A 55,708-nucleotide genomic window follows, 5' to 3' on the forward strand; every position below is an offset into this window, starting at 1 on the left:
CAACGGAGTCCTCGACCGCCTGCCGGACCTGCGGATGATCCTTTCGCACGCCGGCGGCACCCTGCCGTTCCTGGCCCGCCGCCTCACCTACGGCACCACCATCGGCGCCTACCTGAAGGACCGCGCCCCGGAGGACGTCATCGGGACCCTCGGCCGTCTCCACTTCGACATCGCGATGTCCGCCAACGACTTCGCGCTCCCCGCCCTGACCCGTCTCACGGGCACGGACCACATCCTCTACGGCAGCGACTACCCCTTCATGCCGGCCGCCCACACCACCGAGAACACCAACGGTTTCGCCGAGTTCGACGGCTGGACCGACGCCCAGCGCGCCGAGATCGGCCGCACCAACGCCCTCCGCCTCCTGCCCGCTCTGGCCGCCCGCCTCACCCCCTGAGACGCGCCCGGTGGAGCGGATGCCGGTGTGCCGCTGTCGCGGGCCGGGGCGGCCCCGGCCCGCCCCGCCCCGGCCCGCGACAGCGGCGGGAGGCTCCGATCAGCCCTCTTCGCGGATGCCCCACGGGGAGCCGTACGCGGTCAGCAGGTCCAGGAACGGGCGCGGCGGAAGGGCCTCCGGGCCGAGTACGCCCGACTCCGCCCAGACCCCGCCGGCCATGAGCTCGAGCGCCACGACCGGGTTGACCGCGGTCTGCCACACCACGGCCTGCGATCCGTACTCGCGCATCGACCACTGGTTGTCCACCACGTGGTACAGGTACACCTCGCGCGGGCGGCCGTCCTTGGTGCCCTTCACCCAGGTCCCCGCACAGGTCTTGCCCGACATCCGCTCGCCCAGCGAGGCCGGGTCGGGCAGGCACGCCGCGACCACGTCGCGCGGGGAGACCCGTACGGGGGTACCGTCCGCGCCGCGCACCGTGACCGGTTCGGTCGAGTCCAGACCCAGCGCGTGCAGGGTCTTCAGCTTGCCGATGAAGTCCTCGCCCAGGCCGTACTTGAAGGTGACCCTGCGGGCGTCCACCCAGCGCGGGACCAGCAGCACCTCCTCGTGCTCGACGTTGACGCACTCGACCGGGCCGATGCCCTCGGGGAAGTCGAACACCTCCGGCTCACTGAAGGGCTCGGTGGTGAACCATCCGCGGTCCCGCTCGTAGACCACCGGCGGGTTCAGGCACTCCTCGATCGTCGTCCAGATGTTGAAGGACGGGGCGAACTCGTGGCCCTCGACCGTCAGGTTCGCCCCGTCGCGGATGCCGATCTCCTCGATCCCGTCGAAGAGTTCGTCGGCCGCGTACCGGGCGAAGACGTCCGACAGGCCGGGCTCCACGCCCATGCCGACCAGAGCCAGCCGCCCCGACTTCTCCCAGGCCGCCGCCCGCGCGAACTGCTCGTCGCCGAGCTTGACCCCGCACTCCGCGTAGGGCCGGCCGGGGTGCGGACGGGACAGGGACATCGCCATGTCCACGTAGTGGCTGTCCGCCGCGAGCGCCGCTTCGAACAGCGGCATCACGAACCGCGGATCCGTGGCGTTCAGCAGTACGTCGCACCGCTCCTCTGCGAGGAGCGCGGCCACCGCCGCCTGGTCCGAGGCGTCGACGCGGCGCGCGTGGAACCGGCCGCCGGCTTCGCCGAGCGCGGCCACGGCCGCCTCGGCGCGGGCGAGGTCGTAGTCGGCGACCACGAAGCGGTCGAAGAACTCCCGGCGGGCCGCGATCCGGGTGATCGCGGTACCGACGCCACCGGCACCCACAAGCAGAACACGCATGACGAAACCCTCTCTCGGTGAGGTCCGCGGAGATCCGCGCCTCATGGGAGGCATGAAAGCCGCGCTCGCAAGATAAGGTCAATGGTGTTGGCATAAGGAGGAAGGCACCCGATGGCGAAGCCCGTGGTCCCCGAGGAAGCCCGCAGGCGACGGCGCCCCACCCGGCAGGGCGTCGTCCTGTCCGAGCGGCTGATCGTCGAAACCGCCCTGCGCATGCTGCGCGAACACGGCAGCGCCGGCCTGTCCGCCCGCCGGCTCGGCGCCGCCCTCGGAGCCGATCCCAGCACCCTCTACCGGTACTTCGACGGCATGGACGCCCTCACCCTCGCCATCGGCGAGGAGCTGATCGGCCGGGCCCTCGACGGCTGGGCGGTCACCGGCCAGTGGCGTCACGACCTGCGCGAACTCGGGCTGCGCATCCACGGCGCCTACCTCTCGCACCCGCAGGCGGCCGTACTGACCGCAGGGCGCGTGACCGGCCGGCCCCGCGAGATCGCCGCCGACGAGGCCGTCCTCGGCATCCTGCGCACCGCGGGCTTCCCCGATCCGGAGGCGGTCCTGATCTACCACGCCTTCATCGACCAGAGCCTGGCCTTCGCGGCCCTCGACGCCGGCGCCCTCGCCCTGACCGAGCCCTCCCGGAGCTCCGACGAGGGGCAGTGGGAGTCCACCTACGCCCGCCTGCCGGCCGACGAGTACCCGCACATCGCCGCCACCAGGCGACTGCTCGCCGCCCGCATGAACCACAGCGCCTACCCGGTCGCCCTGGACATGCTGCTCGCGAGCGCGGAGGCCCGGCTCCAGGCCCTGCGAGCCGGCTGACCCGGCCGCCCTCCGCCCCGGAAACCGCGCGGGTCCCTTATGCCAACACCATTGACCCCTTCCTGCCCGCGCGGGTTTCCTCTTCGCAGTTCACGCCCTGTTCACACCGGGCCCGCCACGGCGCGGCCCGCACACCGCACTCAGTACAGCGAGGGACGATGGCCGCAGACACCCCGCCGGAGACCACCCCCCGAGCCGCCACGGCCACCGCCGTGCCCGCGGCACCGGGCGGCACGACCGCCGCGACGGGTACGGTCGTCGCAGCCGGCACGGCGGCCCCGAGCGGGAACGGCACACCGACGGCACCCGCCCCGGCCGGCGCCCTCAAATCGGACGCGATCGGCTTCCTCGACGCCCTCGCCATCGGCCTCAACGCCACCTCGCCCGCCTACTCGCTGGCCGCCGTCATCGGACCCCTCGTCGCCCTGGTCGGCGTGCACGCCCCCGGGGTGATGCTCGCGTCCTTCGTCCCCATGCTCCTGATCGCCTCCGCCTTCCACTTCCTCAACCGGGCCGATCCCGACTGCGGTACGACCTTCTCCTGGGTCACCCGTGCCCTCGGCCCCACCGCCGGATGGCTGGGCGGCTGGGCCATCGCGATGACCGGAGTGCTCGTCGTCGGCTCGCTGGCCGACGTCGCCGTCGGCTTCGGCCTGCTCGCCGTCGGGGCCGACGGCCTGGCCGGCAACTCCCTGGTCCGCGAGGCCCTCACCGTCGTGCTGATCCTCCTCATGTCCTGGCTCTGCGTACGCGGCACCGAGGTGTCGGCCCGCTTCCAGAACGTGCTCGTACTGCTCCAGGTCCTCTGCCTCGTCGTGTTCGCGGCCGTCGCCGTGTACCGCGTGTACACCGGCAGGGGATCCCTGGACGCCGTCCGCCCGGCCGCCGGCTGGCTCGACCCCTTCGGGGCCGGCGGCCCCGCGCTCACCGGCGGTCTGCTGCTCGGCGTCTTCGCCTACTGGGGCTGGGAATCCGCCGTCAACCTGACCGAGGAGACCAAGGACCCCGCCAACGCCCCCGGCCGGGCCGGCATCTGGTCGACGGTGGTCCTGCTGGCGACCTACGTGGCCGTGGCCTTCGCGGTCGTCGCCTACGCCGGCACCGCCTACCTCGCCGGACGGGCGGACGCGGAGGAGGACGTCTTCGCCGCGCTCGCCCGCGAGGTGCTCGGCGGCTGGGACTGGATCCTGCTCCTCGCCGTCGCCACCTCCGCCCTCGCCTCGACGCAGACGACCATCATCCCGGCCTCCCGCACCGCGCTGTCCATGGCCCGCCGCCGGGCACTGCCCGCCGGGTTCGCGCACATAGACGCCCGCCGGGGCACACCGAGCACCAGCACCTGGTGGGTCACCGCCACCGCGACCGTCTGGTACGTCGTCATCCACCGGATCAGCGAGAACGCCCTCGCGGACTCCCTCACCGCCCTGTCGTTGCTCATCGCCTTCTACTACGCCCTCACCGGCATCGCCTGCGCCGTCTGGTACCGGCGCCGGCTGATGCGGGGGCCGGGCCCCTTCCTGCTGCTGGGCGCGGGCCCCCTGGTCGGCTCGGCGCTGCTGATCTGGCTGCTGGTCGAGTCCGTCGCCGACATGGCCGACCCGGAGAACGCCTCCAGCGCCACCGCCTGGTTCGGACTGGGCGCCCCGCTGGTCATCGCGCTCTTCCTGGCTGGCGCCGGAGTGGTGCTGATGCTGCTGCGCCGCGCCGCGTCCGGCGCCTTCTGGCGCGAACGCCCCGGCGTGGCCCCCGAGGCGCCGTAGCCCCGCCCCCCGCGGGGCGGGACCACGGGCTCAGGGCCGTGCTCAGTGCACGGCGGGCGCGTCCACGGACACGGTCGGTGACGTGTGTGCCTCCAGGGCCGGCACGGTGCGCGGTCGGCCCTCGGCGTCTATCGCGACGAAGGTGAGCCGGGCCGTCGCGACCTCGCTGGTGGGGCCCGAGGCGTTCCAGCGCTCGGCCCGGACGCTCACGGCGACCGTCATCGACGTGCGGCCCGCCCGTTCCAGCTCGGCGTCGGCACGCAGCAGGTCCCCGGCGCGTACCGGAGCGAGGAACGACATGCGGTCCACGGCCACGGTCACCGCGGGGCCGTCGGCGTGGCGGCCGGCCGCGGCGGCGGCCGCGTCGTCGATGAGCTTCATCACCACGCCGCCGTGGATGGTGCCGTAGAGGTTGGTGTCGTGCTCGCTCATGATGTGGGCGAGCGTCACCCGGGAGTCACCCGGCTGCTTGGAGCGGCGCTCTGCGGTGGTGGTCCGATCGGCCATGTCAACTCTCCTTCGCGAGTTGCGGCGGGAAGGCCCCGGGCGGTCTCGCCAGGGCCCCGCACGACGGTTTCGGCGTGCGGGCAGCGGGCAGGTCTTCGGACTCGCGGGCACGTCTCGTCGTACGAGACTCCTACTGGCCGTCGCTTCCCGGGACCGTCGTCCGGTCCCAGTGCGTATGACGGCGGTCGTTCCCGCTCACCGCTGCGGGGCAGTCCCGGATTCCCACCGGGTTCCCTCTTACGACGCTCCCGCCCGGCTGACGGGGGCGAACCAGCTGCACCGGCCACCCTACTCGCGCCGGTGACCGGCCTGACCAGGGGCGCCTTCGTGCTTCCCGGGAGGCCGACCGGCGGTTCCGGGAACAGCCGGTCCGCCTGGCACTGTTGCACCGGGAAGGGGGCCGGCGCCGTACCGGCGGGGCCCAGACGTATTTCCGCGGGAGGATTTTCATGGCTGACCGGCCTTTGACGCTCATGGCAGTGCACGCCCACCCGGACGACGAGGCCACCGGAACCGGAGGGGTCCTCGCGCGGTACGCGGCGGAGGGCATCCGCACGGTTCTCGTGACGTGTACCGACGGCCGATGCGGTGACGGACCGGGGGGTGCCAAGCCGGGTGACCCCGGGCACGATCCGGCGGCCGTCGCCCTGATGCGCCGGCGAGAACTCGAGGCGAGCTGCGACGTCCTGAAGGTCGGAGATCTGGAGATGCTGGACTATGCCGACTCCGGGATGATGGGCTGGCCGAGCAACGACGCGCCCGGATCCTTCTGGCGGACCCCCGTGGAGGAGGGCGCCGCCCGGCTCGCGGAACTCATGAGGCACTACCGGCCCGATGTGGTCGTCACCTACGACGAGAACGGCTTCTACGGCCATCCCGACCACATCCAGGCCCACCGCATCACGATGGCGGCGCTGGAGATGACAGAGCAGGCACCGAAGGTGTACTGGACGACGATGCCCCACTCGGGGATGCGGCGGTTCGGGGAGATCATGCGGGAGTTCCAGGAGGACATGCCGGAGCCGGATCCCGCCGAGGCCGCCGCGTTGGCCGAGATCGGGCTCCCCGACGACGAGATCAGCACGTGGGTGGACACCACCGCGTTCGCCGGTCAGAAGTTCGACGCGCTGGCCGCGCACGCCAGCCAGGGCGAGAACATCTTCTTCCTCAAGATGGGCAAGGAGAGGTTCGCCGAGTTGATGGGCACGGAGACCTTCGTACGCGTCAAGGACTCCACCGGCGCGGCCGTACCCGAGAACGACCTCTTCGCCGGACTGCGCTGATCCGCCTGCCCGACCGGGGCCCGGGGGGCCGCGCCGGCGTGTCCGGCGCGTGCCGTCAGGCGGGCGTGAAGGCGTCCTCGTGCGCGTCGTCCAGGATGAGCCCGAGGTCGAAGCGGACGCGGACCGTCACCCGCTGTCGCTGCTCCTGATACGCGGTCCACTCCGGTTCCAACGAGGCGATCTGCTCTTCGAGTTGCCTCCTGCTCCCCGCGGGCATGTCCCGGCCGAACGCTTCGAGCAGCGACGCGAGCCGTTCGTACTCGCGCGCCTCCTGGCTCTGGTGCTCGTGCGCGACCACCCGCTCGACCGTGCCCTCGATGCCCGCCGCCAGCAGCAGGGACCCGGCCACGCCCCCCGGCGCCGCCGGGGAGTCCTGCGTCATCGCGGCCCAGTCGGTGAGCCGGGTGTCCGCGGCCAGCTTCACCCGCTGGCCTTCCTTCAACGTCATGGACTCTGCTCTTCATCTCTCGGATCGGTACGGGCCCTCACGCGCGGCGGCCCGGGGACAGCGTCATTATCCGCGTCGCTCCCGGCCTGCGGACGGGGGCCGCACTCATGGACGGCGTGAGGCCGGCCCGGCACACCGGGGGTCGGCCTCACGTCGCATCAGGTGCACGGGCCACGCCGGGCGGGCGCGCCGTGGCGGGGCCTTCGGGTCAGGGGAGCCGCAGGGCGAACCTGTCGAAGATGTCGCCCACTTCGATCCAGCCGACCTGAGTGCAGGCCTGACTCGTGCCGACGCCCGAACAGCCGAATCCCGCGACGACCATGCCGTTCAGCTCGCGCGAGTCCGGGTCGTTGATGGTGATCACGGGACCGCCGCTGTCGCCGGGCCGGGCGACCGTGCTGCTGTTGTCCGGGCTGCTGGCGCTGCCCCAGACGTAGGCGCCGTTGTTGACCCACGTCGCGCTGCCGGCGTACGCGGTGCGGATGTTGCAGACCACCTTGGAGGTGTAGCCCAGCTGGCAGGTGTAGTCGCCGACCGCCGCGTTGCGCACGCCGTTGAGGTAGCGCGTGTACCCCTGCGCGTCGACGCCGTCCCACGTGTAGCGGCTCGTCGGGGTTTCGATGAACGCCGAGTCGAGGTCGTCCAGCTTGGCTCCGACGGTGCCGACGCGGGTGCCGCCGGCGGTGTAGACGGTCTCGCCGAGCGCGTAGCAGTGACCCGCGGTGACGAGCCACTGGCGGCTGTCCGCGGTGCTGATGGCCGGGACGCCGCTGGTGCAGTGGGCGAAGGAGCCGTTCGCGGGCCCGAGCGCGGCTCCCGCGTAGAACGGCGCCGAGTCGTTCCAGCGGCTCAGGGGCACCGCGGGGGTTGACCGGCGGAGGGTGATCGGGGTGGTCCGGGCTGCCGCGAGCTGCTGCGCGACGGCGGGCCCGGCGAGGTACCGCTGTGCGGCCTGCGTGTCATCCACGGCGAGCTCGATCGCACTGCCGTCGACGGTGCTGCCGGCCATTACGATCTTGAAGGGGAGGTCCTTGCGGCTGCGGAAGTCCGTGATGTCCTTCCTGAGCTGCAGCAGTGTCTTCGCACTCTTGCGTACGTTGAGCAGCTTGGTGTCAGCCTTCGGGTTGGCCTTGCGCACCGCGTCGAGGAAGGCCGCGCGCCGGTTCGGATCGGTGAGGTAGACGTTGACGGACCGGTAGTCAGAGGCCATCTCGACCTGCGTGTACACATCGGCCTGCGGGCCCCGTCCGGCCCGTGCCGCGGCGTCGGCCGCGACCCGCAGGGGTTCCAGTACCTCGCCTTGCCGCTGTGGTGTCATGGCCGCCACGACATCTGCGGACAGGGGTCCGGTCGGCACCGCTTCGGCGGCCGTCACTCCGAGCGGGAGGACGGCCAGCACGGTCACGAGCGCGAGCGAACGCCAAGAAGACTTGTTCATAGATCCCCTTACGGTGACTGTCCGTGCGCAATGTGTACGCAGCGTGACCGTAGTGAGCGTCTGAAATGCGCGGCAAGGGCGCACGGCTGCCCTTGGAGGCGCGTTGAGGGCGTGCGGTCACTCGCACGCGCCCTGCGTTCGGCCGGGAACTGCTGTGCGGATCACCCTGACTGCGTCGGGACGGGAATCGGGCCTCAGGCACGGTTCGCGTGAGTACGGTGAGCAGTTGCGCGCCGGGTACCCCGGTGTCACGGGTCCCCAAGATCCCCTCGTCCAAGGCGTCGTCCCCGACCCGGGGATCGGCCGGTTTCCGGTCTGAAACTCAAGGGATTCCTGGGTGACGCGAACGCGACGGACATCGACGTCCGTACTTCACGAAGAACCTCGACCACTGAGCCGAGTGCGCCGTGGATGACGTCACCGGCCCCCTGTGCACCTTCGGGGAAAGCGCAGGGAGTTCTTCCGCGTGGCGGCGGAGGCGTCTTGGGCCGGCAGCGCCGTAGACGGGGAGCGACAAGCGCTCCGGAACGGATGGGGCTGTACTGCCTGCCGGCGGACGGCGCACCGCGCCGGGCGGCTCAGCCGCCGTCGGCGGGCAGCCAGCAGCCGTGCAGGCCGAGCGGTACCCGGACGGGGATGCGGGCGCGGGCCACCGGCCCGGACGCCGGGTCCTCGGCGGGGACGACCAGGAACCAGCTCGCCCCGTCGGTGCGGTCGGTGGCGAAGGTGAGCCAGTAGCCGCGCTCCTCGGAGTCGGTCCCCGGCTCGGGAGCGAAGACCGGTTCTCCGACCGACAGGTCCCCGGCGTCCCAGATGCGGGCGGTCCCCGTCCGGGCGTCGTGGAAGCGCACCGCGTCGTACTCGCCCGGCAGCAGATCAGTCCGTCCGGTCGAGGTGGCCAGTGCGGTGTACCGGTGGCGCCGGCCGATGAGGCGGTCGTCGATGCGGGGGAACTCCACCCGGGCGTCGTCCAGCAGGGTGCGGGTCATCGTGCCCGCCGCGGGGTCGATGCGCGCCCGTGCCAGACCGCCACTGACCGGGTCCTGCGCCGCCCCTGGTGCGTCACCGACGGTCAGCCGGCTCCACTGGACGTAGTCCAGGACCACCGGGGCGTCCGCGCCGGGCCCGTCGTCGTGGGCGTTCACGGTGTGCCACAGCCAGAACGCCTCGTCGGCGGCCCAGCGCGGCGCTCCGCCGTCGCGGGGGATCAGGACCACACGAGTGCCCCGATCGGGCCGCCAGGCCAGGAAGGATCCGCCCGCCATGGCCGCGTCCAGGTCGAAGAAGGCGGGCGCGAGGACCAGAACGGCGTACCGGCCGGTCAGAGCCATGTCGTGGATCATCATCGGCTCGTCCACGCCCTCGACCGTGGTGGGCCCGCGCGTGACGGCCCCGTCGCGGCCGATGACCGACCAGGTCAGGTACGGCGGCTCCAGCCCGTAGCAGAAGACGACCATCTCGCCGGTGACCGGGTCGATCTTGGGGTGGGCGGTGATGCCCGCGGGAAGTGCTCCTGCGAAGTCCTCGCTGCCGAGGGTCTCCAACCCGGCGCCGATCCGGTACGGGCAGGCCGACTCGGCGAGGGCCAGCATCCGCCCCCCGTGCCGTACGACATTGATGTCGGGCAGGTCCCGGAAGGTGCCCGCGAGCGCCGGCCCGACCTGCTCGGCATCCGGCATGATCATCGACTCAAGGCCTCCCCACAGGGCCCGCCCGGCCCGTTCCTCGGCCTCCAGCGCCGGGGTGCGCACGAAGCGGTTGCGGTAGCGGGCGCGGCCTTCCGAGAGCCACACCCCGTGCAGCATGCCGTCACCGTCGATGGGGTACATGTACGAGCCGATCGGGGTGAAGCGCGGATTGGGCCCGTTGCGCAGGTACAGGCCGTCCAGGGCGGCCGGGATCTCGCCCGTCACCTCCAGCTCGGCGACGTCGACCTCCTCGGTCACCGGCGCGAACGAACCCAGCAGGTGGGGGACCCGGGTGGGGTCGAAACGGGGCGGCGTGTGCGTCGTCACGGAACCTCCCGGAGCATCGTGCGGCACCTTCCGGCACCTTCCAGTGAAACGCCGGACGCACACCGGTGCCATGCGCCCCGGCGGCCGCCGGGGCCACGTCGCCCCGCCGCCGTGGCTGCGGCACGGGCCTCCGGTCGACACCCCGCGACGGGCGGGGGAGCATGAACGCGAGGGCCGGCCTGCCCCATCTACCCCTCCCCCTCCCCGATGGGAGAACCTTCATGTACCGAAGCACCCGACGCGCCGTGGTCGCGTCCTTGCTCGTCTCCTCGGTCGTATGCGGTGGCGCCGTCGCCCTCGCCCCGGCCGCCGGCGCGGCGGTCCCCGCCGCCAGCTGTACGGTCACGCCGGGGCCGAACGACACGTACGTCACGATCACCGGCGAGGGGTTCACGGGACCCCGCAAGCTCAACGACGGCGAGAGCACCGTGGACCTGGCGATAGGCCCGGACGGAACCTTCCGCGTGCAGCGCTTCCAGAAGAACGTCGACTACACGGTCCTCGCGGTCAACGAGGACCAGAACTTCATCTTCGTGAACTGCAAGAGGGTGGGCTCGGCGGCGACACCGAAGCCCCAGAACCCGCAGAACACGACACCGGTCCAGCCGGGTTCCCGGCGGGACATCGCCCAGGGCCGCGCGGCCGGCGCCCAGGCGGGCGCCGCGGCGGCGAAGAAGAGCTGCACGACGGAGCCGGTGGCGGACAAGTCCGGCCAGCAGCACAGCGACGCCTACTGGAAGGCTTGGACCCAGGCGGCCAACCGCGCCTTCAACCAGGTCTGCAAGGGCAGTTGAGCCACGTCACCCCGAGCGTCGGCAGTCGACTTTCGCCGGCCAAGGACGATACGCGCGTGAGCGCGGCACCGGGGAGGAATCCGGGGCCGCGCTCACGCGCCACGCGTGGAGCCGTGAAGGCTCCGCGGGGTGTCACCGGGGTGGGGCCCCGGGTGGGGGTCAGGCGTTGACGCAGGTGTTGCCGAAGGCCGGGTTGAGCAGTCCGACGACGTTGACGGTGTTGCCGCAGACGTTGACGGGGACGTGGACCGGAACCTGGACGGCGTTGCCGGAAGCGACACCCGGCGAGCCGATGGCCGCGCCCTGGGCGCCGGCGTCGGCGGAGGCGATGCCGGCGCCGGCGAGGAGGATGGCGCCGGTGGCGGTGATGACGGCCGTGGACTTCTTCACTGGGTCTCCTTCAAGACATGAGTCTGAGCGATAGCGGTGGCTTTGGCGAAAGCGGCCGTCGGCCGCGGATCCGCAAGGCGGGCCCACGGCCGGGCGCTTTTCCTCCCCAACTGGCCGTTGGGTCGCGCGGACACGGTCTTCGACCCGTTTGGGTGCACCACGGATACGCCGGTCCCGCATCACATCAGCGACCACTGGTCGTTCGGACACATCCGATCAGCTGACCAACCCATCCCGGAGAGGCGTTCCACACGTCGCACCAGTCGGGCCGTCGTGCTCTCTCCCCCGTCCGGATCCTCTTGGGCGAGCGGGTCAGCGGGGGTTGCCGTAGGGGAAGGCGTTCGTGATCTCCTGTCCGGGAACCGTGTTGGACCGCAGTGCGAAGACGGCGGATTCCTTGAAGAACACGCCGACTTCGTCCTTGCCGTCATGGTTCCAATCGCCGGCCAGCGGGAACGAGTACGGGTTGCCGTACATGAAGGAGGTGGTGTTCTCCTGGGCCGGGTTGGTGTTGGAGCGCAGGACGAAGGTGCTCGACTGCGGGACGTAAGCGCCCACCTCGTCCTTGCCGTCACCGTCCCAGTCACCCGCGGTCGGCACCCAGTTGGGGTTGCCGTACCGGAAGGAGGTGGTGATCTCCTGAGCGGGGTTGGTGGTGGAGCGCAGCGCGAACGTGCCCGAATCCGGCATGTACACGCCCACCTCGTCCTTGCCGTCACCGTCCCAGTCGCCGACCAGCGGCAGCCAGTCCGCGCCGTTGCCGTACCGGAAGGAGGTGGTGATCTCCTGAGCGGGGTTGGTGGTGGAGCGCAGCGCGAACGTGCCTGAATCCGGCATGTACACGCCCACCTCGTCCTTGCCGTCACCGTCCCAGTCACCGGCGATCGGTATCCAGTCCCCGCCGTTGCCGTACGCGAAGTCGATGTCGGAGAAGCCCGCGTTGTTGGAGTTCCGCAGCGCGAAGTGGTTGCCCCGGTAGATCCCAGGAGTGTCGACCCCGTCGCCGTCCCAGTCGCCCATGACCTCGCGCACGCCCGCGCCGAACGGCTGAGGAGGTGTGGTGTCGGCGCCTCGGGCCCGGACGAACTTGCTCGCCGGGCCGGCGGGGCCCTGCCGTCGCCAGTCGAAGAACTGACCGTTGTTGTACGACTCGACACGGCCGCTCTCGTTTCCGCCCACCGTCTTGATCTTGGAGCCGTCCGCCGAGACGGCCACGACGATGTTCACGTGGTCGCTGTCACGGCCCGGATTGTCGTAGACGGCCGCGTCGCCGACCTGCGGTGTGCTGAAGAGCCGGTCGCTCCCGTAGTTCAGGAAGCTGTCCGCCCACGGGTCGAGGTGGTTGAGATCGGCGACCCCGGCCGTGCTCCACACCCATTTCGCGAAGACCGCGCACCACGGCGGGCAGCTTCCGTTCCCCGAGTAGTACGTGCAGCCGTGCGGGTTCGCCAGCTCGGCCAGCGCCACCTCCGCGATCCGGGCTCCGCTGCCCGGGGCCGCCGCCGCGGCGGACGCAGCCTGTGCTGCGGACGGGGCGGCGGTTCGTGCCTGCTGCGGCGCAGCCATCGACTGGGGGGCGACTGCCAGGGCGCCGGCGGTGCACACGCTGACGAGGGCGGCGGCGGCGAGTCGACGTGTCCGGGTGTGCAGTTCGGCGAGCATCAGTCAACCTCCATGTGTTCGGACCCCGTTGGGCCTCGATGACCGAAGGCTGCCGCAGGCCGGTCCAGGTTTTCTCCAGGTGCGCGGCGGAGGTGGCGCAGCGGGCCGGTACCGGCTCACCACACGAGGGATTCCGCCTGCTCACGCGCCTCCAGCTCGGTGAACACGGCCAGGGCGTCGGCACGGAGCGCGGCCGCCTCCGCGCAGGCCCCCTCCGCCTCGCGCACCTCAGCGAGATCACGCATGGCCCGCGCCCTGAAGAGCGGTACCCCGAGCGGCTCCCAGACGCGCAGCGCATGGAGCAACGGGCCCGCGGCCTGCCCGGGGCGGCCCGCCGCGAGATGGAACTCGCCGAGGGTGCGCAGCACCATGCCCTCGCCCAGGGTGTCGTGATGGGCCCGGCAGACGGCCAGGGCGTCCAGGAGCGGAGGCAGTGTGGCGGTGCCCAGGCGGATCCGGGTCTTGGAGAGGGCTTGCAGGGTGTAGGCGGTCATCAGCTCGTCGCCCAGGTCCCGGAGTATCCCGAGCGCCTCCTCGAACAGGCGCTCCGCGGCGCAGTGTTCGCCGAGCGCACGGTGGACGAGGCCGGTGGTCCGCAGCGTGAGCGCCACGCCCCGTCGGCTGCCGAGGCGGCGGTAGGCGCTGTGCGCTTCCTCGAGCGTCGTCAGGGCATGCTCGTGGCGGCCCTGCTCCAGGTCGACCGAGGCCGCGAGCCGGGAGGCGTAGCCCAGCCCTGCGTCGTCGCGGGAGACACGGAAGCCTTCCGCGGCGCGGGCGAGCGCGGCGCGGGCGGCGGCGAACCGCCCCTGTTCACGGTGGACGCTGCCGGTCCCGGCGAGCACGACGGCCAGGCTGCGCAGATCCTCCGTCTTCTCCACGAGTGCCCCGGCCTGTTCGAAGTACGTCAGGGCCTCGGTGTAGCGGTCCTGGGAGTAGCGCAGTTGTCCCAGCCCGGCGAGCAGCATCGCCTCCCCGGAGCGGTCCCCGGCACGCCGGGTGGCCGCGATGGCCGCGTCGTGCGTACGCCACCATTCCTCGAAGCGGTTGGCCACGCCGAAGGAGGAGGAGCCGAGCGCGAGGGCCACTTCGCGCGCGGGGACGGCGAGGTCGAGGGCTGCGCCCCGCTCCACGGCGGCCACCAGGGCCGCCGCCTCGGACTCGTACCATGTGCCCGCGTCCTCGGCGGCCGGTGCTCCGGCCCTCGCCGTCGTGTAGTGAGCGCACGTCTCGAGCTCGCCGGAGGGCGCTGCCGCGGCATGCCTTCGGATGAGCCAGAGCCACGAACCGAGTGCGCGGGTGGTGGCGTCCCTCAGCAGCTGCGGGGTGTCCTCGGCGGCCGCTCGCTCGGCGGCGTACACCCGGTGCAGGTCGTGCAGCCGGTAGCGGAGCCCGACTCCGTGCCCGTCCGACGCGACGGACAGCAGGTGGGCGTCGGTCAGTCGTTCGACGGTGTCGTCGGCGGCGCAGGCGTCGGTGTCCAGCAGGGCCGTCACGAGCCAGGGCGCGAAGTCCGGTACGCCAAGCGCGCCCAAGAGCCGGAAGGCGCGACGGGCCCGTTCGTCCAGGGCGTCGTAGCTGAGGGCCACGCTGGCACGGACGGCGATGTCTCCCACGGCCAGTTCGTCGAGGCGCCGGTGCTCGTCCGACAGCCGCTCGACCATGGTGCGCAGGGTCCAGTGGCGGCGCGTGGCCAGACGCGCCCCGGCCGTCCGCAGGGCGAGCGGCAGACGGCCGCACAGCCTGGCGATGCACCGGGCCGCGGCGGGCTCGGCCGCGACCCGTTCCGCTCCGGCAACCCGGGCGAGCAGGGCGACGGCCTCGGCGGGGCCGAGGACGTCGAGTTCGATGCGGTGCGCACCCGTCAGCGCGGGGAGTCTGCTGCGGGAGGTGACCACGACGGCGCAGGAGGCGGTGCCCGGCAACAGGGGGCGGACCTGTGCCTCGCAGCCGACATCGTCCAGTACGAGCAGCATCCGCCGGCCCGCAAGGGTGGTGCGGTACAGATCGACGCGCTCGTGCAGGCTGTCGGGGACCGGCCGGCCGAGGGCGCGCAGGAACCGGGCGAGCACCTCTTCGGGGTTGGCGGGGGCGGTGGCGCCGGTCAGGTCCGCGTAGAGGTGGCCGTCGGGGTACGCCCCGGCCGTCCGGTGCGCGGCTTCGACGGCGAGCGCCGACTTGCCCACCCCGCCGGTACCGGAGACGACGCAGACGGGCAGGGCGGTACGGGTGGGGGCAGCGTCCCCGCCCGTACCGACGAGGTGGCGCACCAGCTCCGCGAGAGGCCGGGCGCGGGCCGTGAAGTCCGCGGTGGCCGGCGGGAGGAGGGCCGGTACGGGCACATCCACCGGGCCGCCGTCACCGCGTTCGCCGTCCGCCCTGCCGTCCGCCCCGCCGTCCGCCCCGCCTTGCGCGTCGGGGACGCGAGCGGCGGTCGGGGCGGATGCGTGGCCGGTGGGGGCGCCGCCCGCTCGGAGGATCGACACGTGCATGGCCTGCAAGTCCGGACCGGGCTCGATGCCGAGCTCGGCGTCGAGCACTTGCCGGCCCTGCGCGAACACCTCGAGGGCCTCGGCGTGACGACCGGCCCGGTACAGAGCCTGCATGAGGTGTGTCCTGGCCCGCTCGCGGGTCGGGTGGGCGGCGACGAGGGCCCGCAGCTCGGCGAGATCGACCTGTGTGTCCGCGCCGAGCTGTGCCTGGGCCCGCTGCTCCATCACGGCCAGGCGTTCCTCGTCCAAGCCGGCGGCCGCGACGCCGAGGGCCCCGCCGATCCCTCCCAGCGCCGGCCCGCGCCACAGGCCGAGCCCTTGGGTGAACAGCGCGGCCGCCTCTGCGTGCCGGCCGTCCGCGGCCGCCGCGCCGCCCCGGGCGGTCAGCTCCGCGAAGCGGTCCCGGTCCGTCGCGGCGGATGCCACCCGGATCCGATACCCGGCCGGCTTGGTCTCGATCACATCGCCGAGGACGCGGCGCAGTGCCCACACGTACGTCTGGACGAGGGTCCTCGCGCTGTCGGGAGGGAAGTCGCCCCACACCCTGTCGATCAGCGTCTCGGCCGATACCACCTGCCCGCGCTCGAGCAGCAGTGCCGCGAGCAGTGCCCGCGGCTTCCTGCCCTCGATGGTCAGCTGTCCCTCGTCGTTCCATGCCTCGACGGGTCCCAACAGCCGGAACTCGGTCATCGGCAGGTCCCCCCGGGCATTGCGCCCACCCCCTGTCGTCAACGCGGTGATCAAGATAGCCGAGGGGGCTCAGGGCGGACAGGTCGGAATCCGGACCCCGCTCGGGGCACGACCGCGGCCGCCGCAGCACCGGCAGCGAGCTCTACGCGGCGCGACCGCCGCGCAGCCCGCTGAGTGGGACGAGAGCGCGCCGGCCGCGACCCCGGCGAGGGCGAGGGGCAGGAGGCTGGCGCCGAGGCAGGTGCCGCGGGCGTCGGCGGCGGGAGCCACGTCGGTGACGGGCACGGTCCGAGCCCCGGCCGATGCCTGAGAGGTGACGGCCTGTGTCAGCAGTCGCGCGACGGCGGGGCTCGCGGACCCGCCGCCGGGCCCGGACGTCCTGATCTCCAAGGTCCTCCGCACGATCCTGGACGTGCGGGCGGGGGAGTCGGGAGCCGGCCCCCCTCACCGGCCCCGGCTCGAAGAGCCTGAGAGGCACCCTCTTTTCGTCCTCTTGACGATAGAGACACCTCTTGTTATCGTCACACTGACGAAATTAAGGGGGTTCGCCATGGCCGACATCACCCGGCGCTTCGGCTGGCGTCATCTGCGCTCCGCGCCCACCACCCACATACGCCACCACAAGCGCGGCCGACTCGTCCACGACGGGCTGGGACTCAGTTTCTGGTACCGGTCGCTCTCGGCGGCGCTGTCCGAAGTTCCGGTCGACGACCGGGAGCTGGCCATGGCGTTCCACGCCCGTACGTCCGACTTCCAGGACGTCGCCGTGCAGGCCACCGTGACCTACCGGATCAGCGACCCGGCCGAAGCCGCGGCCCGACTCGACTTCTCCGTCGACCCGGACACGGGGAGCTGGCGCGGAGCCCCCCTGGAGCAGATCGCCACTCTCCTCACCGAGACCGCGCAGCAGCACACGCTGGACGTACTGGCCCGGACTCCGCTGGCCGCCGCCCTGGTGGACGGCGTCGCCGCCGTGCGGGGGAGCGTCACCGCCGGTCTCGCCGCCGAGCCCAGACTCCCGGCCACCGGCATCGACGTGGTGGCCGTACGGGTCGTGGCGATCCGCCCCGAGGCCGAGGTGGAGCGCGCCCTGCGCACCCCGGCCCGCGAGCAGATCCAGCAGGAGGCGGACCGGGCCACCTACGAACGGCGGGCCGTCGCCGTCGAGCGTGAGCGTGCCATCGCCGAGAACGAGCTGGCCAGCCAGATCGAACTGGCCAGGCGCGAGGAGCAGTTGATCGACCAGCGCGGCACCAACGCCCGCCGCGAGGCCGAGGAGAAGGCGGCGGCGGACGGCATCCGGACCGAGACCGAGGCGGCTCGCAAGGTCAGCCTGGCCCGCGCGGACGCCGAGGCGGAGCGCGAGACGGGCGCGGCCCGCGCCGAGACCCAGGCCGCCTGGCTGCGGGTGCACGGCGAGGTCGACGCGGGCACGCTGCACGCCCTGGCGGCGACCCGGCTGGCGGAGAACCTGCCGCGGATCGAGAGCATCACGCTCTCTCCCGACGTCCTCACCGGGCTCCTCACCAGGCTCGGGCGTCCGGAAGGCGGCGCGGGCGCGTGAGCCTGGCCCCGCGGGCGGTGGTCGTCCACCGCAGGACCGAGTACGAGGAACTGCTCGCCCGGCACGGGACGCACGGGCAGGCCGCGTTCTTCCTCTCCAGCCGGGGCCGGTCGATCGACGAGGTGGTCCGCCGCCACGAGCGAACGCGGCAGGCGCTGCGGGAGGTGGCGGCGGCGGTGCCGCTCACCTGGCGCAGCGCCCGGGTGGAGCGGGCGGACCTGGACCGCTTCCTGTTCGCGCCGGAGGACGTGGTGGTCGTGGTCGGGCAGGACGGCCTGGTCGCCAACACCGCGAAGTACCTGCGCGGCCAGCCGGTGGTGGGCATCGACACCGACCCGGGGCGTAACCCCGGGGTCCTGGTCCGTCACCGCTGCGCCGACGCGGCCTCGCTGCTGCATGCGGCGATCGCCGCCGGGGAGCGGGCGGAGGAACTCACCATGGTCGAGGCCGTCGCCGACGACACCCAGCGGCTCCTCGCGCTGAACGAGATCTATCTGGGCTCGCCCGGTCACCAGACGGCCCGCTACCGCCTGGGTCCCGACGGCGACGACAGCGCGGGCGAGGCCCAGGCGTCCTCCGGGGTGCTGGTGGGCACCGGCACGGGCGCCACCGGCTGGCTGCGTTCCCTGTGGCTGGAGCGCGGCAGCACCGCGGGGCTGCCCGCACCCTGCGAGCGGCGGCTCCTGTGGTTCGTACGGGAGGCCTGGCCCTCGCCCGCGACCGGAACGACGAGGGTCGCCGGTGAGCTGGGGCGGGGGCAGGGGCTGCGGCTGACCGTGGAGTCGGACCGGATCGTGGTGTTCGGCGACGGGATGGAGGGCGACGCCCTGGAGCTGACCTGGGGCCAGAGCGTACGGCTGGGCATCGCGGAAACGGCGCTGCACCTGGTGACGTGAGCGCCCCGCCCGACCGGCGGAGACGGTCCTCGACCGGCACGCGGATCTCCGCCCGCTGTGCAGCGCCCTCCGGGGTACCTCCGCTGCTTTGCGCGTCGGCCTCAGGCTGCGCCAACCCTCCCGCCTTCCCGCGATGTGTCCGTGGGGCCCCGCAACCAGGATCGGGGTCTCACCAGTCGACGGGACGGAAGGACGGGCTGATGAACGCTCAGGGGATCGAGACGCCGCGGAATCACACGGTGCCCTCTGCACCTCGGCCGTCTTCATCGGCGGCCCGCTCGCCGTGATCGGCCTGATCCTGGGCATCGCCGCGCTGATGGCGGCCAAGCGGACCGGTGTGGGCCGGGGAAAGGCCGTCACCGCCGTGGTGACGTCCTCCCTCGCGATCGTGGTGTCCGGGCTGGTCGCCGTGTTCATGGTCTGGTGCGCGAACAAGACGCAGGAGTGCTACCAGCCCGACGGCTTCCGCCAGTACACGCAGTGCGTCCGCGAGCACCTGAACGGAACTGAACGGGTTGGCCTGTCATCCCAATGGGGCGATGTGCGGCGCGGCGGATCAGGCAAGACTCTCGCCAACCCCAACTTCGCCCCGGAGGTTCCATGTCGAAAAACGGCGCGCCTCGCATCGACGTTCCGCCCGGCGCCCCGGCCCGGGAGTCGCTCGTTCTGGCGTCCTTGATCGTCGTTGCCGCGGTGGCCAACCTGAACCTGTCGGTGGCCAACGTGGCGCTGCCCGCGATCGGGAAGGCCTTCGACTCCTCCCAGACCGCGCTGAACCTCGTCGCCGTGGGGTACTCCCTCGGCCTGGCCGCATCGGTGCTCTACCTGGGTGCGGTCGGCGACCGTCACGGGCGCAAGCTGCTGCTGCTCCTCGGCATCGCTCTGTCCGTCCCCGCCTGCCTGCTCGCCGCGTACGCGCCGAGCGACACCGTCCTCGTAGCGGCCCGTATCCTCGGCGGGCTCTCGGCCGGCATGGCCTTCCCGACCACCCTGGCGCTGATCACCGCCCTGTGGGCGGGGCCGGGGCGGACGAAGTCGATCGCGTTGTGGTCGGCCCTGGGCGGCGGCATCTCCATGCTCGGGCCGGTGACCGCGGGCGCGCTGCTCGAACGTTTCTACTGGGGCTCGGTGTTCCTGGTCACCCTGCCCCTCGCCGTGGTCGCGCTGGTCATGGCCCTGCTGTTCGTCCCAGCGCACGCCAACGAGTCGACCGAACCGGTGGACAACCTCGGCGGCATCCTGTCCGTCCTCCTGATCGCGGGACTGGTGCTCGCGATCAATATCGCCGCTCTCCCCGGCCAGAACGCGGTGGTCATCGGACTCGCCGTGATCGCCCTGGCTGCCGGAGCGGCGTTCTTCTGGCGTCAGCGCCGGGCTCCCAACCCGTTGTATGACCTCCACGTCGCCGCCCGGCGCACGTTCTGGGTCGCCGCATGCGCGGGCATCATCGTGTACGGCTCCATGATGGGGTCGGCGTTCATCAGCCAGCAGTACCTGCAGAACGTGCTCGACTACAACCCCGTCGAGGCCGGCGCCGCCATCCTCCCCCTCGTCGTGATGATCGTGCTCGTGGCACCACGGTCCGCGAGGCTGGTCGAGACACGCGGCGCCCGCACGACCCTGCTGATCGGTTACACGTTCCTCTTCCTCGCGTTCGCCTGGATGCTGCTGTTCTGGGACGAGGACAGCAGCTACTGGCAGATCGGGTTCGCCTACGTGCTCACCGGTATCGGCGCCGGCCTCGCAGGGACGCCCGCGTCGCACTCGCTGACCGGATCGGTGCCCGTGCGACGTGCCGGCATGGCCTCAGGTACCGCCGACCTGCAACGGGACCTCGGCGGGGCCATCATGCAGTCCGTCATGGGCGTGCTCCTCACCGCCGGCTACGCCTCGGCTTTCAGCGCGGCGATCGCCGCTTCCCCCGAGAGCAAGGACGTGTCGGACCAGGTCCAGAGCGAGCTGACGAAGTCGTTCTCCTCCGCTGAGCAGGTCGCCCGGCAGCACCCGCAGTACGCCGACCAGATCGTCGCGGCAGCGCGCCAGTCGTTCCTCCACGGCGACGACCGGGCGTACACGGTCGGCCTGGCCGCGATCGCCCTGGGCGCGCTGTTGATCTTCTTCATGTTCCCGCACCGGGACGCCGAGCGGGAACTCCTGGGGCGCTACTACACCGAGGACTCCGCCGCCGCCTCCTCCGCCGCCACCGAGAGGCCGAGCGGACCGGGCGGACCGGGCGCAACGGGCGCAACGGGCGCCTGAGAGTTCGGCCTTCATCCTGCTTCTCTCCTCACGGCGCGGCGTCCGCCTGGGCCTGGCGTTCCTGCTGTCGTGGCTGGCCAACCCGTACGGCGTCCACCGGCACCGCCGACCGCCCCGCCCGCACGGCCCGCCTCGCTGGTCCGCCCGGATCGACAACGCCTCCCAGGCCACCGCGGCCGGCCTGGCATGGCTGCTGCAACCCTGGGCACTGGTCGGCGCCGGCGCCGCGACCCCCATCGACGCGGACCTCTCCACCCCGGCCGACTGACTCGCACTGACGGGCTACTGCCTGCAGGCCACGCTCAGCCTCATCGGCATGGAGAGGTACGGGCTCCGGGCGCCCGCGTCCGCGGACGCCCGGCTGAACGCCCTGCGGAGCTGGCTGGAGGAGCGCCAGGAGCAGCTGATCGTCACGCTCTCCCTGCTCGCCGGCCTGTGGCTGACGGCCCGGAGCATTTACGACCTGGTCGCCTGACACGGACGGCCCCGCCGCGCGGCCGGGTGAGTGGTGCTGCGCTGCCGGTTCCTCTCCTGCCGAACGGTGAGGGGGACCGGCGCCGCACTGCTACCCGCCGTGGTGCTACTGGATGAACAGGCTCATGCCGGGGGCGGGGTGCAGGAGCTGCCCCGGCAGGACGGAGCGCGTCACGTGTCCGTCACAGTGGGGCCCCGACCACACGTAGGCGGTCTCGTTCGTGAAGTTGGCGACCTCCGAGGGTACGAAGTCGCCCAACGGGTAGCAGCCGGAAGGGTCGTGGATCGCTGCCCGATCGATGAACAGCACGCCGTCCGCCGCCCGTGCCGTGCCCGGCGCCGCCAGCGCCAGCGTCAGCGCCGCCGCGCACGCCCCCAGTACCCGCGCCACGCGTCGTGTCTCGCGCATTCCGGTCCACCCATCTCACTCGTTTCGCCACAACCATAGGTCACCCAGGGTAGCGTACCGCTACTCAACGTGAGCTGGCTGCGGGGCGGGGGAGAGGTGCGTGAAACGCCGGGAAGCGCTCGCCGCGCCGGCCACGACGGGCGCGGCGAGCGCTCTTCGGTACGTCTCCCTCGGCCCCCTCGGGTTCAGGAGGTACGGGCCCGGGGCCCGGAGTCCAGGATGGCCAGTTCGGTCTCCGTGGCCTGGCGTTTCCATTCGGGGGCGAGCGCGGCGTAGGTGGTGACGTCGTGCCAGCAGCCCTGGGTGCGGAAGAGCTGCCGCAGGGTGGCCTCACGGTGCAGGCCGGCGGCGTGCATCACCTCGGCCATGCGGTGGTGGTCACTGCGGTGGCCGGCCCAGATGCGGTGCAGCCCGAGGTGGCCGAACCCGTAGGCCATGAGCAGTCGGCCCGCTTCGTGTCCGTGGCCGGCCGTGGGGGCGCCGGGGAGCAGCACCAGGCTGGTGAGCATGGCGTTGTTCCCGTAGCCCTCGACGAGCAGGCCCATCGTGCCGGTGAGGGTGTCGTCGTCGAGGCCGGACACGGCGAGGGTGTACCGGTGCCGTGGGTGCGTGTGCGGCTGGTTGAGGCTCCGGGCGAAGGCGTCGTGCGCCTCGCTCTCGTCCATGCGGTCGACACCGAGGTAGCGGGTGAGCAGGCGGTGGGTGAGGATGCGCGTGAACGGCTCGTGGTCCGAAGGCCGTAGTTCGCGCAGCTTGAGGCGCCTGCCGCGGAGTTCGGGTACGCGCGTCACGGGGCGCCTCCAGGTCGTGCGCCCACGGGCTGCGCCGCCCTTCGGACCGACGGGGAAGCGGACCGGGCCGGGACGAGTACGTCGAGGTCGACGGTGTAGCGCCCGGAGGGGACCGGCTCGTCCAGGAGGATCCGGCGGGCGGTGTCCGTGGCGAGGGCCGCACCGAGCATCACGCCGCTGGCGAGTTGGGGCCAGCTGGACAGTGTCCGGCCGATCCGGGGCAGGGCATCGGTCATCGCAGGGCTCAGGCGCTGCTCGTCGACCATGCGCAGCAGGAGGCGGATCGTTCCGTCGCGGTCGAGCCCGCGCAGTTCTTCCGACGTCGTGTCACCGATGAGGCCGTGGAAGAGCGGGCGGCCGGGTTCGGTGTCGAACCGTTCCACGTCGAGCAGCCCGCGGTCGTTCGTGTCCATGAGGACCGGAACCCCCAGGCGGCGGGCGTGTTCGCGGGCGGCCACCTTCACCCACGGTGTGTCGCACTCCTCGATCAGGATGTCCAGACCGCCGTGCTCGACGGCGAAGAAGTCTCCGATGGAGTCCTCGGTGAGGCCGCCGCGGTGCAGTTCGATGTCGAGGTACGGGTCGAGCTCGTACATGCGCCGGGCGCACAGCACGGTCTTCTCCAGGCCCAGTTCGTGGACTCCCGCGCGCAGCCGGTTCAGGTTCGACAGACTCAGCCGGTCGAAGTCGGCGAGCCGGAAGGAGCCGCCGACACCCTCCATCGCGCAGGTCAGCGCGGCGCTGCTGCCCACCGACAAGCCCACGACCCCGATCCGGCGCCCGAACAGGGACTGCTGCTGAGCACGAGTGATCTTGTCGCGGTTGCGGTCGCTGCGCACGAGGCGGAAGTCCGCCTCGGGCAGTACGTGGACGAGGCGCCCGGACCACGGGTACCAGACCCACGTCCCGTACGCCTCGGACCGGCCGCCTGTGGTGTCCGCGACGGCCCGCGCGAGCGCGGCGGCCGTGCGGTACTCGCCCGGAGCCAGGCAGCGCACGAGCTCTTCGACCTGCTCCTCGATCCGGTCGTGCACCTCCCTCACCAGCGCCGAGTCCCTTACGGCGGCCAGGGCGCCGGCGTGATCAGGCAGGGCCGGGTCGAGCAGGAGCGGACGAAACGATTCACTTGCTTGCTGGGGCGTGGGCAGCACGAACTGCCCCGGGCCCGCGCCGGGGGACGGGAAGAAGGTCACGCCAGGACGCTAGCCAAATTCGCGATCTTGAGACCGCACACCTCACCCGTGGGGGCGCACTCGAATTGATCTTCGATCGGAATGCGCCGGGAGCGCGCCCCTGTGCGCCGTGCTCGCGCCGGTGATCGCGATGCGGTTCGGCCCAGTCGGCCGCCTTGCGCCCGGCAAGGGCAACCCGCCCATTCCCCGGCGGCACGGCGGCGCGTCCCGCTAATGTGGCGGAACTCACTGCCGCTGGGGGGCGGGTGGTCGGTCGCGACCGCCCGGGGTGTGATGGCGTCTGGCCGAGCTCTGCCGTGCGGCGGTGTATCCGGCGGACGGCTGGCTTCGCGGCCCGGCGTCCTGATGCGCAGAGGAGCAGCGTGCAACGGCCGCTTCCCCAGGGGATCGAGTACCTGATCGAGCAGTTCGACGCGTTCGCGGCAAACCGGAGTGCGAGCCGTCGGTTACCCGTGATGCTGCTGAAACGGGATCCCGCTCCGCCAGGGACCGCCCAGGCATCCACCGGTCGTACGGTCATCCTGGGCTACCGGGAACGCCTGCGCGAGGAGGATCTCGGCCGCGCGGTCGACCTCGTCCCGCACGCCCTGATCGAGGACGGCGACGCCGCCCCCGGGGACGCCATGCCCGGCGCGGGGCCCGGCGCCGTGGACGACCGGCACATCGCCCTGCTGGACGCCATCGTCGAGCAGCTGGAGGCCACGATGCCCCCCGGCGTCGGCGAGCTGCGGCTGCCGCGGTTCCACACCTGCCGCGCCGCCCTGGACGTGCCGGTCGGCGCCGGGTCCACGGCAGCCAAACGACGCCGACTGCGCGACGAGCTCTACCTCCAACTCATGCTCCGGCGACCCCTCCTGGGCACCCTGGCGCGACTGGCCGGTGCCACCGGGGACAACTTCCTGGTCCACATCTGGCTCTCCCTCTTCCAGCTCCTCGTCGTCGGACTGCCCCGCCGTGTCTACGGCCTGTGGCTCAGCAGACGCCGCAGCCTGCGCTGGGTCGGCTCACGGCGCCCCCAGGGCGCGAACTTCCTCCGCATGGCGCTGACCATCACCCCGTCCGGCACCGCCCGCGGCAACCACGCTCTGATCCAGCGGATGCTGCTCATGGCCCTGCTGAACGACCTGTCCAGAGCAGCCGCCCCGTCCAGGCTGTGGATCTACCGGGTCCGCCGGCGCTGGCCCTTCGTCCTGCTCCTTCCCGAGGTCGGCGAGGAGGGCACGCCCGTCCGTCAGCTGCTCGACACCTACGCGGACATCGTCCGCACCGAGCCGCCCGCGCCCCTGATGGTCCTCGGGGCGCTGAAAGGTGAGCCGCCCTCGTACGCCCAGACCGTGCCGGCCGACCTCCGCAGCGTGACGGGTCTCGCCGACCGCGTCCACAGCCTGTACACCCGCGGCTCCTCATCGGCCGTGTACGTCGTCCCGCTGTCCGCGAGCGACGACGACGGGCCGGCCGACCGGTGGGTGGAGACCAACCCGAAGGTCGCCGTACGGGCGAACGGCTGGGGGGACTACGTCCGGGCCGTGGCCGCCCCGGTGGTGGTGTTCGCCCTCGTCTCCGGAGGTCTGTACTTCGTCGAGCACGACACCGAAGCGCCACCGTCGTGCCACAAGGTGAGCACCGGGGAGATCGTCGGGGTCACCGACGGACGCGAATGCCATCTGGGCGTCCCCGGCCGGGACGACGAACTGTTCGCCCTGGAAGCGGTCGCGGCAGAGCAGAACGACGACGCCGTGACCAGCGGGCGTCCGTACCGGACGGTGGTGTTCTTCGCCCCGCTCACCGCCGAGCCCGGAGACTCCACCCCCGTCAGCATCCAGAGCCTGCGCGGCGCGCTCGCGGCCCAGAAGCAGGTCAACGGCCGTGAGGGCGACGTCGTCCAGATACGCCTGCTGATCGCCAACGCGGGAAAGTACTTCGCCTACGGCTCCCACAACGGTCAGCAACCCGACGTCGCCCGGGAGATCATCGACCGGAAGGACCGGGACAAGATCGCTGCCGTGGTGGGCATCACCCAGAGCCGCCCGTCCTCGTTCGCCGCGATCGGGGAGATCTCGGCCGCGAGCATTCCCGTGATCGGAAATTCCGTCACGGGCAGCAGGATGGTGGACGAGCGGGCCCCTTCCTACTACTTCCAGGTGTCGCCCTCGAACGACCGCATCGCCGAGGTGATGGCCGAGTTCGCCGCGTACTCCGAGCAGATCGGTGAGCTGACGACGGTCAAGGACGGCGGCAGGACGGCCGTGATGGTCTACGACCCCGACGACGAGTTCTTCAGCTCCGACCTCCAGCGCAAGTTCAGCGAGCACTACAAGGGCGGCAAGGTGGTCACCGTCCCCTACTACGAGAACCGCAACGGACAGATCGTCTCGGAAGTGGCGCGGGACGTCTGCGCCGAGATCCGAACCTCCGGTGGATTCATCCTGTACGCGGGCCGCTCGGGAGAAATGCCGGAACTCTTCGACGCCCTACAGGCGAGCGCGGACTGCCGGAAGGCGGACGGAAAACCGGTCGCCGTGTTCTCGGAGAGCACGGCCGCGAAATACATGCAGGATCCGCAGGACATGCTCAAGGAACACTCCGTGCTGAAGCCCTTCTACGTGATGCTCAACAACTCCACCGGCACGGAGAGCCCCGACAGCCCGTACTCCGAATTCACCGTGCGCTTTCGCAGCGTGTTCAAGGACGGCTCGGTGCCGGAGGGGAACGCGGCCGGGGCCTACGACGCGCTCCGGGTGGCCTCCGAAGTCATCAACTCCGTCTACGCGCAGTACAAGACGCCGCAGAACAGCAGCGCGCCGTTCCAGCCGACGGACGTGTACGCGCGGCTGTCGAACCCGGGCGTCCAGAACTTCTCGGGCGCCTCGGGCCTCCTGTCGCTCGACAGCCGCCACAAGTACCCGCCGAACAAGGCCGTCTACGTCCTGGAGTCGCACATGGACAAGAGCGTGACGACATTGATGGCATGCGGCCTGCTGCCCGACCAGCCACCGGGCCTGAACAACCCCGCCACCTGGGGCCGCCCCGGCAAGACGCGCCCCTGCCCCTCGACGTAGGGGGTGTCTTGTCGATCAGGCCGGATCAGGCAGCGGCGGCGACCGAGGACAACGCGGCGAGCGCGCGTGCCAGACCCCGCCGAGCTGGGGGCACCTCCCAGCGGTCGCTGGGGGAGGGACGTTGACGACACCCCCTAGGGCTCGATCAGGCCGACGCGGATGGCGTAGCGGGTGAGTTCGAGGCGGTCGCGCAGGCCGAGTTTCTGGAGCAGGTTCGCGCGGTGGCGCTCCACGGTCTTGGGGCTGATGACGAGGAGGTCGCCGATCTCCTTGGAGCTGTGGCCCTCGGCGACGAGTTTGAGGATTTCCTCCTCGCGTTCGGTGATGGGCCTCTCCGGGAGGGGGCCGCCGTTGCGGGCCCGGTCGAGGTAGGTGCGGATGAGGGTGGTCTCCGCGCCGGGGTAGATGAACGGCTCGTCGCGCAGTGCCGCGCGACAGGCTTCGACCAGGTCGCGGTCGGCGACGGACTTGAGGACGTAGCCCGAGGCCCCGGCGCGCAGGGCTTCGAAGAAGTACTGCTCGTTGTCGTACATGGTGAGCATGAGTATGCGCAGGCCGGGTCTTGTGCGGGCGAGCTCGCGGGCGGCGTGCAGACCGGTCTGGCGGGGCATGGCGATGTCGAGGACCGCGAGGTCGACGTCGAGGCCGCGGGCCTGGGCGACGGCTTCCGCTCCGTCTGCCGCCTCGGCGACCACGGTCAGGTCGGGTTCGGCGTCGAGGATCAGGCGTACGCCGCGGCGGACGAGGGTGTGGTCGTCGGCGAGGAGGATGCGGGCGGGTCTGGGGCCGGGCTGGGTCATCGGGTGGCCTTCGTGGTGTCGGTGATTCCGGTGGCGTCGGAGATTTCGAGTCGGACCTGGGTGCCGCCCTGTGGGCCGGCGCCGACGTGGAGTTCGGCGCCGATGAGCAGCGCGCGCTCGCGCATACCGCGGATACCGGCGCCCTCGGCCGCCTCCCCGAGGCCAAGTCCGTCGTCGCGCACGAGCAGGCCGACGCCGCCGCGGGGCAGGGGGCGCAGGTGTACCTCGACGCCGGTGGCGCCGGAGTGGCGGACGGCGTTGGTCAGACCTTCCTGCGCGACGCGGTAGAGGACGAGTTCGGCGGCCGGGTCCAGGTGCGGCAGGCCGGGGGTGATGTGGGCGGTGACGCCCAGGCGCGGGGTGGTGAACTCGCCGGCCAGGGAGCGCAGCGCGCTGTGGAGGCCGAGTTCCTCCAGGACTCCGGGGCGCAGGCGGCGGGCGATGCGGCGGATCTCGTCCAGGCTGGCGCGGGTGGTCTCCTGGGCCTGGTGCAGGTCGGTACGGACCGGCTCGGGGGCGCGGTCGGCGGCGTGCTTGAGCTGGAGGAGAACGGCGGTGAGGGTCTGGCCGACCTCGTCGTGGAGCTCTTGGGCGATGCGTTTGCGTTCTGCCTCCAGCGCGGTGAGCACCCGTCCGCTACTGGTGGCCCGCTCCGCTTCGAGCCGGTCGAGCATGGCGTTGAAGGTCCTGGTCAGCGCGGCGATCTCCCCGCCGCCGCTGGCGGCCGGGCGGGTGGCGGGCTTGAGGAGGTCGGCGGTGGCCATGGCCCTGTTCAGCCGGGCGAGCGGGGCCAGGCCGACCTTCAGGAGGACCGCGTTGATGACCAGCATCGCGGCCAGCCCGCCGAGCAGCACGAGCGCCTCCCCGAACAGGACCGGCGTGGACACGGTGACCGGCCCCAGCAACAAGGCCACAGCGACGGCCAGAACACCTGCGTTCAGGAGGAAGATCCGCCAGTACAACGACACCGCCACACGCCTTTCCAGCCGGTCCCCCAGCATCCTCCACGGCCGTCCGGCCGCCCCATCTCCAGGTGCTGTGACCTGCGGCGGAACCTACTTCCCCGCCCCCATCCTCACGCCGGTGAAGGCCGCTGTCCATCCGTGCCGACACCCATATTTCGGACACGCGAAAAGTGGCACGATGGGCCCGCCGAGCGGCCCTTCTCCTGCCCGAGACCGACTCTCCGCCGCAGCGGCTTCACGTACGCACGCGAACACGAGGGGGACAGCTGTGCCTGCTCCACGGATGAGCACCACGCCACTGCCCGGCATCGGGGTCCAGTACGACCTCACCACCCGCGAACACCGTCACCTGTCCGTGGTCGCGCACCGGGACGGCACCCGGACGGTGAACCTCTACCGGGCCGACGACCCCGACGCCTGCGCGCAGTCGCTTCGCCTGACGGGTGCGGAGACGGCCTCGCTGATCGACGCGCTGATGCCGGCCCACCACAGCCCCAACGTGCTGCACACCACCGACCTGGGCCTGGTGGCCGAGCGGATCGAGCTGTCCGGGCACTCGTACTGGAACGGCCGGGTGCTGGGGGAGACCCGGATGCGGACCGAGACCGGCGCATCGATCGTGGCCGTACTGCGCCGCGCGGAGGCCCGTCCCTCGCCCGCGCCGGACTTCCGCCTCGCGGGCGGGGACACCCTCATCGTGATCGGCACCCGCGAGGGCGTCGACGCCGCCGCCTCCGTACTCGGACGGGAGTGAGACGCCTGTGCACTCCGCCGTCTTCCTGATCGAGTTCGGTGCGATCATCCTCGGCCTGGGCCTGCTGGGCCGACTCGCCGGCCGCTTCCACTTCTCCCCGATACCGCTCTACCTGCTGGCCGGCCTCGCGTTCGGCACCGGCGGACTGCTGCCGATGGGGGCGAGCGAGGAGTTCGTCGCCATCGGCGCCGAGATCGGCGTCGTCCTGCTCCTGCTGATGCTGGGCCTGGAGTACACGGCCAGCGACCTGGTCTCCAACCTCAAAACCCAGTACCCGGCCGGGCTGGTCGACTTCGCCCTCAACGCCGTTCCCGGCGCTGCGGCCGCGCTGCTCATGGGCTGGGGTCCGGTGGCCGCCGTGGTCCTGGCGGGGGTCACCTGGATCTCGTCCTCCGGGGTCATCGCCAAGGTCATGGGTGACCTCGGCCGCGTCGGCAACCGGGAGACCCCCGTCATCCTGTCCGTCCTGGTCCTCGAAGACCTCGCCATGGCGGTCTACCTGCCGATCATCACCGCCCTCCTCGCCGGCGTGAGCCTGGCCGCCGGCAGCGCGACCCTGGCCATCGCCCTCGGCGTCGCCGGAGCGGTCCTGTTCGTCGCGGTCCGCTACGGACGCCACATCTCCCGCTTCGTCTCCAGTGACGACCCCGAGAAGCTCCTCCTCGTCGTCCTCGGCCTGACCCTTCTCGTCGCCGGCATCGCACAGCAGCTCCAGGTCTCCGCCGCGGTGGGCGCGTTCCTCGTCGGCATCGCCCTCTCCGGCGAGGTCGCCGAGGGGACCCACACGCTCCTCAGTCCGCTGCGGGACCTGTTCGCGGCCGTGTTCTTCGTCTTCTTCGGCCTGCACACCGACCCCGCGAGCATCCCGCCCGTCCTCCTGCCCGCGCTCGCCCTCGCCGTGGTCACCGCGGGTACGAAGATCGCCACCGGCTACTGGGCCGCGAAGCGGGCCGGGATCGGGGTCAAGGGACGCTGGCGGGCAGGCGGCACGCTGGTGGCCCGCGGCGAGTTCTCCATCGTCATCGCCGGCCTCGCGGTCACCGCCGGCATCGAGCCCGCCATGGGCCCGCTCGCCACCGCGTACGTGCTCATCCTCGTGGTGCTCGGTCCGCTCACCGCCCGCTACACCGAACCCGTCGCCGCCCGGGCCGGACGCCGCCGCACCCCGTCACCTCCGGTCCTCACCGTGGTGCCGTCCCAGGCCAGATCCCCCGCGGACCTCAAGGGACAGGCCCAGGACCCGGCCGGCCGCGCGTGAGTGCGGGCACCGATGAGTTTCGTGGCCGGTCGCGGTCTGCCTTCCCGTAGGGCCGAGAATCCCCCGTAGCCGCCCCGGAAGGGTGAAGACCATGAAGTACATGATCCAGATGAACGTGCCGGCCGACCAGTGGGACGCCGTCATGTCCTCCTACTCCGAGGACGACATGACGGCCATGTTCGCCCACATGAACGCCCTGAACGCGGAGCTCACCGCAGCCGGGGAATGGGTGGACGGGCAGGGTCTCGGAGGACCCTCACGGGTCAAGACGGTGCGGGCCGCGAGCGACGGCCGCCCGCAGGTGAGTGACGGACCGGCGCAGCCGGGACACATCCTGGCAGGCTACTGGCTGGTCGACGTCACGAGCGAGGACCGGGCCCTGGAGATCGCCGCGCGTGCGTCGGCGTGCCCCGGCCCGGGCGGGAAGCCCGGCAACGACCCCGTCGAGGTGCACGCGATTCCGGGGGACCCGACGCAAACCTGACCCCGTTCAGATGATGTGGATGCGTTCGAGCGCGCCGTGGGTGTCACGGATCATCAGGTCGTGCCCCTTGGCGCGCTCCTGCTCGACGAAGCCGAGCAGGAGGATGGCCCGGTTGATGACGTCCGACTTGCTGACGCCACCGGCGGCAACGAGGTCGGAGACGATCGTGACGGCGGGCGGGCAGACGGTCACGGAGTAGCGTTCCGTGTCGGGGTGCGGGGGAAGCTGGTCGCTGTCCATGGGGAGATCCCTTCCGGCTCGGTTCATTGGTGCACCAAAATCGCACGGTCATGGTGCTGCGGTCATCCGCTTTTTGACACCCGCCCGACCGGCCGGGGCCCCTGCGCGTCCGGGGCCGGCGTTGCCGAGTACGGCCGGATCACCAGGACGCTCCACCTGCCCGTCGCCGATCCGGCCGACGACACCGACCGGATGGGTGCCCCACCGGCAGGAGGGGGCACCAGGCGGTGGAATCTCCGGGCATTCAGGGGGTAGGCGGCAGCTGCGCATGAGCGTACTTCTCGTGCGGCAAACCGCTTTCGCCGCTCGATCGCCGTACCGAATCACCAGCAGTGGGCTCGCCGTCCACGGCACTCGACACACATACAGGTGGGGCATGACTCAGACGATCGAAGGTACGGCGCTGGACGGTCAGGACGGGCCGGGCGCGGAACTCTGCGAGGAGCGTTCGCTGAGGCTCAGACGCAGACTGGAGCGGCTCATCGGCATCGCGGCGACCGAGGGGAACACTCTCGTTCCGCTGCGCAACGGCGATGAGATCTTCGATGCGATGCTCGGTGCGATCCGGGGGGCGGAGCACACCGTGGACATGATGACGTTCGTCTACTGGCGCGGTGAGATCGCGCACAAGTTCGCCGCGGCGCTCGCCGAGCGCGCCCGTGCCGGAGTGCGGGTGCGGCTCATGCTGGACGGATTCGGCAGCCGGCTCATCGAGAAGGGCGAGTTGGACCTGATGGACGAGGCCGGGGTGGACGTGGCCTGGTTCCGCAAGCCGCTCTACCTCTCGCCCCTCAAGCAGAACCACCGCTGCCACCGCAAGGTCCTCGTCGTCGACGAGCACACCGCGTTCACCGGCGGCGTCGGGATAGCGCAGGAGTGGTGCGGCAACGCCCGCAACGAGAACGAGTGGCGCGATACCCACGTCCAGGTCACCGGACCCGCTGTCGACGGCCTGGCCGCCGCCTTCGCCCAGAACTGGGCCGAGTGCCACGACGAACTCTTCGACGACCGCGACCGGTTCGTCAGCGGCGAGCACCACGGCGACTCCGTCGTGCAGGTCGTCCGCGGCTCCGCCTCCTTCGGCTGGCAGGACATGCAGACCCTGATCCGTGTCGTCCTGGAGTCGGCCGAGGAGCGCGTCCGCCTCGCCACCGCCTACTTCGCCCCCGACGACTACTTCACCGGGCTGCTCTGCGACACCGCCCGACGCGGGGTGGAGATAGAGATCCTGCTGCCCGGACCGCACACCGACAAGCGGGTCTGCCAGTTGGCGGGGCAGCGCTACTACGAGGACCTGACGGCCTGCGGTGTGAAGATCTACCAGTACCAGCCGACGATGATGCATACCAAAACCCTCACGATCGACAGGGTCGCCTCGTTGGTGGGCTCCACCAACTTCAATCGGCGCTCGCTCGACCACGACGAGGAAGTGATGCTCGCCGTTCTCGACCGCGACTTCACGGCCACTCTCGATGGTCACTTCGATGAGGACCGACAGGAGAGCGTGCTGATCGAGCCCGGCCGCTGGAAGCGCCGTGACCTCCTGCAGAGGGCCCGGGAAGCGGCCGTCCTGCCGATCCGCCGCTTCTTGTGAGTACTGAGCGGGCCTCGCACCGCCACCCCTGAACGGTCGGGCCGTCCCCTCGACGGGCGGCCCCGTGGACCGCCGCGCCGACGGAGCGCGCCGCTCGACCGCGGCCCGCCGGAACGTCTGGTGGCAACAGTCGATGGCGGCGCGCATCCTCACGGCTGAGCGAGCGATGAGGAGGCGTCCGTTTGCCAGAGGCCGACGACGTGAGAGATTGTTGCCTTCGAGCAACGTTCCGGCGAGTTGAAGAGGTGAGGGATCCGCACAGCGGATCCTGCTTATTTGGATCACACCCGAGCGCGCACCATCGCGGAGCCGGATGCTGACTTCCCGTGGGGCGCGGCCCCCTACCCCGTCCTGGTCGTCGACGTCGACGGCGCCCTCGTACGGCGCAACGACGCGGCTGCCGTGCTCCTGCCACAGGCGGCGCCCGGGGCACCTCTGGTGGATGTGGCCCCTGCCTGGCTCGCCGCAGCGCACCGTACCGTGCACCTCCCCGGCCCGTACGGCGCGCCGGATGCGGATCCAGGCCTGTCGGGGGTGATCGGCGGGCGTCGTTTCGAGGCGCACCCCAGCGTGCGGGATGACGGCACGGTCGCCTGGTGGCTGGTCGATGACACCGACCACCAGCTCGTTCGGGACGCCCTGCACAAGGAGCGGAAGCGGACCGCTTTCCTCGCCAAGGCGTCCAGCGCCCTGCTCTCCACCCTCAATCTGGGGCGCTGTATGGACGTGACCGCGCAGATGGCCGCGGAGTGCCTCGCGGATGCTGCGCTCGCGATCGCCCCGAGCCGTGGGCGCAGGCTTCCGGTGGTGACCTGCCTGCGCGGCGGCATGCCCGAACTTTCGCACCGTTCGGTGGACCCGGACGACGTGCCGGGTCTGGGTGAGGCGCTGCGCGGGTTTCCGCCGGTGCCCGCCCGGTGGATCGATCCGTCGACGGCGCCGCAGTGGCTGGTGCCCGAGGGCTTCGGGCCGGTCGGTTCGATAGTGATCACCCCGTTGCCCGGTCACGGTGTCCCGGCCGGGGCGCTGGTCCTGCTGCGCAGGGCGAAGACCGACTCCTTCAGCGACGAGGAGGAGGTCTTCGCCCGCTTGTTCGCGGCTCGTGCCGGGGCGGCGATGTCGGCCGCCCGCCTCTACGCGGAGCAGACCGCCATCACCGAGGTGCTGATGAGGGAGCTGTTGCCCCCGACCCTGCACCAGGTCTCCGGTGTCGACTTCGCCGGCCGCTACCGGCCGTCGGCCGATCACGAGCGCATCGGCGGAGACTTCTACGACGTTCACCCCGCCACCGAGGGCGAAGCCTCCCTGGTCGCCCTCGGGGACGTGTGCGGCAAGGGCCTGGAGGCAGCTGTCCTCACGGGCAAGATCCGCAGCACGTTGCACGCCTTGTTGCCCTTGGCGGACGACCACCAGCGGATGCTCTCCCTGCTGAACACCGCCCTCCTCAATTCCCATCACGCCCGGTTCGCGACCCTGGTGCTGGCCTCCGCCGTGCTCAGGGGCAACGAAGTGGACCTCAAGCTCACCAGCGCGGGCCACCCGACGCCGCTGATCATCCGAGGGGACGGCACCGTCGAAGAGGCCGACACCCGCGGCACCCTGGTCGGGGCCATCCGCGAGGTATCCGCCCGGACCGCTGCCGTCACCCTCGCGCCGGGGGAGTGCTGCGTCCTGTACACGGACGGAATCACCGAAGCCAAGGGCGGCCCGATGGGCGACGTCCTGTTCGGTGACGAGCGCCTCAAGCGCGCCCTTTCCGCATGTGCGGGCATGACCGCCGAAGGCATCGTCGAGCACGTGCAGATGCTGGCTGCCCAGTGGCTCGGCAACCGGCGTCACGACGACATGGCCGTTGTCGTGATCGCAGCGCCCCGAACCCACCACTTGAGCGCGGTGAACGGGCACACCCGGGGCAGATTCACCGGATGAGCATCAGCACCCCGCCCGCCTTCCCGTGCGGTGGCCGACCGGAACAGCTGGCGGACCAGCTGTTGAACGCCGCCCTGGCCGGAGACGAGCACTCCGCCATCGAGCTGGTAGTCCGCGCCCTCGACGAAGGGGCGGACCCGGAGAGCATCCTGCTCGATGTGATCGCACCGGTACAGGGCAAGGTCGGTCAGGAATGGGCGGAGAACCGGATCAACGTAGCCCAGGAACACGCCGCGACCTCCATCAACGAAAGGGTCATCACCGCCCTCGGAGTCCACCCCGCCGTCGGTACGAGCATCACCCGGGGCCGCATCACAGTCGCCTGCGTCGATGGTGAATGGCATGCGCTGCCTGCCCGCCTGCTGTCCGAGGTCCTGAAGCTGCGCGGCTGGCGGATCGACTACCTCGGCGCCCAGCTCCCCACCCCGCACCTCATCGCCCACCTCCACACGACCGGCGCCGACGTGGTGGCCCTCTCCAGCTCGATCGCCACGAGGCTGCCCACCACGCATGCGGCCATCTCCGCATGCCAGGCCATCGGCGTCCCCGTCCTCGTGGGCGGCGCCGCCTTCGGACCCGCGGGCCGGTACGCGAAACTCCTCGGGGCCGACGCCTGGGCTCCCGACGCCCGCGCCGCCGCCGATCAGCTGGCCCGCAGCCCCCTGTCCCGCCCGCAGCTCGACCACCAGCCGATCGACGACCTGCCCCACCTGGCGGATCAGGAATACACCCTGGTCACCCGCAACAGCGACTCCCTGGTGCGCACCGTTTTCGCTGCTCTGGAAGATGCGCTCCCATTCATGAACGAGTACAGCGATCTGCAGCGCGAGCGGACGGCGGAAGATCTCGCGTCCATCATCGAGTTCCTTGCCACCGCCCTCTATCTCGACGACGAAGACCTCTTCACCGGGTTCATCACCTGGACCGCGCAGGTCCTCACTGCGCGGGGCGTGCCCGCGCAGAGTCTGCGGCCGACCCTGCACCTCCTTGCCCTGGAGCTCAAGGACTTCCCGCGGGCCACCCGGATCCTCCGCGCCGCTACGCGAACAGTCACCACCCGCCACTCCTCCGAGGCAGGGAAACCCGCATGACCACACCGCCCCCTGACCATCTGCGGCTGACCAGGGTCGACACCGGGGACCGGGTCCGCATAGAGCTCGACGGCGATCTCGACCACGACACGGCCGACCTCCTCGTGAACGAGGCCACAGCGCAGCTCTCGGCCCGGCCGGGCCTTGGTCACCTGCACCTGCACTGCGGAGGACTCGGCATGATCGACTCCATGGGCCTCTCCGCCCTGCTGATGATCAGCCGCCGTACCACCGCGGCCGGGGTACGTTTGCATTTGGAGGACCGGCCCGCGAACCTGGACCGGATCCTGCGCCTCACCGGTACCTTCGACCACCTCACGGCACCTTCCCCTACCGGCGCCGCGGGGGACTCGGCGTACGAGGAGGAGGCCACGGTGTTCCGTCCCACTCGGCCGGACGCCGGCACCTGAGCCACTGCCCGGCCGTTCACCGGGCAGAAGCACACACTGACGGGCAGTGATGAACGCACCAGACGCCGCATCCAGCGGGATAGTTCACGAGGCGACTCAGTCAGCCAGCTCCATCACCGAACTCCTGGACGTGATGTGGGAGTACGCCAGGAATTCCACTGCCGATGCCACCGTGCCCGGCTCGGCGTCCCAACTGCGCCTGATGTACGTCGTCGACCGGCAGGACGGCATCCGGATGCGGACGGTGTGCCAGCAGCTCGCCTCCGCACCGCCGACCGTCACCCGTATGTGCGACCGCCTTCAAGCCATAGGCTTCCTCGAACGCATGGCATCCCCCGACAGCGGCCGCGAGGTCGCTTTGCGACTGACCGCCGCGGGGAAACGGCATCTGCAACGCATCCGAGAGCAGCGCGACAGCATGCTGCACCAGGCCATCAACAACATGCCCTCCACCGAACGCCGTGCATTGGCCAGAGGGCTCGCAGGTCTCACCGCCCAGCTCAGCGCCACCGATGAGGAAGACAAGAGACCCCGCGATCACTCCGTGGCGTGAGCCGTTCCGCGAGTCTCGAATGCCGAGACAATGCGGCAGTCGGGCAGGCGGCGTCCGCGTCGGCTGCGGTCACTGCGAATGCGCGGGGCTGCGGCCGAACCAGTCGAGGCAGACGACCAGGGCGTCGTCATCGGGGTCCGCTTCGCGGTACGCCCTCAGCTCCTCCAATATCGCCCGTGGGACTGCGGCGGCGGGCAGGAAACTGACGGCTTGGATGGCTCGTGCGAGCGCCCGCTCCTCGTAGGCTTCCCCCGCTCCGGAGACGGCGCCGTAGACCCCGTCGCTGACGAAGATCAGACGGTCTCCGGGCAGAGCTTGGAACTCCTGTGCCTCGTAGAGGGTCTCGTCGAACATGCCGAGCGGATGCTGTGCTTCGAAAGCGACGCGCTCCACGCTCCTGTCGCGCTGACGCCAGAGCTGGGGCGAGCCGGCGTCCACCACCTGCACGCGGCCTGTGGCGATTTCGAAGAACAGCAGCAAGGTCGATACGTATTGCGCACCCTGGTATTGGGCGTAGATGGCCTGATCGGCGAGAGCGGCCTGATCCGCGATGCCGATTCCGGCCCTGCGGGCGTTCCGGAGGGCATTGACGGCCAGATTGGTCAGCAGGGATGCGTGGATTCCCTCACCCATTCCGTTGGTGACGGTGAGGGTGAGCGTATCGGCCGTGGTGGACCAGTCGAAATTGTCCCCGTGGATATCGTAAGCGGGCTCCAATTGTCCCCCGATGGCATATTCCTGGCGTGCACAGGAACGGGCGGGCAGCAGTTGCCACTGCATTTCCGCCGCCAGGGTGAGTCGCTGGCGGCGGCGGGCCTGCAGGTAGAGATCCGTGTCCCGCTCGGCCACAAGGATTTCGTGACCCAGGAGCTCGGCGAGTCCCGTCATTTCCTCAACCGCCTGAGGCGTGCACCTGTGCTCGGGAAGCCGCACGGTCAGGATTCCGAGCCTGTCGCCCCGTACGGTCACCGGCAGATGCAGATCAATCGTCCCGTCCTGAGACGCGTACTTGCCGTAGGGCTCCTGGCTGATGAAGGCGCGCCCCTCTGGACTGGTCTGTACTGCCAAAGGCCGGGCCGTATGCGGAAGATCGGTCACCGGCTGGAGGACGGTGGAACTGTAGTCCGCCACGAGCAGGTCGACTCGGGTGGCCTCGAAGAGCTGAATCAGCGCGTCACGGAGCGTGCCGAGGAGTTCGTGGGGAGCGCCTGTGCGCAGGGCGCGCTCAACGGTCTGGAAATGCGTCACGGTCGGCGCCATTCGTCGGAAGCGGTCAGGAGCGGGGTGGCGCGCGCGGCCACCAGTGGCGCGACACCCCATTATGTTGCTGCAGAGCCACTTGACGGAATTCCAGAGCCTGCCCGCGAGGCTGTTTCTACTCTATAAATATCGTCCTGCGGTCACCTCCTATCGTATCGTGCGCTGCCGCGACCCGTGGAATCTGCAGGCTGCTCAATCCGGCGGCGAAGCCCCAGAACCCGGCTTCGGCCATGGCCGTCGGCGGAGTCCGAGGAAGCGGCGACGCCGATGACGGGAGTGCGGTCGGCCAAGGGCTGTCCCGTGAGTGTGGTCGCGGACAGCCAAAGCGCGTCAGCTGCTCGGGTTCCTCCACAGATGTCGCTCGTCCACGGTCCCGAACCGCACTTCTCCGCTTGTCAGGTCGACGAGGATGGGCCAGCAGTCCAACAGCTGCTGCCTCCAATCCCGCGAGGCCAGGTACTGCACGGAGTTGTAGGGCACGGTCAGGAGCCCGTTGCTCTCGCGGACCTGCTCTGTGTCGATGGCAAGGGGCAGCTCATCTTCGCGCTGGCTGCGGGCGAGAAACGCCACCGCGATCTGCCGGGCATCGTCCTGCTCCATCATCCGTCTCCAGTCCGTCGGCTCGACGAAGGCACCCTCACCACCCTGGGAAGATCTCCGCGTGGCTGGTGTGATCACGGCGTCAGAGCCGTCTTGGACGGCCCCCTTCTCCGGACTGAGCCGGTGAGCCCCTCGGGCGCGGGGCCGAGCCGCCCCGGGGTCACTTCGTCTGGTAGACACCGAAGACGTCGAGCACCAGGTCGGCGTCCTCATGGCCCTGGTTCCAGAAGGTGATGACGCCGTGGTCGCCGTCGCTCGCCTGGACCAGATTGGGGACCGTGTCGCCGGTCGTCCAGTTGAGGGTGGAGGAGACGGGGCGCGGTCCGGCCGGTGCGGCGGGCTCGCCCTCCGCCGGCAGCGCGTACGGGCTCGGGGCGACCGAGAGGAATCCGGTGCCGCGGGTCTCGGTGACGGTGGCGTTCAGCACGTAGGCCTCGACACCCGTCGCCGCCTCGGGCGTGAACCCCTGCGTGAGGTACTCGCGGGCCCGGAACCTGCCGCCGGGCCAGCCGTACGCCTCCTCGCGGGTGTCGAGCGTACGGAAGGGGGCGAAGGGCAGGAAGGCGGCCTTGCTGTCCGGGCTGTAGTAGCCGACGACGTCGACGACCACGTGGGTAGGGGACCAGGCACCGTTGAAGATCTTGATCGTGCCGTCCTCGGCCACCGGCACGATCACGGCGTTGGCCACGGTCTGTCCCGGTACGAAGTTCAGGTTCGACGCCGTCGGTACCGGCCCGGTGCCGGAAAAGGCCGTCATGTGGCCGGGCCCCTCGGGCTCGGTCACCGTGACGTTCAGCGCCACGGCCTTGATGTTCTGGGGCACCCCCTGCAGTCCGCCGATCCGGGTGGTGAACGCGCTGCGGGCGGCGAGCTTTCCGCGGGCCGTACCGACGCCCTCCCGGGTGTCGACGAACCGGGCGGGCGTCATCGAGGCGTAGCCGCTCGCCGAGGCCCGGGTGAAGTAGCCGGTGACGTCGGCGATCAGGTCGACCGGCTGCCAACCGCCGTTGAAGAGCTCCACGTACCCGTCCTCGCCGACGGGCACGATCACCATGTTCGGAACGGACCGGCCGGCCGTGTAGTTCAGGTTCGAGGTGTTCGGACGGTCGTAGCCGGCTCCGGGCCACACGGTCACGTGACCGCTGTCGACGGTCTCCGTGACGGTGACGTTGAGGGCGACGGCGGTGACGCCCGCCGGGACGGAGGCATTGCCGGCCACCTTGACGCGGGCGGAGCCCTGCCCGGGGACCTTGCCGACGGCGGCTCCGGTGCCGTTGCGGGTGTCGAGGAGGCGGGTAGGGGTGTGCGGGGTGAAGTCGGCGCCGGGGGTGAGGAACGCCCCGCCGTTGGTCGCCTGGACGGCATTGGCCGCATCGGTCACCTTGACCTGCACCTGGTACTCGCCGGACTTGTCGTAGGTGTGCGAGTGGTGCAGTTCGTAGTTCCCCTGGGCGGTGACCGTGTCGGTCTTCCCGTCGCCCCAGTCGATGACGATGTCGAGCGCGAAGTCGGCGCTCGTGATCAGGGCGGTGAGCTCGATCCCGTGCGCGGTGTAGCTGGTGCCGCTGACATCGACCGCGAGGGCCGGGTTGGCCCCGGCGTCGAGTGCTGCCTGCTCGGTCGGTGCGGCCTCCGCGTTCTGCGCGGGCGCCGCCTGCTCGGTACCCGCAGCCTGTGCCTTCTGTGGTGCGGCGGTTTTGGAGTTCGCCGTGGCCTTCCCCTCGGTGGCGGTGGGCAGGGTGGTACGGATCGTGCGATCCGCAGGGCTGTGGAAGCCCTCGGACGTGGATGCCTCGGCGATCGCCTTGGCCACGCCGGCCGCGACAGGTACGGGATCCGCCGCCTGCGCAATGCCCGGAATGATGCCGAGACCGGCCGCCACGAAGGCAGCGGTCATTACGAGTCGGTGGTTGCGCACCGGCCCCCCAGTTGTGGTGATGAGCGAAGAGGGGCCACCGTATGGAGGGTTCCGGCCAAGGGTCACGGGGTTCTGGCGCGATTCACTCCATAGGGGTCAACGCTTTACCGGCCGTGCGGTTTGCGATCGACAGGAGGGCGTCTGCCGATCCGTACCGGCCGACGGCTCGTGCCGGTGTCCGGCGCAGGTTGGCGAGGCGAGGAAAGCCAGGCCCGGCCGGGTGCCGGCAGCGCTGTGTGAGGCAATGTCGGCATCCTGTCCGGACCGGCGCACACTGCTCGGCTCCTGGCAGCCCGAGCGCTGCACGTGCGATGCCCCTCGATCGGCTCCCGACGCCGGCGAACGGGTTCAGACCAACGGGTACGCCTGTTCGGGTACGGGGCCGTGCCGGCGGAAGTCGGCCCAGGCCCGGGTCAGCCGGTGGACTGCTTCGGTCAGGACGTCCGGCGGGTAGGTGAAGGGAAGACGGATGGAGGAGTCGTGGCGGCCACTGGGATCGGTGGGTCCGTCCCGCCACCACCTCGACCTCGTGGCGCAGCCGACGGTCGGCGGACTGGGCCCGTGTCTGCTCGAGTTCGGCGAGGCGTGGCAACAGCCGCACGGCGACGGCCTGGTCGAGGACGGGGGTGCCGAGGTCGGCCGGCGCCTTGTGGCGGGCGAACCGTGCTGCGACGGGTTCCTCCGCACGCAGCCAGCCCACCCGCAGCCCGCCCCACACCTGGCAGCCCTACGACACCACCAGAAGACTAGAGCTTTGCGACGTCCTTGTGCGCCACGCTGTTGCTGTCGGCGTGGTACGAGGCCAGGCGCACCTTGAGCGGGTGGCCCGCCGGAGCCTTGATCACGAGGTTGAGCGTCTCGATCAGGCCGATGCCGTGACAGGACGGCTCGGAGTCGAGGTTGGTCCAGCCGTCCCCGGTGTTCTTCGGGTCGTTCCATTGCACCCAGGCGCAGTCGGGTTCGCCGCTGGCGAGGTCCACCGAGATGATCTTGACTGAGTTCACCGCACCGTCGACGCGCTCGTAGGTCACGGTCGCGGTGTTGTGGTGGAGGTTGAGACCGGCGTCGAGCGTGACCACGTTGGCCGGGGTCTCGGCAACTGCCGGGGCCGCCGCTCCGGCGATCGTCGCGGCCGTCAGGACGAGCGCGGCTGGCAGAGCAGATATGCGCATGTTCCTTCTCCCTCAGTGTGGTTGGGCTAGCCGCACCCTATCCCCGAGCCAGGCCCACCACCCGGCCGTTACGCATCAATTCACTTGATTCGCAGGGTAGTTGACGCGAATCGACGCTTGCGTCCGGAGATGGGGCACCGGACGGGCCGCCGCCGGGTCCGGTGGCGACGGCCACGTGGGGCCCGGCGGCCCGAAGCCGGGGGCGCGCGACTGGAGGGATGCCCGCTGCGGTGTCAGTCCTATGGTGCCGGGGTCCGCACCGTGTTCCCGGTGTTGACGTGCTGGTTGAGGAAGAGGGCTGCGCGGTTGAGCGGCCAAGGCGGTGGTGACGGTGAGACAGCCGCAGGCCGAGTCCCCTGCGAAGGCGATCGTCGAAGGGTCCAGGCCGGTGTCGAGGAGGGCGCGGTGGGCGCTGAGCGTGTCGTCGATCGCGGCCGGGAACGGGTGCTCGGGGGCGAGGCGGCAGTCGACCGAGTACGCCTGGAAACCCGTCCGGTCCACGAGCTGGGCCGTCAGGCACAGGGCGGTTTCCGGGGACCCGAACACCCAGCCGCCGCCGTGGAAGTACAGGATCGTCGCGGGCCGTGCCCCGCTGCCCGGCTCTAGGTGAAGGGCGCGCAGGCCGCCGAGCGTCGTCTGCGCGGTGCGGACGGCGTCGGGCACGATCACCGTGTCCATCAGCGCCCTGGATCCGGCCCTCAGAGCCTCGACGGGCAGCGGTCCATCGGCCGGGGGCCGGGGGAGCATCGCGTCGACCCTGGCCCGCTGTTCCTTGCTGATGCGTGGACTCCCGAGCTTCTTCTCCGACCTGGTCCGATGCGAGACACGCCTGTACAACGCGCTCAGCGACCGCCTGCGCGAGCGGCACGGGATCGTCACCTCGCAGTTCGAGTTCAGAAGGACTGGGTGCTCCGGGAGCCGAATCCGTCGGACCGCGGCTCGTCGCTGCTGGCCCTGACCCAGGAAGGCGCACGACTCGTCGATGCCGCGGAGAAGACCTTCACCGACGCCCTGACCGAGTTCACGAAAGACGCGCTCGACAGTGCCTCCGCGCCCGCCGCCGCGCACATCCTGGCGAAACTGCGCTCCACGCTCCAGGAGGAGCAGATCGGTACACCCACGGGCTGACGGCACGGGAACCAGCCGGTCTCGGCGCTCCGAGAGCTGCAGGCGCGGCGGGTTCCTCGCTCAAGATTCCTGCCGCACACCACACACCTTGCCCGCCACGCCACGCGCGGCCCGAAGCCGAGACCGGACCGGAGGCGGGCCGTGTCCGCACCCGCTCCACCGGCGAGCGCCCGCCGTGTCCTCTGGAGCGGGCCGGCCCGGACCGCACGGATGCGGACCGCACCGAACAGGGCTCTGGAAAAGGCCCCTAAGAGAGGAACCCCTGTGGCCATCGGGGTTCGGCTGCCACGCGGCTCAGCCGCCGGGAAAAGCGTCCTGCCCGCCCTCGTCCTCGCCGCCGCCGGCAGCTCCCCCGCCACCCTCGCCACCGCCGGTGCCCAGGCCGTCCTGCGGGCCGGCAACTCCTCCAACCCGGGCCGGTACTGGAAGGTCACCCAGAACGCCAGCGGCGCCTGGACGATCACCAACCCGGCGACCGGCTACTCCCTCGACAGCGCCCCCGTCGCCCCCGGCGCCTCCGTCACCGCCGACCCGGCCACCAACGCCAACACACCCGGAACTGGGCCGCCCTCAACTGACAGAGCGGCAGCGTGCCCGGCTCGGTGACCGGATCCCGGGTCCCTCGGCGGTGCCGGGACCGGGAGCCGGTCATCGTCCCGGCAGTGGGTTATTCGCCCTGGAGCTTGGTCAGGATCCACTCGCCGAGTTCCTCGGTCATCAGCGTGTGCCCCTCGTTCTCGCTGGCGCACATGAAGGCGTCGAGTTCGCTGTCGGCGGGGTCGATCTTGCTGTAGAGCGTGTCGTGGTCATCGATGTCGCCGGCCGCCACCGCGCTGACGCTCGGGACGAACGTGCTCGTGTTGTAGGTGAGTTCGGCCGGCATGCCTTCGAGGAGCCCGGCCAGAAAGGCGGCGGTTCCGAAGTTCCCGGGATGGCCCGGGAGGTTGTGCGCCTCGGGGAACAGGCCGCCGGGAGCGCCGTCGATGTCGGGCAGGCCGCTGGTGGTGATCTGGATCTCGGCGGCTCCGGCCTTCTTCAGGACGGCGACGACCTGTTCTCCCGTGTTCTGCGTGTCCAGACGGGTGCCCGTCAGCTCCTGCCCGGTGGTGCGCATCGCCGTCACGCGGGCCGGGATGTTGTTTCCGGCACCGGTGCCCGCACCGTTTCCGACACCGAGCAGACGTACACCCTCGGGCCAGCCGCCGACCCGTTCGAGTTCGGCGAGGAAGTCGATGCGGGCCCGGTCCTGGCCGGCCTCGGCGCTGACGGTACCGATGTGCCAGCGCAGCAGTTCTCGGGCGGCCGGGCTGTTCACCAGCACGGAGAAGCTGCCGAGGAGTTCACCGAACCCCGGGATCGACCCCCAGTTGTCCTTCACCCAGTGCGCGAACGCCTGGACCGCGATGGGCAGCCAGGCGCCGCGGTGAGGGGTGTCGTAGGAGAGATAGGTGGAGGTCTGGGGGTCGTCACCGTCGTGCTGCATCTTCGCGAGGGCGTAACGCGTGACGAGCCCACCCATACTGAAGCCGCCGACCGTCAGCTTGGCGGTCCCTTCGCGGTCGTCGATCGCCTTCTTGATGCACTGGATCGCCACGCCGGCGTTGTCGATGATGGACGCGGACCGTTCTTCGAAGCCGAGGAGGACCAGGTCGAAGCCGGCCTCCCGCAGCGAGGAGACGAAGGGGTACTCGCCGTTCTCCAGGGCGTTCCACAGGGCGTCGGGATCGCTCTTCCCGGCGGAGAAGCCGTCGGAGAGGATCACCGGCTTCCTGACGCTGCTCTGGCCCGGCGTGCTGTAGAACACCCAGGCGGTTCCCCCTTCGAGCGGCCACGTGGCGTCCCACGCGGAAGTCCTCGGGTACGCGGGCTGAGCACCCGGCATGGCGTTGTCCCAGATGCTCACAACAGGCATGGACATGAATCCGGTTCCTCTCTCTCGTGGTGCGGCCGGGCTGCGCCACCCGTGAGACCGCCGCTTTCAGGGCGAAAGCGAAACCCATGATTACGAGGCTCAGATCGCGCTTCCAGCGAATCCAGACCACGTCACCCTTTCGACCCGACGCCCTCTTCGTGCAGGTCACAGGGCTGACAGGGGAGAAACGATGATGCGGGCCCGAGGCCCGGGAGCATTCGGCCGGGCGTGAAGTACGGCTGCGAGACAGCCTCGAGCGCCCCCTGCATTACGGGCATATCGGGACTTTTGGTGCGCTTGTCGCTCATGGTGCGTCGACCAGGCGACCGGATGCGTAACGGCGCCACGATTCCCACCGCCGACCCTGGTGTCGCTCCTGTGGGGATCGGGAAACCGCGCTGTGGCGGAGTGCCCGGCGGCTTCGCCGAGGCCGTGACGCTCGGACGGCGCAGTTCGCCTTCCGCGCGGCCAGGCACCGGCGGATGCCCTTCCCGGCCCGGCGAACCCATGCGGCCGCAGCGCTAGTGCCGTCTCAGACAACGGTCGCCCTGTGTCCGATGCGAGATATGGTCCTCAGCCATGGGCGAATTGGTGTTGATCAGGCACGGCGAGACCGCATGGAGCCGGACCGGCCAGCATGCCGGCCGCACCGACCTGCCGCTGACCGAGGCGGGGGAGGACGCGGCGCGTGCGCTCACACCTCGGCTGGCCGAACGGGAGTTCGCCGCCGTCTACAGCAGCCCGCTGACTCGCGCCGTGCGGACCGCCGAACTGGCGGGGCTGAGGGGCGCGGAGCCCGACACCGACCTGATCGAGTGGGACTACGGCCGCTACGAGGGGCTGACCGCCGAGCAGATCCAGGAACTCAAGCCCGGCTGGGAGCTGTGGCGCGACGGCGTCGACGCCGGCGAGGACCTCGGGCACGTGACGGTGCGGGTCGACGCCTTCCTCGGCCGGGTCCGGCCGCTGCTGGACAAGGGCGACGTTGCCGTCGTTGCGCACGGCCACCTGTCACGCGTACTCACCGCGCGCTGGCTCGGGCTCGACGCGTCGGCCGCACGGCAGTTCGGGCACCCGCGTCCGGGGACAATCAACACGCTGGGTTACGAGCACGAGCTGCCAGTCGTGCTCGGGTGGAACGTGCCGTAATGGCGGCTGTCGATATCCCGTCCAAGATGTAGCTACTGCCGTGCCATTAGGCGACGTTGGCCCTGCCAACGACGGAGCGTAGGCGCCGGTCGTCGGCATGGCGATTTCGCCAGATGATGTAGCGGCGGATCATGCTGCCCTGCTCCTGGTGGCTGGCGTGGTCGGTGCCATCGAGGGTGAAGTACCGCAGGGCGGTGAACTGGGCTTCTATGCGGTTGAGCCAGGAGCTGTTTGTAGGGGTGTAAGCGATCTCGACGTTGTTCGCCGCGGCCCAGGTGCCGACCCGCCGGCACCTCTTCCTGGTCAGGTGCGGGGAGAAGTTGTCACAGACGATCGCGCTACGCACCTCGTGCCGGTTGAGGGTTCGCAGGTAGCGGCAGAACTCCAGGAGCAGGGTGCGCTTCTTGACCGGCTTGATGTGGCCGTAGAGCTTGTCCTTGGCCAGGTCCAGGGCGGCGAACAGGTGCCGTACTCCGCCGTAGCGGTTGTAGGTCGCCCCCCCGCCTGCGGCGGGGTTCGCGGTCGGGGTCCTTGTGTTTGCCGGAGCGTTCGGCCCACTGCCGGCCCGGGTGGGGCATGAGGGCCTGCTGCACCGCGGCGGTCTGCGGGCCGAAGTGGTCCGCGGCGGGACGATCCGAGTGGGCGACCGGATCCTCCCGCTGCCGCACGACGCGCGACAGCTCGTGCCCCCCGTTCCGTCCGACCTTCCCGGAGGGCGGCACGCATGCCCACCACGACGTGCCCGGACACCGTCACGCCATCACTGCATCGAGGACCCCGTACGCCGATGTCCCGGCCGCCGCCGAGCCGGCTCAGACCCGGCGGCAAACGGCCACCGTACCCGGAGCAACATCAGCCTCGCCGTCTTCGACGGCAAGCTGATGTGCCTCCACCGGGACCCCGCCCGCCAGCAGCTGTGGTGGTCCGCCTTCGACGGCGCGGGGTGGAGTACGGACACCGCGATGCCGGGTCACAGCGGCAAGTACGGTCCGGCGCTGGCCGTGCACCGGGACCGGAGCGGCACCCGCGACCAACTCCGCTGCGTCCACCGCGGCCACGCCCAGCGCTTCGTCACCGCGACCGGGGACGTACTGACCGACGAGGACCCGGCGGGGCTGCACGAACTCGACGGTCCGGCCTCCGCCACCGACTGAGACACGGCCTAGTTCTGTTTGATTGCGGAGACGTCGAATTCGAGGGTGACTTTGTCGCCGACGAGGACCCCGCCGCCTTCGAGGGCGGCGTTCCAGGTTACGCCGTACTCCTTGCGGGAGATCGTCACCGATCCTTCCAGGCCGACCCGCAGGTTGCCGTAGGGGTCGACCGCGTTGCCGGTGTATTCGAAGTCGATGGTGACCGGGCGGGTGGTGCCCTTGATGGTGAGGTCGCCGGTGACGCGGTATTCGGTGTCGGAGTGTGGCTCGACCGAGGTGGTGCGGAAGGTGATGTCGGGGTACTCGGGGGCGTTCAGGAAGTCGTTGGTGCGCAGGTGTTGGTCGCGTTGTTCGACGCCGGTGTCGATGCTTTCGGTCTTGATCACCACCTGGGCGGTGGATCGGGTCGGGTCGCCGCCGTCGAGGTGGGCGGTGCCGTCGAATTGATGGAACGCGCCGCGGACCTTGGTGACCATGGCGTGACGGGCGACGAAGCCGATCCTGGTGTGGGCGGGGTCGAGGACGTAGTCCCCGGTGAGGTCGGTGAGGGCGGGCGTCGTGGTCAAGGTGTCTCCGCAGGGTCCTGGGTTCCGGCGGCGGTCCGCCGGGATCGGTTGCCGAGTCACGCTAGGGCGTAGCCGGCTCCCGCCGGGCCAGACGCACGGGCCCGGCCGCGGAGTACACCTGATCGCACGCCTGCGGCCACAGGTTTGCCCGCCGGGCGTGCCCCGGAGTGCCCGTCGCCACCATGCGAACAGCCCGTGCTGCCCGCACCCACGTTGTCGACGGTCACCGTGGGAGGTGTCCTGTGACGTGCTGGAGGCGACCGGTTCGATGCGAAACCGTCGGTGGATTCGAAGCAGGCGGTACCTCGGCAGAGCGGTCCGACGCGGCGCACCGCTGATGTCCTGGACCTGCCGGATGTGCTGAAGTACGCCGACTTCATGACCGGCTTCACCGACGAGTTCTCCTCGGTGGCCGCCTACGAGCGCATCGATCGGGACGTCAACTTCCGGGCAGCCGTCACCAGGCTGGTCAACGGCACCTTCGCCGCCCGTGATATCGAGTGGTGGGGCCGCGGAACGGCGACACGGGTTCGCCGTCACCACGGCCGCCCGGCGCAAGGTCTTCGGCCTCGCCACCGCAGACGTCCGTCTCGCTTGACCTCCTGCGCGTCAGTCCGCCAGCCAGTGCAGCTCGTGCGCCAGGGTTTTGGCGACGGCACGGATGCGGCGGTGTAGGGGCGACTGCTCGCGTGGGAGGACCAGGTGCATCGTCAGGCTGGGCGCGCCCCGCAGCGGTCGCCAGGTGAGACCGGCCGGTGATGCCGTGACCGCGGCTTCTCCGGCCGGGGCGAGGGTGACCCCGTCGCGCAGATCGCGCTGAGACATGTCGAAAGAGACTGCCGGCGTGTGGAATCGGGGGTGTGGCCGGGTGTCTCGGAACACTGCGGACAGCTGATCGTGGATCACGGGGTTGGCCGCTCGGTCCGGGAGCCGCAGCGGATACGCGGCCGCGTCGGCGATCTCGATCTCCGGGTGTGCGGCCAGCGGATGGTGCTGCGCCAGCTGGACCCCGATGCGCTCACGCCGCAGCAGGAACCGGCGCACGCCACGGCCCGGCTGTTCACCGCGGGTGATCCCGGCATCGATGCGGCCGTCGGCGACCGCGGGGGAGATCTCCGGTGTCGCCATCGGGACCGCGCCGACCTCGAGTCCGCTGTTGCCGCGAAGTAGCCTGTCCACCAGGGCCGGTGCCGTCTCCGCCCCGGCGCTGAGGCTGTATCCGATGCGCAGCGTGCCCAGTTCACCGGCCGCCGCGCTCCGGGCGGTGTCCCATGCCCGGTCCAGCGCCGCCAGCGCGGGCGGCGCGGACTCCGCCAAAGCCGCACCGGCAGTGGTCAATACGACGCTCCGAGTGTTGCGGACCAGCAGGGCCGTACCGAGTTCCGCCTCCAATCGGCGCATCCGGGCGCTGAGCGCGGGCTGTGCGATACCGATCCGTGCGGCCGCGCGGGTGAAGTTCAACTCCTGTGCCAGCACGAGGAAGTAACGCAGGCTCACCGTGTCCGGCGCCACGTGCCCTCCCTGGCGATTGATAGCGATCCGTTCTGAGCCTATCCCGTACCGGTCTTTCCCTCGACCGCACATCAAGCCCTAACCTGCGCATATGACGATTCAACTGACCGCAGTTCTGGACGTCGCACTCACGCACACCGCCGATTTCGAGTCCGCCCGCACGGCTCTCGCGAAGGCCGCGGCCACCGAGCCCGGTGTGGCCGGCTATGGATTCCGGCGCGACCCGAGCCACCCGGGCCCTCCCGCTGTGGCCGGCCACCGACCCCCACGCGCTCCTCGAAACCATCTCCGTCCTCACCCGGATCCCGATGCTCCGCACCTAGCGAGGCCGGCGGCAGTTCCCGGCAGGAGCTCCCAGGTCACCCGGAGTGTGACGGTCTCGTCTCTGGACGGAGGTCGTCATGCATAAATTGGTGGTCCTGTATCCCGAGCCCGCCGACCCTGACCACTTCCGAGACTACTACGTGGCCAACCACCTTCCATTGGTCAGGAATTGGCCCGGCCTGCTCGCGTGGCGCTACAGCTTCGACGTGGCGGCGACCAAGGGAGAAGCGCCGTATTTCGCGGTCTTCGAAGGCGACTTCGCTGACGCCGCCGCCATGGCCGCGGCGCAGGCGTCGCCGCAAGGCCAGCGGTTGGCCGCCGATGTCGCCAACTACGCCACCGGCGGTGCGGTCGTCATCCACTATCCGGTGCAGGACGGCACCGGTTGAGGCAGGACGGTACGCCCGGGGACGCGTTCGGTCGGCCGTTGCGGCCAGTCAAAGGTGGGCCGGTGTCCTGGCCGGATGTCACGGTGGTTGATGCGTGCGTGCGGCGCGACGGCCGGGGCGGCAGCCCCACGTCCGTCACCGACGACGACGCGGCGGCGACGGACGCGGACCGGCGTGCGGTCGCTGCTGCGGCCGGCACCTCGCACGCGGCGTTCCTCGGCCCGGGGCGGACGCCGGATGGTGGCTGGCCGGTCCGGTTCTTCACCGCCACCGCCGAACTGTCCGGCTGCGGCCACGGCACGGTTGCCGCGCAGGCCGTCCGGTTGACCCGCACCGCGCTGGGTGAGCTGAACGACCGCCAACACACCGGCGGGCGCACGTTCGACACCGTCGCGATCCGCCGCCCTGCCGGCATCGAGGTGTGGTTCGACCAGGGCCTCGTCGCGCTGAGTCACCCGGCACCGGACGAGCGCGCCGCGATCGTCGCCGCGCTCGGGCTCACCCCGGACGATCTGCATCCGACCGACGCACCACGGATCGCCGCGCCCGGCGCACCACGCGTGCTGGTACCGGTCCACGACCGGTCGGCGCTGCTCCGAGTCCACCCACACCTCGGCAGGCTGACAGCGGCGTGCCAGCGGTACGGGCTCCTCGGCTGTTTCGTGTACGTACCGCCGGTGGGCGACCGACCGGGTGCGGCGCGGATGTTCGCGCCTGCGATCGGTGTCGACGAGGACGTCGCCAACGCCAACAGCACCGGCTGCCTGGCCGCCCACCTGCTCGACACGACAGGGGCGCAGACGGTCGCGATCGAGGTGGAGCAGGGCGACACCCTCGGTCGGCCGGCCAGCGTGCTCGCTTCGGCCCGACGCGGGCCGGCGGGCATCACGACCCGGGTCGGCGGGTTGGCGGTGGTCCGCGACGGACACTGAGGCGACGACTGGACCGTCCGCTTCTGCGATCCGCGCATGGGGCTGGGGCTGTCCGCTGCGGTCAAGTTGGCACCCGGTGGCGGGCGTCAGCGGGACGCGGTGTCGAGGGCGCGGCTCACTGGGGAGCTCAGGGGCTCACGCGCCCCCTCCGGGATCGTCTTCACCGTGCTCGTTGCGATGTCCGGCATGGAACGCGAGTACATCCGGGACCGCCCCCTCGAAGGCCACGGGTCCGCCCGCAAGCGCGGCAAGACCATTCGGCGGGTTGCTTTTCCCTGGTGTCTGGGCTGGGACTTCGGGGCCGAGTCGGTCACCGCCGGGATCCGGCGGGCGGTCAGGGCTCGCGGCCACCCCCCGACACCCGCGCCCGTACCGGTTCGGCCATGCGCAAGGCCGGCCGTTGACCGTCCCGGGACGGCAGCCGCGGGCATGTCACATCGTTCGGCGTTTCCTCAGCTCGGCGAGCCATCCACGTAGCTGCTCGTCGTCGTGGAGGTAGGCGCCGCTCTCATCTGCCGGAAGGTCGATTCCGTGGAGGAGGGTCAGTGCCCACCAGGAGATGTCGTCCCAGTCGAGCCCATCGTCGGCCATCCACCGCCCGGCCCGGCGGTCGGCCTCGTCCCGGCTCAGACGACCCTCGACGAGCGCGACGAAGTGTTCTTCGATCTCGTCAAGGGTCGGCTGGCGGCTGGCATCCATCTCCACACCGTACATGCGGGGCAAGCGTCGGCTGATGCGGCACTGGTCCGGGATACGTCGGGACGGGGCCAGCCAATGTCGAGAACACGGCAGGGTCATGCCTGTCCCCCTGCCCGGTGCCGCTTCGTGTACGACCAGGTCACCGCGGTCATCAGGGCAGGTGTGGTGAACAGCGGGGCGAAAACGAATCCCGAGACGGTGTGTGCCGTATCGCGCGACATGTACGTCTGGCTCTCGACGGTCAAGGCGACCGCGAGGTGCCACACTGCCACCAGGACCAGGACGCCCGAGGCGGTCCAGGCCAGAGATGCGAGGACCCTGGGGTGCCGCCACCGCCACCGGTCGCTGACGAGCAGCAGCGGGAACAGAGCGGCGAGCTCGGCAAGGACGGAGAGCCCGACGACGTACGCGATGCCCCAGCCTGGGATGTCGAAGACGTCGCGCAGCACGTGGCCGCTGTAGCCCACATAGACACCGGATGCCATGGCGATGCGCCACAGGCCGGACGGGACGGCGCACAGAGCGAGTTGCGTGGTCCGCAGGTCGATGCCCCGGAGCCGGTGGCGGTACGTGGCGACGTGGCCGTCGACCAGGACGGTGAGGACGTCCGCCGCGGGTCGCCCGGCCCAGGACGTCGTGGGCGCGCAAGCTGGTGTGGCTGACGGTCTCGCCCCGGGCGCGACCGTCGGCGTGTTCGCGCGAGCGGTCGGCGGCCAAGGTGGCGCGCAGCGCGGAGAAGAGGTCGGCGCTCCACCACACGCTGGTGTCCATGGACGGGGACACGGGAATGCCGTGGGCGCGGGCGGCGTGGGTGGGAGGGTATCCCTGCCCGGCGCGCTGCTCGCTCTCGGCGGAGATCGACAGGTACCCGCCCGTGTCCGCGATGCGGAGGTAGGAGTCGTCGCCCAGGGACGAGCGGTGGACGTAGACGGTGCCCGGGCGCATGAATCCGTGCTGATGAAGCATGGCCAGGCTCCGGTCCCGGGCGGTGCCCCAGACCCCGGCGTGGGTGGTCACGGCGACGCCCAGGTCGCGGGCGGCTTCGAAGGCCGGCTTCTCGGGGAAGGAGGGGTCGCCACCGAGGTCGACGGCCAGTTGCAGGTCCAGCATGCCGTCGCGGGGGACGCGCTGGTCCAGGAAGGCGCGGAACGCGGCGGGAGGCGCAAGTGCGGCGACCGGTGGGTTCTCGACTCGGTCCGCTCCGCCCACGCGGACGAGCCCGCCGAGCCGACCTTCGCTTTCGAACGGGTGAGGGGTCGCGCGTATGTGCCGGTGGGGCCGGGGGGGGTGCGGCCTAAGATGACAGGCCGTCAGGGAACGTTGCGGGGCGTGGGGGAGGTTGCTGTGGCCAGTGAGTTCCAGGAGCGGAAGCTCCGGGAGATGTTCGCCGCATTCGACGCGGACGGGGACGGTTTCCTGCGCGAGGCGGATTTCCGTGCGCTCGTCGCGCGCTGGGAGCGGCTGCCGAGGGTGGCGGCCGAAACGGAGCTGCGGGCGCGGCTGGAGGCACTGCTGATGGGGTGGTGGGCGGCCCTGTTGGAACGGGGGGACGCCAACGGCGACGGGGCAGTGGACATGGGCGAGCTGCTCGGGCTGGTGGATGAACTGCCCGCCATGGTCGCCACCGTCACGGCGACTGCCGAAACCGTCTTCGAAGCGGTGGACGAGGACGGTGACGGGGTGATCTCCCCGGCCGAGCACCGGAGGCTCGTCGAGACCTGGAACGGGCGGCCGGTCCCGCTGGACGGGGTCTTCGAGCTGCTCGACCTCAACGGGGACGGGCACCTCAGCCGCGAGGAGTTCGCTTTGCTGTGGCGCCAGTTCTGGATCAGTGACGATCCGGCCGAGCCGGGCAACTGGCTGTGCGGCCGCTTCGCGGACTAGCGCGTTGTCCAGGCGCGTTCACCCGGGTCGATCACGCGACTCGACGCCGCGGCCGTCCTCGGGCGGCTCGGGCGGCCAGGGCGTCCCGCAGTCGCATCAGTGTTCCTTGGGGGCGATGGCCATGAGCAGCCGGACGTACGGGGACCAGCGGGCGCGCCGGGGCGGGCGTTCGGCGCGGTCGAGGCTGTCCTCCAGCAGCGCGTCGTGCAGCCAGCGAAAGGCCAGCGGCCAGCTCAACCGGGCGATTCCGGTGACCCGCATCGACAGGGTGTGCCGCAGCACCGTGCGCTCGTCGTCGACCGGCAGCACGGCGTACTCGTGGAAACCGTGGAAGCCGCGAGGGCCGCTGAAGGTGAAACGGACCCAGGTTCCCGGGACGTACGCGGCGACCGTGTAGCGGACCGGGCCGTGCCCGCCCTTCGCGCCTGCGGACAGCGGGCGGTCGAACTCCATGGGAGACCAGGTCCGGTGCGGCCAGAGCTGATCGGCCGGCCCGTCGGAGAGGGAGTCGAGGAGGGCACCGACCTCGGTGGCCTTCATCGGCAGCAGACGTTCGTGGACATTGTGGACGGGCATGGCGCTCCTTCAATTGGAGAGTTACCTCTAATTGAAGTGGAGAGTACTCTCTGTTTCATGCCGAGACCACCCCGCTTCGACGCCGACGAGCTCCTCGACGCCGCCGTCGTCCTCGCGGCCAATGGCGGCCCGGCCGCAGTCACCATGTCCGCCGTCGGCCAGGCCGTCGGCGCCCCCAGCGGATCCGTGTACCACCGTTTCCCGGGGCGTCCTGCGCTGCTCGCCGAGGTGTGGCTGCGTACCGTCGAGGGCTTCCAGGAGGGCTACCTCGCCGCCCTCGACGGCGACCCCGACCCCCGCACGGCCGCCCGCGCCGGCGCCCGACACGTCGTGGCCTGGAGCCGGGCCCACCCGAGGGAGGCGGCACTGCTCCTCTACGGCGCTGAGGAGTTCGGCCGGGCCGGATGGTCCCAAGAGCACCGGGAACGCGCCGATCGAGGCAACGAGCGGGTGTTCGCCCGCCTCGGCATGGTCGGCGCGGCCATCGGGCTGACCGGGCCCGAGGGCCGGGACCGGATCGTCTTGGCCTTGATCGACCTGCCGCTCGGGGTGGTCCGGCGCCCCCTGCGGGCCGGCCACCCGCTGCCCGCGCACGCCGAGGACCTCGCCGAGGAGTGCGCGGCCGCACTGCTCGGCTGAAGGATGCTGCGGAAGGCTCGGATCGGGAATTCTGGCTGCAGGGGTGGGGTGTTGCGTCGCGGACCGGATCGGTGTGGGTGGACACGTTCGCGTCGCGGAGCCGCCCGCCGTCCACGCCCGGCTCGGCGCGCGGCACGCCGCCGACCAGGGCACGGCTTCCCTGCCCTGCCACCTGCGAGGGGCAGAGGCTCCGCCTCGTCCGACACCGCCTGCCCGGCACCCGTGGACGCCGCCGCCCTCGACGCCGCGCACCGGGGCGTTTTCCTGCACCGTTCAGGTTCCAACGGCCGCGCCGGGAGGTGACCGTGGACGACGCTGTCGGGTGCGCGCGGAACTGCCAGGCACCCGAAGGCGAACTCGACGTCGGGGTCGGGCTCCTCGACTTCGAGGACGCGTCGGGCGGGCATCGGGTGTTCGCCCGCGCGCCGCAACGAGTTGGGGCCGAGCACGGGCCTCCCCGCCCGTTCGCCCACCAGCCAAGGATGCCGCAGCAGCGTGGCGCGCAACGCGTGCGCGATCGCGCCCAGATCGGCACGCCAGGAATTCGAGTTCTCGACGGATGGGACGTAGCCGAGGAGACGATCGACCAGGCGCTGCTCGTAGTCTCCGAACTCGTCACCAACGCCGTCGAACACGCCCGGCCTCCCGTGGCCCTCCACCTCCAGCGCCCCGGAAACGACGGTGTGCTGCGCATCGAGGTCGGCGACGGCGGGCCCGCCGATCACGAGGGCGCCTGGACCACCAGCTGCGCGCCGGAAGAGCGCGGTCGAGGCCGGGGCATCATCGCTCCTATGGCATGCGCCCACGGCACCCGCGTCCTGGCTCACACCGTCACCCACTGGGCAGTCCTGCCGGCCGCCGCCAGTCGGGGGAGTCCCGGCTGATACCGCGGAGCGGGCACGTCGCGGGCACCCGGGCACGCACCGACGCCGAGTACGGCGTTCACGCGGCGCCCGGCGCGAGCGCGGCGAGCTGGGCGCCCGGGCCGGCTTCAAGCAGTCACTTCAAGGTGCGCCTGGCGTCCCACGGTCCCGGGGCGCTGGGCTGAGTCGGTGGAGCATGGGGAGATGACCACTGATCATCCTGCCGAGCGGGACGGTGCCGGACACGACCGGTTCGCCGCGTTCTCGGACCGGGCGGCGAATGTGAC

55 protein-coding genes, 1 pseudogene and 1 riboswitch (2 of these 57 running past the window's edge) are annotated in these 55,708 nt (G+C 71.0%); of the genes and pseudogenes, 29 read left to right on the top strand and 27 right to left on the bottom strand.

Annotated elements, in window-relative coordinates; translation table 11 throughout:
* Positions 1-397, top strand: the 3' end of a protein-coding gene (locus K7B10_RS37510; RefSeq protein WP_030869333.1) for an amidohydrolase family protein. 569 nt of this gene lie to the left of the window's left edge; 397 of the gene's 966 nt are visible here — the last part of the coding sequence; the start codon falls outside the window, past its left edge; it ends in the stop codon at positions 395-397.
* Between the two features lie 99 nt (positions 398-496).
* Here K7B10_RS37510 and K7B10_RS37515 read toward each other — a convergent pair whose 3' ends face one another.
* Entirely contained in the window at positions 497-1,723 is a 1,227-nt protein-coding gene (locus tag K7B10_RS37515) for a saccharopine dehydrogenase family protein (protein WP_229343752.1), read from the bottom strand.
* A gap of 111 nt (positions 1,724-1,834) precedes the next feature.
* Here K7B10_RS37515 and K7B10_RS37520 point away from each other — a divergent pair, with 111 nt between their 5' ends.
* Complete coding sequence (locus K7B10_RS37520; protein ID WP_229343754.1) at positions 1,835-2,545, top strand: TetR/AcrR family transcriptional regulator; 711 nt, start codon at positions 1,835-1,837, stop codon at positions 2,543-2,545.
* Between the two features lie 158 nt (positions 2,546-2,703).
* The gene (locus tag K7B10_RS37525) at positions 2,704-4,305 is read left to right on the top strand and encodes an APC family permease (protein WP_229343756.1); all 1,602 of its coding nucleotides are present in this window, start codon (positions 2,704-2,706) and stop codon (positions 4,303-4,305) included.
* 42 nt (positions 4,306-4,347) lie between these two features.
* Here the strand turns inward: K7B10_RS37525 and K7B10_RS37530 are convergent, their stop codons facing one another.
* A complete protein-coding gene (locus tag K7B10_RS37530; protein WP_229343758.1) occupies positions 4,348-4,812 on the bottom strand; it encodes an acyl-CoA thioesterase in 465 nt (154 codons plus the stop codon).
* Positions 4,813-4,893: 81 nt separating this feature from the next.
* A riboswitch (cobalamin riboswitch) is annotated at positions 4,894-5,089 on the bottom strand.
* A 172-nt stretch (positions 5,090-5,261) separates the two neighbouring features.
* Between K7B10_RS37530 and K7B10_RS37535 the strand changes: the two genes are divergently transcribed.
* On the top strand, positions 5,262-6,095 hold the full coding sequence (locus tag K7B10_RS37535) for a PIG-L family deacetylase (RefSeq protein WP_229343761.1): 834 nt from the start codon (positions 5,262-5,264) through the stop codon (positions 6,093-6,095).
* A 55-nt stretch (positions 6,096-6,150) separates the two neighbouring features.
* Here K7B10_RS37535 and K7B10_RS37540 read toward each other — a convergent pair whose 3' ends face one another.
* From K7B10_RS37540 to K7B10_RS37550, 3 genes are all read right to left on the bottom strand, one after another.
* Entirely contained in the window at positions 6,151-6,543 is a 393-nt protein-coding gene (locus K7B10_RS37540; protein ID WP_229343763.1) for a hypothetical protein, read from the bottom strand.
* Between the two features lie 208 nt (positions 6,544-6,751).
* The gene (locus tag K7B10_RS37545; RefSeq protein ID WP_229343766.1) at positions 6,752-7,981 is read right to left on the bottom strand and encodes a chymotrypsin family serine protease; all 1,230 of its coding nucleotides are present in this window, start codon (positions 7,979-7,981) and stop codon (positions 6,752-6,754) included.
* Between the two features lie 578 nt (positions 7,982-8,559).
* Positions 8,560-9,996, bottom strand: coding sequence for a carotenoid oxygenase family protein (locus K7B10_RS37550; protein ID WP_229343769.1), 1,437 nt, complete (start codon positions 9,994-9,996; stop codon positions 8,560-8,562).
* 221 nt (positions 9,997-10,217) lie between these two features.
* Here K7B10_RS37550 and K7B10_RS37555 point away from each other — a divergent pair, with 221 nt between their 5' ends.
* The gene (locus K7B10_RS37555) at positions 10,218-10,790 is read left to right on the top strand and encodes a hypothetical protein (protein WP_229343771.1); all 573 of its coding nucleotides are present in this window, start codon (positions 10,218-10,220) and stop codon (positions 10,788-10,790) included.
* A 159-nt stretch (positions 10,791-10,949) separates the two neighbouring features.
* On the opposite strand, the gene K7B10_RS37560 is transcribed toward K7B10_RS37555, so the two are convergent.
* From K7B10_RS37560 to K7B10_RS37570, 3 genes are all read right to left on the bottom strand, one after another.
* Positions 10,950-11,180 carry a chaplin gene (locus K7B10_RS37560; protein ID WP_229343773.1) on the bottom strand — a complete coding sequence of 77 codons (231 nt, stop codon included), beginning with the start codon at positions 11,178-11,180 and terminating at the stop codon, positions 10,950-10,952.
* A 312-nt stretch (positions 11,181-11,492) separates the two neighbouring features.
* Positions 11,493-12,842 carry a CHAP domain-containing protein gene (locus K7B10_RS37565; protein WP_229343775.1) on the bottom strand — a complete coding sequence of 450 codons (1,350 nt, stop codon included), beginning with the start codon at positions 12,840-12,842 and terminating at the stop codon, positions 11,493-11,495.
* A 116-nt stretch (positions 12,843-12,958) separates the two neighbouring features.
* A complete protein-coding gene (locus K7B10_RS37570; RefSeq protein WP_229343777.1) occupies positions 12,959-16,021 on the bottom strand; it encodes an AfsR/SARP family transcriptional regulator in 3,063 nt (1,020 codons plus the stop codon).
* Between the two features lie 550 nt (positions 16,022-16,571).
* On the opposite strand from K7B10_RS37570, the gene K7B10_RS37580 reads away from it, so the two are divergent.
* From K7B10_RS37580 to K7B10_RS41425, 5 genes are all read left to right on the top strand, one after another.
* A complete protein-coding gene (locus tag K7B10_RS37580; protein ID WP_229343779.1) occupies positions 16,572-17,585 on the top strand; it encodes an SPFH domain-containing protein in 1,014 nt (337 codons plus the stop codon).
* Complete coding sequence (locus tag K7B10_RS37585; protein WP_229343781.1) at positions 17,582-18,481, top strand: hypothetical protein; 900 nt, start codon at positions 17,582-17,584, stop codon at positions 18,479-18,481. The genes K7B10_RS37580 and K7B10_RS37585 overlap by 4 nt, the downstream gene beginning before the upstream one ends.
* 283 nt (positions 18,482-18,764) lie before the next feature.
* The gene (locus K7B10_RS37590; RefSeq protein WP_229343783.1) at positions 18,765-19,160 is read left to right on the top strand and encodes a hypothetical protein; all 396 of its coding nucleotides are present in this window, start codon (positions 18,765-18,767) and stop codon (positions 19,158-19,160) included.
* Positions 19,157-20,740: an MFS transporter gene (locus K7B10_RS37595; protein ID WP_229343786.1), complete on the top strand. Its 1,584-nt coding sequence runs from the start codon at positions 19,157-19,159 to the stop codon at positions 20,738-20,740. Before K7B10_RS37590 ends, K7B10_RS37595 begins: the two co-directional genes overlap by 4 nt.
* Positions 20,741-21,056: 316 nt before the next feature.
* Positions 21,057-21,215 carry a hypothetical protein gene (locus tag K7B10_RS41425; RefSeq protein WP_308284670.1) on the top strand — a complete coding sequence of 53 codons (159 nt, stop codon included), beginning with the start codon at positions 21,057-21,059 and terminating at the stop codon, positions 21,213-21,215.
* 105 nt (positions 21,216-21,320) lie between these two features.
* Here K7B10_RS41425 and K7B10_RS37605 read toward each other — a convergent pair whose 3' ends face one another.
* From K7B10_RS37605 to K7B10_RS37615, 3 genes are all read right to left on the bottom strand, one after another.
* A complete protein-coding gene (locus K7B10_RS37605) occupies positions 21,321-21,623 on the bottom strand; it encodes a hypothetical protein (RefSeq protein WP_229343788.1) in 303 nt (100 codons plus the stop codon).
* Between the two features lie 185 nt (positions 21,624-21,808).
* The gene (locus tag K7B10_RS37610) at positions 21,809-22,414 is read right to left on the bottom strand and encodes a GNAT family N-acetyltransferase (RefSeq protein ID WP_229343790.1); all 606 of its coding nucleotides are present in this window, start codon (positions 22,412-22,414) and stop codon (positions 21,809-21,811) included.
* On the bottom strand, positions 22,411-23,607 hold the full coding sequence (locus K7B10_RS37615) for a ThiF family adenylyltransferase (RefSeq protein WP_229343791.1): 1,197 nt from the start codon (positions 23,605-23,607) through the stop codon (positions 22,411-22,413). Before K7B10_RS37615 ends, K7B10_RS37610 begins: the two co-directional genes overlap by 4 nt.
* Before the next feature lie 362 nt (positions 23,608-23,969).
* Here K7B10_RS37615 and K7B10_RS37620 point away from each other — a divergent pair, with 362 nt between their 5' ends.
* The gene (locus K7B10_RS37620) at positions 23,970-26,666 is read left to right on the top strand and encodes an ABC transporter substrate-binding protein (RefSeq protein WP_229343794.1); all 2,697 of its coding nucleotides are present in this window, start codon (positions 23,970-23,972) and stop codon (positions 26,664-26,666) included.
* A gap of 134 nt (positions 26,667-26,800) precedes the next feature.
* Here K7B10_RS37620 and K7B10_RS37625 read toward each other — a convergent pair whose 3' ends face one another.
* A complete protein-coding gene (locus tag K7B10_RS37625) occupies positions 26,801-27,466 on the bottom strand; it encodes a response regulator transcription factor (protein ID WP_229343796.1) in 666 nt (221 codons plus the stop codon).
* Positions 27,463-28,434, bottom strand: a complete 972-nt coding sequence (locus K7B10_RS37630) for a sensor histidine kinase (RefSeq protein ID WP_229345698.1) — start codon at positions 28,432-28,434, stop codon at positions 27,463-27,465. The genes K7B10_RS37625 and K7B10_RS37630 overlap by 4 nt, the downstream gene beginning before the upstream one ends.
* Before the next feature lie 265 nt (positions 28,435-28,699).
* On the opposite strand from K7B10_RS37630, the gene K7B10_RS37635 reads away from it, so the two are divergent.
* The 3 genes from K7B10_RS37635 to K7B10_RS37645 all read left to right on the top strand — a co-directional run bounded on the left by K7B10_RS37635 (position 28,700) and on the right by K7B10_RS37645 (position 30,927).
* Complete coding sequence (locus tag K7B10_RS37635) at positions 28,700-29,185, top strand: cation:proton antiporter regulatory subunit (protein ID WP_504967671.1); 486 nt, start codon at positions 28,700-28,702, stop codon at positions 29,183-29,185.
* Positions 29,186-29,192: 7 nt separating this feature from the next.
* Positions 29,193-30,443, top strand: a complete 1,251-nt coding sequence (locus K7B10_RS37640; RefSeq protein ID WP_229343799.1) for a cation:proton antiporter — start codon at positions 29,193-29,195, stop codon at positions 30,441-30,443.
* 91 nt (positions 30,444-30,534) lie between these two features.
* On the top strand, positions 30,535-30,927 hold the full coding sequence (locus K7B10_RS37645) for a YciI family protein (RefSeq protein WP_229343801.1): 393 nt from the start codon (positions 30,535-30,537) through the stop codon (positions 30,925-30,927).
* A 6-nt stretch (positions 30,928-30,933) separates the two neighbouring features.
* On the opposite strand, the gene K7B10_RS37650 is transcribed toward K7B10_RS37645, so the two are convergent.
* Positions 30,934-31,167, bottom strand: a complete 234-nt coding sequence (locus tag K7B10_RS37650) for a hypothetical protein (protein ID WP_229343803.1) — start codon at positions 31,165-31,167, stop codon at positions 30,934-30,936.
* Between the two features lie 376 nt (positions 31,168-31,543).
* Here K7B10_RS37650 and K7B10_RS37655 point away from each other — a divergent pair, with 376 nt between their 5' ends.
* The 5 genes from K7B10_RS37655 (at position 31,544) to K7B10_RS37675 (ending at position 36,744) form a co-directional block, all read left to right on the top strand.
* Positions 31,544-32,761: a phospholipase D-like domain-containing protein gene (locus tag K7B10_RS37655; RefSeq protein WP_229343805.1), complete on the top strand. Its 1,218-nt coding sequence runs from the start codon at positions 31,544-31,546 to the stop codon at positions 32,759-32,761.
* A gap of 276 nt (positions 32,762-33,037) precedes the next feature.
* Positions 33,038-34,690 carry a PP2C family protein-serine/threonine phosphatase gene (locus K7B10_RS37660; protein ID WP_372481515.1) on the top strand — a complete coding sequence of 551 codons (1,653 nt, stop codon included), beginning with the start codon at positions 33,038-33,040 and terminating at the stop codon, positions 34,688-34,690.
* Positions 34,687-35,781 carry a cobalamin B12-binding domain-containing protein gene (locus tag K7B10_RS37665; protein WP_229343807.1) on the top strand — a complete coding sequence of 365 codons (1,095 nt, stop codon included), beginning with the start codon at positions 34,687-34,689 and terminating at the stop codon, positions 35,779-35,781. Before K7B10_RS37660 ends, K7B10_RS37665 begins: the two co-directional genes overlap by 4 nt.
* Positions 35,778-36,191 carry an STAS domain-containing protein gene (locus tag K7B10_RS37670; protein ID WP_229343809.1) on the top strand — a complete coding sequence of 138 codons (414 nt, stop codon included), beginning with the start codon at positions 35,778-35,780 and terminating at the stop codon, positions 36,189-36,191. Before K7B10_RS37665 ends, K7B10_RS37670 begins: the two co-directional genes overlap by 4 nt.
* A 49-nt stretch (positions 36,192-36,240) precedes the next feature.
* The gene (locus K7B10_RS37675; RefSeq protein WP_229345702.1) at positions 36,241-36,744 is read left to right on the top strand and encodes a MarR family winged helix-turn-helix transcriptional regulator; all 504 of its coding nucleotides are present in this window, start codon (positions 36,241-36,243) and stop codon (positions 36,742-36,744) included.
* A 69-nt stretch (positions 36,745-36,813) separates the two neighbouring features.
* Here the strand turns inward: K7B10_RS37675 and K7B10_RS37680 are convergent, their stop codons facing one another.
* The 5 genes from K7B10_RS37680 to K7B10_RS37700 all read right to left on the bottom strand — a co-directional run bounded on the left by K7B10_RS37680 (position 36,814) and on the right by K7B10_RS37700 (position 42,441).
* Complete coding sequence (locus K7B10_RS37680; protein ID WP_229343811.1) at positions 36,814-38,004, bottom strand: PP2C family protein-serine/threonine phosphatase; 1,191 nt, start codon at positions 38,002-38,004, stop codon at positions 36,814-36,816.
* A 330-nt stretch (positions 38,005-38,334) separates the two neighbouring features.
* Positions 38,335-38,607 carry a YrhB domain-containing protein gene (locus K7B10_RS37685; RefSeq protein WP_229343813.1) on the bottom strand — a complete coding sequence of 91 codons (273 nt, stop codon included), beginning with the start codon at positions 38,605-38,607 and terminating at the stop codon, positions 38,335-38,337.
* Positions 38,608-38,764: 157 nt separating this feature from the next.
* Positions 38,765-40,501: a PKD domain-containing protein gene (locus K7B10_RS37690; protein WP_229343815.1), complete on the bottom strand. Its 1,737-nt coding sequence runs from the start codon at positions 40,499-40,501 to the stop codon at positions 38,765-38,767.
* A 767-nt stretch (positions 40,502-41,268) separates the two neighbouring features.
* Positions 41,269-41,694 carry a hypothetical protein gene (locus tag K7B10_RS37695; protein ID WP_229343817.1) on the bottom strand — a complete coding sequence of 142 codons (426 nt, stop codon included), beginning with the start codon at positions 41,692-41,694 and terminating at the stop codon, positions 41,269-41,271.
* A gap of 75 nt (positions 41,695-41,769) precedes the next feature.
* Positions 41,770-42,441: an alpha/beta hydrolase fold domain-containing protein gene (locus tag K7B10_RS37700; RefSeq protein WP_229343819.1), complete on the bottom strand. Its 672-nt coding sequence runs from the start codon at positions 42,439-42,441 to the stop codon at positions 41,770-41,772.
* Positions 42,442-42,600: 159 nt separating this feature from the next.
* Between K7B10_RS37700 and K7B10_RS37705 the strand changes: the two genes are divergently transcribed.
* Together K7B10_RS37705 and K7B10_RS41075 are read left to right on the top strand one after the other, a co-directional pair.
* Positions 42,601-42,822 (top strand): winged helix DNA-binding protein, encoded by a 222-nt coding sequence (locus K7B10_RS37705; RefSeq protein ID WP_229343821.1) that lies wholly within the window; start codon positions 42,601-42,603, stop codon positions 42,820-42,822.
* Positions 42,823-43,086: 264 nt separating this feature from the next.
* Complete coding sequence (locus tag K7B10_RS41075; RefSeq protein ID WP_308284671.1) at positions 43,087-43,428, top strand: RICIN domain-containing protein; 342 nt, start codon at positions 43,087-43,089, stop codon at positions 43,426-43,428.
* Positions 43,429-43,489: 61 nt separating this feature from the next.
* On the opposite strand, the gene K7B10_RS37720 is transcribed toward K7B10_RS41075, so the two are convergent.
* Positions 43,490-44,740: an esterase/lipase family protein gene (locus K7B10_RS37720; protein WP_229343824.1), complete on the bottom strand. Its 1,251-nt coding sequence runs from the start codon at positions 44,738-44,740 to the stop codon at positions 43,490-43,492.
* A 573-nt stretch (positions 44,741-45,313) separates the two neighbouring features.
* Here K7B10_RS37720 and K7B10_RS37725 point away from each other — a divergent pair.
* The gene (locus tag K7B10_RS37725) at positions 45,314-45,883 is read left to right on the top strand and encodes a histidine phosphatase family protein (RefSeq protein WP_229343826.1); all 570 of its coding nucleotides are present in this window, start codon (positions 45,314-45,316) and stop codon (positions 45,881-45,883) included.
* A 46-nt stretch (positions 45,884-45,929) separates the two neighbouring features.
* Here K7B10_RS37725 and K7B10_RS37730 read toward each other — a convergent pair.
* A pseudogene (locus K7B10_RS37730) lies at positions 45,930-46,464 on the bottom strand (transposase); the annotation flags it as partial.
* A gap of 300 nt (positions 46,465-46,764) precedes the next feature.
* On the opposite strand from K7B10_RS37730, the gene K7B10_RS37735 reads away from it, so the two are divergent.
* Positions 46,765-47,037 (top strand): hypothetical protein, encoded by a 273-nt coding sequence (locus tag K7B10_RS37735; RefSeq protein WP_229343829.1) that lies wholly within the window; start codon positions 46,765-46,767, stop codon positions 47,035-47,037.
* Positions 47,038-47,045: 8 nt separating this feature from the next.
* On the opposite strand, the gene K7B10_RS37740 is transcribed toward K7B10_RS37735, so the two are convergent.
* Positions 47,046-47,603 (bottom strand): YceI family protein, encoded by a 558-nt coding sequence (locus K7B10_RS37740; protein WP_229343832.1) that lies wholly within the window; start codon positions 47,601-47,603, stop codon positions 47,046-47,048.
* 282 nt (positions 47,604-47,885) lie between these two features.
* On the opposite strand from K7B10_RS37740, the gene K7B10_RS37745 reads away from it, so the two are divergent.
* Entirely contained in the window at positions 47,886-48,278 is a 393-nt protein-coding gene (locus K7B10_RS37745; RefSeq protein ID WP_229343834.1) for a hypothetical protein, read from the top strand.
* Here K7B10_RS37745 and K7B10_RS37750 read toward each other — a convergent pair.
* Entirely contained in the window at positions 48,213-49,115 is a 903-nt protein-coding gene (locus K7B10_RS37750; protein WP_229343836.1) for a LysR family transcriptional regulator, read from the bottom strand. The two genes, K7B10_RS37745 and K7B10_RS37750, sit on opposite strands and share 66 nt — an antisense overlap.
* Before the next feature lie 401 nt (positions 49,116-49,516).
* On the opposite strand from K7B10_RS37750, the gene K7B10_RS37755 reads away from it, so the two are divergent.
* Together K7B10_RS37755 and K7B10_RS37760 are read left to right on the top strand one after the other, a co-directional pair.
* Positions 49,517-49,828, top strand: coding sequence for an EthD family reductase (locus K7B10_RS37755; protein ID WP_229343839.1), 312 nt, complete (start codon positions 49,517-49,519; stop codon positions 49,826-49,828).
* Positions 49,829-49,890: 62 nt separating this feature from the next.
* Entirely contained in the window at positions 49,891-50,760 is an 870-nt protein-coding gene (locus K7B10_RS37760; RefSeq protein ID WP_229343842.1) for a PhzF family phenazine biosynthesis protein, read from the top strand.
* A gap of 432 nt (positions 50,761-51,192) precedes the next feature.
* Here the strand turns inward: K7B10_RS37760 and K7B10_RS37765 are convergent, their stop codons facing one another.
* Positions 51,193-51,459: a YxzC family protein gene (locus tag K7B10_RS37765; protein ID WP_229343845.1), complete on the bottom strand. Its 267-nt coding sequence runs from the start codon at positions 51,457-51,459 to the stop codon at positions 51,193-51,195.
* Positions 51,460-51,554: 95 nt separating this feature from the next.
* The gene (locus K7B10_RS37770; RefSeq protein ID WP_229343847.1) at positions 51,555-51,944 is read right to left on the bottom strand and encodes a hypothetical protein; all 390 of its coding nucleotides are present in this window, start codon (positions 51,942-51,944) and stop codon (positions 51,555-51,557) included.
* Positions 51,945-52,803: 859 nt separating this feature from the next.
* On the opposite strand from K7B10_RS37770, the gene K7B10_RS37775 reads away from it, so the two are divergent.
* Positions 52,804-53,343: an EF-hand domain-containing protein gene (locus tag K7B10_RS37775; RefSeq protein WP_229343850.1), complete on the top strand. Its 540-nt coding sequence runs from the start codon at positions 52,804-52,806 to the stop codon at positions 53,341-53,343.
* A 96-nt stretch (positions 53,344-53,439) separates the two neighbouring features.
* Here the strand turns inward: K7B10_RS37775 and K7B10_RS37780 are convergent, their stop codons facing one another.
* Positions 53,440-53,919, bottom strand: a complete 480-nt coding sequence (locus tag K7B10_RS37780; protein WP_229343852.1) for an SRPBCC family protein — start codon at positions 53,917-53,919, stop codon at positions 53,440-53,442.
* A gap of 374 nt (positions 53,920-54,293) precedes the next feature.
* Positions 54,294-55,064: a hypothetical protein gene (locus K7B10_RS41865; RefSeq protein WP_504967678.1), complete on the bottom strand. Its 771-nt coding sequence runs from the start codon at positions 55,062-55,064 to the stop codon at positions 54,294-54,296.
* Here K7B10_RS41865 and K7B10_RS37795 point away from each other — a divergent pair.
* Positions 55,041-55,442, top strand: coding sequence for an ATP-binding protein (locus tag K7B10_RS37795; RefSeq protein ID WP_504967677.1), 402 nt, complete (start codon positions 55,041-55,043; stop codon positions 55,440-55,442). The two genes, K7B10_RS41865 and K7B10_RS37795, sit on opposite strands and share 24 nt — an antisense overlap.
* A 183-nt stretch (positions 55,443-55,625) precedes the next feature.
* A protein-coding gene (locus K7B10_RS37800) for a low affinity iron permease family protein (protein WP_229343857.1) crosses the window boundary here: on the top strand, positions 55,626-55,708 show its 5' portion. The gene runs 247 nt beyond the window's last position; the window shows 83 of its 330 coding nt (coding positions 1-83); it begins with the start codon at positions 55,626-55,628; the stop codon falls past the right edge of the window.

It is taken from the genome of Streptomyces flavotricini, assembly GCF_020639365.1.
In the GTDB taxonomy this organism is placed as follows: domain Bacteria; phylum Actinomycetota; class Actinomycetes; order Streptomycetales; family Streptomycetaceae; genus Streptomyces; species Streptomyces flavotricini.

Coding starts and splice junctions, on each gene's coding strand:
- K7B10_RS37515 (WP_229343752.1), bottom strand. CDS start 1,723: ATGCGTGTTCTGCTTGTGGGTGCCGGTGGCGTCGGTACCGCGATCACC.
- K7B10_RS37520 (WP_229343754.1), top strand. CDS start 1,835: ATGGCGAAGCCCGTGGTCCCCGAGGAAGCCCGCAGGCGACGGCGCCCC.
- K7B10_RS37525 (WP_229343756.1), top strand. CDS start 2,704: ATGGCCGCAGACACCCCGCCGGAGACCACCCCCCGAGCCGCCACGGCC.
- K7B10_RS37530 (WP_229343758.1), bottom strand. CDS start 4,812: ATGGCCGATCGGACCACCACCGCAGAGCGCCGCTCCAAGCAGCCGGGT.
- K7B10_RS37535 (WP_229343761.1), top strand. CDS start 5,262: ATGGCTGACCGGCCTTTGACGCTCATGGCAGTGCACGCCCACCCGGAC.
- K7B10_RS37540 (WP_229343763.1), bottom strand. CDS start 6,543: ATGACGTTGAAGGAAGGCCAGCGGGTGAAGCTGGCCGCGGACACCCGG.
- K7B10_RS37545 (WP_229343766.1), bottom strand. CDS start 7,981: ATGAACAAGTCTTCTTGGCGTTCGCTCGCGCTCGTGACCGTGCTGGCC.
- K7B10_RS37555 (WP_229343771.1), top strand. CDS start 10,218: ATGTACCGAAGCACCCGACGCGCCGTGGTCGCGTCCTTGCTCGTCTCC.
- K7B10_RS37565 (WP_229343775.1), bottom strand. CDS start 12,842: ATGCTCGCCGAACTGCACACCCGGACACGTCGACTCGCCGCCGCCGCC.
- K7B10_RS37570 (WP_229343777.1), bottom strand. CDS start 16,021: ATGACCGAGTTCCGGCTGTTGGGACCCGTCGAGGCATGGAACGACGAG.
- K7B10_RS37580 (WP_229343779.1), top strand. CDS start 16,572: ATGGCCGACATCACCCGGCGCTTCGGCTGGCGTCATCTGCGCTCCGCG.
- K7B10_RS41425 (WP_308284670.1), top strand. CDS start 21,057: ATGGAGAGGTACGGGCTCCGGGCGCCCGCGTCCGCGGACGCCCGGCTG.
- K7B10_RS37605 (WP_229343788.1), bottom strand. CDS start 21,623: ATGCGCGAGACACGACGCGTGGCGCGGGTACTGGGGGCGTGCGCGGCG.
- K7B10_RS37625 (WP_229343796.1), bottom strand. CDS start 27,466: ATGACCCAGCCCGGCCCCAGACCCGCCCGCATCCTCCTCGCCGACGAC.
- K7B10_RS37645 (WP_229343801.1), top strand. CDS start 30,535: ATGAAGTACATGATCCAGATGAACGTGCCGGCCGACCAGTGGGACGCC.
- K7B10_RS37650 (WP_229343803.1), bottom strand. CDS start 31,167: ATGGACAGCGACCAGCTTCCCCCGCACCCCGACACGGAACGCTACTCC.
- K7B10_RS37655 (WP_229343805.1), top strand. CDS start 31,544: ATGACTCAGACGATCGAAGGTACGGCGCTGGACGGTCAGGACGGGCCG.
- K7B10_RS37665 (WP_229343807.1), top strand. CDS start 34,687: ATGAGCATCAGCACCCCGCCCGCCTTCCCGTGCGGTGGCCGACCGGAA.
- K7B10_RS37670 (WP_229343809.1), top strand. CDS start 35,778: ATGACCACACCGCCCCCTGACCATCTGCGGCTGACCAGGGTCGACACC.
- K7B10_RS37675 (WP_229345702.1), top strand. CDS start 36,241: ATGAACGCACCAGACGCCGCATCCAGCGGGATAGTTCACGAGGCGACT.
- K7B10_RS37680 (WP_229343811.1), bottom strand. CDS start 38,004: ATGGCGCCGACCGTGACGCATTTCCAGACCGTTGAGCGCGCCCTGCGC.
- K7B10_RS37685 (WP_229343813.1), bottom strand. CDS start 38,607: ATGATGGAGCAGGACGATGCCCGGCAGATCGCGGTGGCGTTTCTCGCC.
- K7B10_RS37690 (WP_229343815.1), bottom strand. CDS start 40,501: ATGACCGCTGCCTTCGTGGCGGCCGGTCTCGGCATCATTCCGGGCATT.
- K7B10_RS37695 (WP_229343817.1), bottom strand. CDS start 41,694: ATGCGCATATCTGCTCTGCCAGCCGCGCTCGTCCTGACGGCCGCGACG.
- K7B10_RS37700 (WP_229343819.1), bottom strand. CDS start 42,441: ATGCTCCCCCGGCCCCCGGCCGATGGACCGCTGCCCGTCGAGGCTCTG.
- K7B10_RS37720 (WP_229343824.1), bottom strand. CDS start 44,740: ATGTCCATGCCTGTTGTGAGCATCTGGGACAACGCCATGCCGGGTGCT.
- K7B10_RS37725 (WP_229343826.1), top strand. CDS start 45,314: ATGGGCGAATTGGTGTTGATCAGGCACGGCGAGACCGCATGGAGCCGG.
- K7B10_RS37735 (WP_229343829.1), top strand. CDS start 46,765: ATGTGCCTCCACCGGGACCCCGCCCGCCAGCAGCTGTGGTGGTCCGCC.
- K7B10_RS37755 (WP_229343839.1), top strand. CDS start 49,517: ATGCATAAATTGGTGGTCCTGTATCCCGAGCCCGCCGACCCTGACCAC.
- K7B10_RS37765 (WP_229343845.1), bottom strand. CDS start 51,459: ATGGATGCCAGCCGCCAGCCGACCCTTGACGAGATCGAAGAACACTTC.
- K7B10_RS37770 (WP_229343847.1), bottom strand. CDS start 51,944: ATGGCATCCGGTGTCTATGTGGGCTACAGCGGCCACGTGCTGCGCGAC.
- K7B10_RS37780 (WP_229343852.1), bottom strand. CDS start 53,919: ATGCCCGTCCACAATGTCCACGAACGTCTGCTGCCGATGAAGGCCACC.
- K7B10_RS37795 (WP_504967677.1), top strand. CDS start 55,041: ATGCCGCAGCAGCGTGGCGCGCAACGCGTGCGCGATCGCGCCCAGATC.